The sequence below is a fragment of the Janthinobacterium pasteuri genome (assembly GCF_051380775.1).
Classification (GTDB): Bacteria; Pseudomonadota; Gammaproteobacteria; order Burkholderiales; family Burkholderiaceae_D; genus Janthinobacterium.
Map to the genome: position 1 here is coordinate 57672 of NZ_JBNYXS010000020.1, position 55832 is coordinate 113503.

55 protein-coding genes and 1 pseudogene (2 of these 56 cut by a window edge) are annotated in these 55832 nt (G+C 61.2%); 21 read left to right on the forward strand and 35 right to left on the reverse strand.

All coding sequences use genetic code 11. The features are described 5' to 3' along the window. Window positions 1–858 carry the 5' portion of a 16S rRNA (cytosine(967)-C(5))-methyltransferase RsmB gene (gene rsmB / locus ACQ4WN_RS19235; RefSeq protein ID WP_436552963.1) on the reverse strand. Its footprint begins 570 nt before the window's first position, so the window shows 858 of its 1428 coding nt (coding positions 1–858); its start codon is at window positions 856–858; the stop codon falls past the left edge of the window. Between the two features lie 376 nt (window positions 859–1234). Between rsmB and argS the strand changes: the two genes are divergently transcribed. From argS to ACQ4WN_RS19270, 7 genes are read left to right on the forward strand one after another with little or no spacing between them, the layout of a single operon-like run. After that, entirely contained in the window at window positions 1235–2944 is a 1710-nt protein-coding gene (gene argS, locus ACQ4WN_RS19240) for an arginine--tRNA ligase (RefSeq protein ID WP_436552964.1), read from the forward strand. Window positions 2945–2964: 20 nt separating this feature from the next. Further along, a complete protein-coding gene (locus tag ACQ4WN_RS19245; RefSeq protein ID WP_436552965.1) occupies window positions 2965–3687 on the forward strand; it encodes an SPOR domain-containing protein in 723 nt (240 codons plus the stop codon). A gap of 9 nt (window positions 3688–3696) precedes the next feature. Further along, window positions 3697–4368 carry a thiol:disulfide interchange protein DsbA/DsbL gene (locus tag ACQ4WN_RS19250; protein ID WP_436552966.1) on the forward strand — a complete coding sequence of 224 codons (672 nt, stop codon included), beginning with the start codon at window positions 3697–3699 and terminating at the stop codon, window positions 4366–4368. A gap of 37 nt (window positions 4369–4405) precedes the next feature. Beyond that, window positions 4406–5167, forward strand: a complete 762-nt coding sequence (locus ACQ4WN_RS19255) for an SDR family oxidoreductase (RefSeq protein WP_436552967.1) — start codon at window positions 4406–4408, stop codon at window positions 5165–5167. Between the two features lie 10 nt (window positions 5168–5177). After that, a complete protein-coding gene (locus ACQ4WN_RS19260) occupies window positions 5178–5975 on the forward strand; it encodes a biotin--[acetyl-CoA-carboxylase] ligase (RefSeq protein WP_436552968.1) in 798 nt (265 codons plus the stop codon). Window positions 5976–5979: 4 nt separating this feature from the next. Further along, window positions 5980–6738, forward strand: coding sequence for a type III pantothenate kinase (locus ACQ4WN_RS19265; RefSeq protein WP_436552969.1), 759 nt, complete (start codon window positions 5980–5982; stop codon window positions 6736–6738). After that, the gene (locus ACQ4WN_RS19270) at window positions 6732–7415 is read left to right on the forward strand and encodes an SPOR domain-containing protein (protein WP_436552970.1); all 684 of its coding nucleotides are present in this window, start codon (window positions 6732–6734) and stop codon (window positions 7413–7415) included. Before ACQ4WN_RS19265 ends, ACQ4WN_RS19270 begins: the two co-directional genes overlap by 7 nt. Window positions 7416–7565: 150 nt before the next feature. On the opposite strand, the gene ACQ4WN_RS19275 is transcribed toward ACQ4WN_RS19270, so the two are convergent. From ACQ4WN_RS19275 to ACQ4WN_RS19300, 6 genes are all read right to left on the reverse strand, one after another. Then, window positions 7566–8621, reverse strand: a complete 1056-nt coding sequence (locus ACQ4WN_RS19275) for a septal ring lytic transglycosylase RlpA family protein (protein ID WP_436552971.1) — start codon at window positions 8619–8621, stop codon at window positions 7566–7568. Further along, entirely contained in the window at window positions 8621–9736 is a 1116-nt protein-coding gene (rodA, locus tag ACQ4WN_RS19280) for a rod shape-determining protein RodA (protein WP_436552972.1), read from the reverse strand. Before rodA ends, ACQ4WN_RS19275 begins: the two co-directional genes overlap by 1 nt. Before the next feature lie 9 nt (window positions 9737–9745). Next, window positions 9746–11716 (reverse strand): penicillin-binding protein 2, encoded by a 1971-nt coding sequence (mrdA, locus tag ACQ4WN_RS19285; protein ID WP_436552973.1) that lies wholly within the window; start codon window positions 11714–11716, stop codon window positions 9746–9748. 12 nt (window positions 11717–11728) lie between these two features. Next, window positions 11729–12241, reverse strand: coding sequence for a rod shape-determining protein MreD (gene mreD, locus ACQ4WN_RS19290; RefSeq protein WP_436552974.1), 513 nt, complete (start codon window positions 12239–12241; stop codon window positions 11729–11731). Beyond that, entirely contained in the window at window positions 12238–13272 is a 1035-nt protein-coding gene (mreC, locus tag ACQ4WN_RS19295) for a rod shape-determining protein MreC (RefSeq protein WP_436552975.1), read from the reverse strand. Before mreC ends, mreD begins: the two co-directional genes overlap by 4 nt. A 109-nt stretch (window positions 13273–13381) precedes the next feature. After that, window positions 13382–14425: a rod shape-determining protein gene (locus ACQ4WN_RS19300; RefSeq protein ID WP_010393186.1), complete on the reverse strand. Its 1044-nt coding sequence runs from the start codon at window positions 14423–14425 to the stop codon at window positions 13382–13384. 351 nt (window positions 14426–14776) lie between these two features. Between ACQ4WN_RS19300 and gatC the strand changes: the two genes are divergently transcribed. From gatC to ACQ4WN_RS19320, 4 genes are all read left to right on the forward strand, one after another. Beyond that, window positions 14777–15079: an Asp-tRNA(Asn)/Glu-tRNA(Gln) amidotransferase subunit GatC gene (gene gatC / locus ACQ4WN_RS19305; protein ID WP_436552976.1), complete on the forward strand. Its 303-nt coding sequence runs from the start codon at window positions 14777–14779 to the stop codon at window positions 15077–15079. Window positions 15080–15130: 51 nt separating this feature from the next. Continuing rightward, window positions 15131–16615: an Asp-tRNA(Asn)/Glu-tRNA(Gln) amidotransferase subunit GatA gene (gatA, locus tag ACQ4WN_RS19310; RefSeq protein WP_436552977.1), complete on the forward strand. Its 1485-nt coding sequence runs from the start codon at window positions 15131–15133 to the stop codon at window positions 16613–16615. Window positions 16616–16659: 44 nt separating this feature from the next. Continuing rightward, on the forward strand, window positions 16660–18135 hold the full coding sequence (gene gatB / locus ACQ4WN_RS19315; RefSeq protein WP_436553012.1) for an Asp-tRNA(Asn)/Glu-tRNA(Gln) amidotransferase subunit GatB: 1476 nt from the start codon (window positions 16660–16662) through the stop codon (window positions 18133–18135). Between the two features lie 119 nt (window positions 18136–18254). Beyond that, window positions 18255–19292 (forward strand): oxidoreductase, encoded by a 1038-nt coding sequence (locus ACQ4WN_RS19320; RefSeq protein ID WP_436552978.1) that lies wholly within the window; start codon window positions 18255–18257, stop codon window positions 19290–19292. A gap of 21 nt (window positions 19293–19313) precedes the next feature. On the opposite strand, the gene ACQ4WN_RS19325 is transcribed toward ACQ4WN_RS19320, so the two are convergent. The 4 genes from ACQ4WN_RS19325 to ACQ4WN_RS19340 form a co-directional block, all read right to left on the reverse strand. Continuing rightward, entirely contained in the window at window positions 19314–19778 is a 465-nt protein-coding gene (locus tag ACQ4WN_RS19325; protein WP_436552979.1) for a carboxypeptidase regulatory-like domain-containing protein, read from the reverse strand. A gap of 65 nt (window positions 19779–19843) precedes the next feature. Beyond that, on the reverse strand, window positions 19844–20035 hold the full coding sequence (locus ACQ4WN_RS19330; protein WP_436552980.1) for a YqaE/Pmp3 family membrane protein: 192 nt from the start codon (window positions 20033–20035) through the stop codon (window positions 19844–19846). Between the two features lie 95 nt (window positions 20036–20130). After that, on the reverse strand, window positions 20131–21006 hold the full coding sequence (locus tag ACQ4WN_RS19335) for an alpha/beta fold hydrolase (RefSeq protein ID WP_436552981.1): 876 nt from the start codon (window positions 21004–21006) through the stop codon (window positions 20131–20133). A gap of 21 nt (window positions 21007–21027) precedes the next feature. Beyond that, window positions 21028–21921 carry a LysR family transcriptional regulator gene (locus tag ACQ4WN_RS19340; RefSeq protein WP_436552982.1) on the reverse strand — a complete coding sequence of 298 codons (894 nt, stop codon included), beginning with the start codon at window positions 21919–21921 and terminating at the stop codon, window positions 21028–21030. 125 nt (window positions 21922–22046) lie between these two features. On the opposite strand from ACQ4WN_RS19340, the gene ACQ4WN_RS19345 reads away from it, so the two are divergent. Together ACQ4WN_RS19345 and ACQ4WN_RS19350 are read left to right on the forward strand one after the other, a co-directional pair. Next, the gene (locus ACQ4WN_RS19345) at window positions 22047–22790 is read left to right on the forward strand and encodes a sulfite exporter TauE/SafE family protein (protein WP_436552983.1); all 744 of its coding nucleotides are present in this window, start codon (window positions 22047–22049) and stop codon (window positions 22788–22790) included. Beyond that, the gene (locus ACQ4WN_RS19350; protein WP_436552984.1) at window positions 22790–23032 is read left to right on the forward strand and encodes a GNAT family N-acetyltransferase; all 243 of its coding nucleotides are present in this window, start codon (window positions 22790–22792) and stop codon (window positions 23030–23032) included. Before ACQ4WN_RS19345 ends, ACQ4WN_RS19350 begins: the two co-directional genes overlap by 1 nt. On the opposite strand, the gene pyrE is transcribed toward ACQ4WN_RS19350, so the two are convergent. Continuing rightward, a complete protein-coding gene (gene pyrE, locus ACQ4WN_RS19355) occupies window positions 23029–23691 on the reverse strand; it encodes an orotate phosphoribosyltransferase (protein ID WP_010393161.1) in 663 nt (220 codons plus the stop codon). The genes ACQ4WN_RS19350 and pyrE overlap by 4 nt on opposite strands. Before the next feature lie 108 nt (window positions 23692–23799). Here pyrE and ACQ4WN_RS19360 point away from each other — a divergent pair, with 108 nt between their 5' ends. After that, complete coding sequence (locus ACQ4WN_RS19360) at window positions 23800–24576, forward strand: exodeoxyribonuclease III (RefSeq protein ID WP_436552985.1); 777 nt, start codon at window positions 23800–23802, stop codon at window positions 24574–24576. Between the two features lie 6 nt (window positions 24577–24582). Here the strand turns inward: ACQ4WN_RS19360 and ACQ4WN_RS19365 are convergent, their stop codons facing one another. The 13 genes from ACQ4WN_RS19365 to ACQ4WN_RS19425 all read right to left on the reverse strand — a co-directional run bounded on the left by ACQ4WN_RS19365 (window position 24583) and on the right by ACQ4WN_RS19425 (window position 37357). Continuing rightward, on the reverse strand, window positions 24583–25482 hold the full coding sequence (locus tag ACQ4WN_RS19365; RefSeq protein ID WP_436552986.1) for a pseudouridine synthase: 900 nt from the start codon (window positions 25480–25482) through the stop codon (window positions 24583–24585). A 1-nt stretch (window position 25483) separates the two neighbouring features. Continuing rightward, the gene (locus tag ACQ4WN_RS19370; protein ID WP_436552987.1) at window positions 25484–26386 is read right to left on the reverse strand and encodes a M48 family metallopeptidase; all 903 of its coding nucleotides are present in this window, start codon (window positions 26384–26386) and stop codon (window positions 25484–25486) included. Continuing rightward, complete coding sequence (locus ACQ4WN_RS19375; protein ID WP_436552988.1) at window positions 26367–27626, reverse strand: AmpG family muropeptide MFS transporter; 1260 nt, start codon at window positions 27624–27626, stop codon at window positions 26367–26369. Before ACQ4WN_RS19375 ends, ACQ4WN_RS19370 begins: the two co-directional genes overlap by 20 nt. Continuing rightward, on the reverse strand, window positions 27626–28237 hold the full coding sequence (metW, locus tag ACQ4WN_RS19380) for a methionine biosynthesis protein MetW (RefSeq protein ID WP_070222822.1): 612 nt from the start codon (window positions 28235–28237) through the stop codon (window positions 27626–27628). The genes ACQ4WN_RS19375 and metW overlap by 1 nt, the downstream gene beginning before the upstream one ends. Next, complete coding sequence (gene metX / locus ACQ4WN_RS19385) at window positions 28234–29433, reverse strand: homoserine O-succinyltransferase MetX (protein ID WP_436552989.1); 1200 nt, start codon at window positions 29431–29433, stop codon at window positions 28234–28236. Before metX ends, metW begins: the two co-directional genes overlap by 4 nt. A 134-nt stretch (window positions 29434–29567) precedes the next feature. Next, window positions 29568–31310 carry a phosphoenolpyruvate--protein phosphotransferase gene (ptsP, locus tag ACQ4WN_RS19390; protein WP_436552990.1) on the reverse strand — a complete coding sequence of 581 codons (1743 nt, stop codon included), beginning with the start codon at window positions 31308–31310 and terminating at the stop codon, window positions 29568–29570. Window positions 31311–31354: 44 nt separating this feature from the next. Further along, on the reverse strand, window positions 31355–31624 hold the full coding sequence (locus ACQ4WN_RS19395) for an HPr family phosphocarrier protein (RefSeq protein ID WP_099380004.1): 270 nt from the start codon (window positions 31622–31624) through the stop codon (window positions 31355–31357). A gap of 92 nt (window positions 31625–31716) precedes the next feature. Further along, complete coding sequence (locus tag ACQ4WN_RS19400) at window positions 31717–32121, reverse strand: PTS sugar transporter subunit IIA (protein WP_436520126.1); 405 nt, start codon at window positions 32119–32121, stop codon at window positions 31717–31719. Window positions 32122–32123: 2 nt separating this feature from the next. Beyond that, the gene (gshB, locus tag ACQ4WN_RS19405; RefSeq protein WP_436552991.1) at window positions 32124–33092 is read right to left on the reverse strand and encodes a glutathione synthase; all 969 of its coding nucleotides are present in this window, start codon (window positions 33090–33092) and stop codon (window positions 32124–32126) included. Window positions 33093–33189: 97 nt separating this feature from the next. Further along, window positions 33190–34488, reverse strand: a complete 1299-nt coding sequence (gene gshA, locus ACQ4WN_RS19410; RefSeq protein WP_436552992.1) for a glutamate--cysteine ligase — start codon at window positions 34486–34488, stop codon at window positions 33190–33192. Between the two features lie 204 nt (window positions 34489–34692). Then, on the reverse strand, window positions 34693–36228 hold the full coding sequence (locus tag ACQ4WN_RS19415) for an ammonium transporter (RefSeq protein WP_436552993.1): 1536 nt from the start codon (window positions 36226–36228) through the stop codon (window positions 34693–34695). An 11-nt stretch (window positions 36229–36239) separates the two neighbouring features. Further along, on the reverse strand, window positions 36240–36578 hold the full coding sequence (locus ACQ4WN_RS19420; protein WP_010393464.1) for a P-II family nitrogen regulator: 339 nt from the start codon (window positions 36576–36578) through the stop codon (window positions 36240–36242). An 11-nt stretch (window positions 36579–36589) separates the two neighbouring features. Continuing rightward, window positions 36590–37357 (reverse strand): TorF family putative porin, encoded by a 768-nt coding sequence (locus ACQ4WN_RS19425; RefSeq protein ID WP_436552994.1) that lies wholly within the window; start codon window positions 37355–37357, stop codon window positions 36590–36592. Window positions 37358–37626: 269 nt separating this feature from the next. Here ACQ4WN_RS19425 and ACQ4WN_RS19430 point away from each other — a divergent pair, with 269 nt between their 5' ends. From ACQ4WN_RS19430 to ACQ4WN_RS19455, 6 genes and pseudogenes are all read left to right on the forward strand, one after another. Continuing rightward, window positions 37627–37875: an accessory factor UbiK family protein gene (locus ACQ4WN_RS19430; protein WP_092716695.1), complete on the forward strand. Its 249-nt coding sequence runs from the start codon at window positions 37627–37629 to the stop codon at window positions 37873–37875. A gap of 111 nt (window positions 37876–37986) precedes the next feature. Beyond that, window positions 37987–38235, forward strand: a pseudogene (locus ACQ4WN_RS19435) (magnesium chelatase domain-containing protein); the annotation flags it as partial. A 146-nt stretch (window positions 38236–38381) separates the two neighbouring features. Then, window positions 38382–39719, forward strand: a complete 1338-nt coding sequence (locus tag ACQ4WN_RS19440) for a site-specific integrase (protein WP_436552995.1) — start codon at window positions 38382–38384, stop codon at window positions 39717–39719. Then, window positions 39716–41338 carry a hypothetical protein gene (locus ACQ4WN_RS19445; protein ID WP_436552996.1) on the forward strand — a complete coding sequence of 541 codons (1623 nt, stop codon included), beginning with the start codon at window positions 39716–39718 and terminating at the stop codon, window positions 41336–41338. The genes ACQ4WN_RS19440 and ACQ4WN_RS19445 overlap by 4 nt, the downstream gene beginning before the upstream one ends. Next, on the forward strand, window positions 41335–43806 hold the full coding sequence (locus ACQ4WN_RS19450) for a hypothetical protein (protein ID WP_436552997.1): 2472 nt from the start codon (window positions 41335–41337) through the stop codon (window positions 43804–43806). Before ACQ4WN_RS19445 ends, ACQ4WN_RS19450 begins: the two co-directional genes overlap by 4 nt. After that, window positions 43790–44326: a hypothetical protein gene (locus ACQ4WN_RS19455; RefSeq protein ID WP_436552998.1), complete on the forward strand. Its 537-nt coding sequence runs from the start codon at window positions 43790–43792 to the stop codon at window positions 44324–44326. The genes ACQ4WN_RS19450 and ACQ4WN_RS19455 overlap by 17 nt, the downstream gene beginning before the upstream one ends. Window positions 44327–45554: 1228 nt before the next feature. On the opposite strand, the gene ACQ4WN_RS19460 is transcribed toward ACQ4WN_RS19455, so the two are convergent. The 6 genes from ACQ4WN_RS19460 to ACQ4WN_RS19485 form a co-directional block, all read right to left on the reverse strand. Continuing rightward, a complete protein-coding gene (locus ACQ4WN_RS19460; protein ID WP_436552999.1) occupies window positions 45555–45956 on the reverse strand; it encodes a transposase in 402 nt (133 codons plus the stop codon). Between the two features lie 207 nt (window positions 45957–46163). Further along, window positions 46164–46640 (reverse strand): DUF4405 domain-containing protein, encoded by a 477-nt coding sequence (locus tag ACQ4WN_RS19465; RefSeq protein WP_436553000.1) that lies wholly within the window; start codon window positions 46638–46640, stop codon window positions 46164–46166. Window positions 46641–46643: 3 nt separating this feature from the next. Then, window positions 46644–47471: an FAD:protein FMN transferase gene (locus tag ACQ4WN_RS19470; protein WP_436553001.1), complete on the reverse strand. Its 828-nt coding sequence runs from the start codon at window positions 47469–47471 to the stop codon at window positions 46644–46646. Next, on the reverse strand, window positions 47468–48004 hold the full coding sequence (locus ACQ4WN_RS19475) for an FMN-binding protein (RefSeq protein ID WP_436553002.1): 537 nt from the start codon (window positions 48002–48004) through the stop codon (window positions 47468–47470). The genes ACQ4WN_RS19470 and ACQ4WN_RS19475 overlap by 4 nt, the downstream gene beginning before the upstream one ends. A gap of 9 nt (window positions 48005–48013) precedes the next feature. Then, window positions 48014–49324 carry a putative porin gene (locus tag ACQ4WN_RS19480; RefSeq protein ID WP_436553003.1) on the reverse strand — a complete coding sequence of 437 codons (1311 nt, stop codon included), beginning with the start codon at window positions 49322–49324 and terminating at the stop codon, window positions 48014–48016. Window positions 49325–49364: 40 nt separating this feature from the next. Continuing rightward, window positions 49365–50594, reverse strand: coding sequence for a cytochrome-c peroxidase (locus tag ACQ4WN_RS19485; protein WP_436553004.1), 1230 nt, complete (start codon window positions 50592–50594; stop codon window positions 49365–49367). A gap of 306 nt (window positions 50595–50900) precedes the next feature. Here ACQ4WN_RS19485 and ACQ4WN_RS19490 point away from each other — a divergent pair, with 306 nt between their 5' ends. Next, entirely contained in the window at window positions 50901–51248 is a 348-nt protein-coding gene (locus ACQ4WN_RS19490) for a transposase (protein WP_436553005.1), read from the forward strand. Here the strand turns inward: ACQ4WN_RS19490 and ACQ4WN_RS19495 are convergent. From ACQ4WN_RS19495 to ACQ4WN_RS19510, 4 genes are all read right to left on the reverse strand, one after another. Beyond that, complete coding sequence (locus tag ACQ4WN_RS19495) at window positions 51245–51811, reverse strand: recombinase family protein (RefSeq protein ID WP_436553006.1); 567 nt, start codon at window positions 51809–51811, stop codon at window positions 51245–51247. The two genes, ACQ4WN_RS19490 and ACQ4WN_RS19495, sit on opposite strands and share 4 nt — an antisense overlap. Window positions 51812–51955: 144 nt before the next feature. Next, window positions 51956–52390 (reverse strand): EamA family transporter, encoded by a 435-nt coding sequence (locus tag ACQ4WN_RS19500; RefSeq protein WP_436553007.1) that lies wholly within the window; start codon window positions 52388–52390, stop codon window positions 51956–51958. A gap of 111 nt (window positions 52391–52501) precedes the next feature. After that, a complete protein-coding gene (locus tag ACQ4WN_RS19505; protein ID WP_436553008.1) occupies window positions 52502–52837 on the reverse strand; it encodes a PepSY domain-containing protein in 336 nt (111 codons plus the stop codon). A 476-nt stretch (window positions 52838–53313) separates the two neighbouring features. Beyond that, window positions 53314–55832 carry the 3' portion of a PAS domain-containing protein gene (locus ACQ4WN_RS19510; RefSeq protein WP_436553009.1) on the reverse strand. It continues 1219 nt past the right edge of the window, so only the last 2519 of its 3738 coding nucleotides appear in the window; its start codon lies off the right edge, out of view; the stop codon is at window positions 53314–53316.

Consider the following 55832-nt stretch of genomic DNA (forward strand, 5'->3'; position numbering starts at 1 on the left):
TTGTGCGCCGGCATCCTGCACGGAGACGACGCCTTGCTCGAAGCCGGGAATCAGCGCCACGCCGATGGGCTTGTCCAGCCGCACGGCAAATGGTCCCACCTGGCGCGCGGCAATGCCCGCCTCTGCCAGCACGGCCAGATACGCCTCAACCGTGCTCTTGCGGCGATTCACGCGCAGGGTCAGTGGCGGCACGGCATTGCCGGCCGTCAGAATGGCTTGCCAGTCGCGCGGATAGGCCAGGCGCAGCGAATCGATCCACCACTGCGGATAATTCCATTGCGCCAAAGGTTGCTGCAGGGCCGCTTCCAGCAAGGACTTGCGCTCGCGCAAGAAACGGCGCAAAACGGCATTCACCATGCCCTTGGCATGCGCCAGGTCAGGATGCGAGGTGGCCACCGTGACAGCCTGGTCGACCACCGTGAATTCTTCGTACGGCTGCTCGCCCGGCTCGGCCGACATCAGGGACAACGCGCAGCACAGCAGGGCAGCGAGCATCGGCGGCTCGGGCGCCTTTGATGTCATCAGGCCAACCAGGGTTTCGCTGCGGCCCAGCTGACGCATGGTGCGGTAGGAAATATCCTGGATGGCGCCGCGCGCCTGCGGACTGGCGTTCGATTGCGCAAACACCTTGGCCAGCGCCTGCGGCAGGGCCGTGCCCGTGCGCACTTGCGCCACGGCATTGGCGGCACCCAGCAGGCAAAATGCCAGCGAGTCGGCGCGCAAATCGGGTTGGAAGCCTGGCTGCAAGACCTGTTTCAGGTCGGGATGGTAGCTGGGACGCAATTTCGGTGCGGCAGGGGCAGGAGCCTGGCCTGGCGCCGGCTTGGTTTTCAATTTCAGCGTGGGGCGCTTGTTCATAATTATCCGGTGTGGCTGCGCGCGGCTGGCGGCATGAAGGCAAATACGCGGCCGCGCGTCATCAATAAAGGGTCGATTGTAGCGTTTGTGGCGCCCTCTGGCCCAAGCGATTGCAGCGATATGGGCAATTTGCGGCAAAAAACTGCATATATACAAGCAGAATGCGCCATGCTGATGTTTTCATGCACCAACATTGGCATGTTGTCCTGATAATATCGTGAAATACGCCGGCACGGGGGCCTTGCCGGCAAGCGTATTGTTCCCGCCGGCAAACCAGTATAATTAACGCAGTCTGGGCGGCTTGGGTACTTGCCGTCCGTTTTGCTTTTTGATTCATTCTATTCATTCTTAACGCGGTTCCACCGCCATCCTGCTCATGCTCGCCCAACAGAAACAAGAAATCATCGCCCTGTTCCAGGCCGCCCTCGCTCCCGTCCTGGCCGGCACTTCGCTTGAGCCATCCGTGGTGCTCGAGCGACCACGCGATGCATCGCATGGCGACGTCGCCTGCAACATCGCCATGCAACTGGCCAAGCAGCTGAAACAGAATCCCCGCGAACTGGCGCAAACCATCGTCACGGCCGTGCTGGCCAACCCGGCTGGCCAGGGCTTGATCGAGGCAGTGGAAATCGCCGGTCCCGGCTTCATCAACGTGCGCGTCTCTGCCGCTGCCAAGCAGGCCGTGGTGAAGACCATCCTGTGTGAAGGCGACAGCTATGGCCGCAGCACGGCAGGTGCCGGCAAGCAAGTCATCCTGGAATTCGTCTCGGCCAACCCGACCGGCCCTCTGCACGTGGGCCACGGCCGCCAGGCAGCCCTGGGCGACGCCCTGTCGTCGCTGTTCGACGCGCAAGGCTACAAGGTCACGCGCGAGTTTTACTATAACGACGCGGGCGTGCAGATCCAGACGCTGGCCAATTCCGTTCAGGCGCGCGCGCGCGGCTTCGTGCCGGGCGACGCCGAATGGCCAGAGTCCGCCTACAACGGCGACTACATCGCCGATATCGCCAACGACTTCAAGGCCGGCAAGACCGTCTCGGCCAGCGATGGCCAGCCTGCCACGGCCAACGGCAACGTGGAAGACATCGATTCGATCCGCCCGTTCGCCGTCACCTACCTGCGCAACGAACAGGATATCGACTTGCAGGCGTTTGGCGTGAAGTTCGACAATTACTACCTCGAGTCCTCGCTGTACGCGGACGGCAAGGTCAATAGCGCGGTCGAAACCTTGATCAAGGCAGGCCACACCTATGAGCAGGATGGCGCGCTGTGGCTGCGCACCACCGACTTCAGCGACGACAAGGATCGCGTCATGCGCAAGACGGATGGCACCTACACGTATTTCGTGCCGGATGTGGCGTATCACTTGGTGAAATGGCAGCGCGGCTTCGTGCAAGCCATCAATATCCAGGGCAGCGACCACCACGGCACCATTGCGCGCGTGCGCGCCGGCCTGCAAGCCGTCGACATGGGCATCCCGCAAGGCTACCCTGACTACGTGCTGCACAAGATGGTCACCGTCATGAAGGACGGCGAAGAAGTGAAAATCTCGAAGCGCGCCGGCTCCTACGTGACCGTGCGCGACCTGATCGAATGGTCGGGCGGCGGTGACATCGCCAAGGGCCGCGACGCCGTGCGCTTCTTCCTGATCTCGCGCAAGGCCGACACGGAATTCGTCTTCGACGTCGACGTGGCGCTGAAAACCACCGATGAAAACCCGGTGTACTACGTGCAGTACGCGCATGCGCGCATCTGCCGCATCCTGGAAAACTGGGGTGGTGATGCAAGCACGGTCGCCGGCGTTGACCTGTCTCCCCTGACGGCGCCGACCGAAGCGACCCTGCTGGCAACCCTGGCCGCCTACCCGAAAATGCTGGCGCGCGCGCAAGCGGAGCTGGGGCCGCATCAAGTTGCCTTCTACCTGCGCGACCTGGCCGCCAATCTGCACAGCTTCTACTTCGCTGAAAAAGTGCTGGTCGAGGATGAAGCCATCAAGATGGCGCGCCTGGCTCTCGTCATCGCCGCGCGCCAGGTACTGCGCAACGGTCTGGCACTGATCGGCGTGTCCGCGCCAAACAAAATGTAATCGCGAAGGTCAAACCGTCAATGAGTCACGCTTCCCCCAACGCTTCCCGCCGCTCTTCGACCCGGCGCCAGCAAGGCAATACCCTGGTCGGCATCATCATCGGCCTGGTCATCGGCCTGGGCATCGCCGTGGTGGTCGCCCTGGTGATCACTAAGGGTGCCTCGCCCTTCACTGACAAGTCGGGCAAGGCCGGCAAATCGGCCGAACCGACGGCCGGCCAGATCGCCGACCCGAACAAGCCGATGTACGGCAACAAGGAAGCGGCCAAGGAAGCGGCGCGCGACTTCTCCAAGGAGCCACGCGAGATCGTCACGCCGACGCAGCCAGCTGCGCCGGCACCCGCGCCCAACACCGCACAGCAGCCGAAGGCACCGCCGCCGGATGCGCTGCAGGAATTGATCGGCACCCTGAAGGACAAGCCGGCGCCGAAAACGCCGGCGGCCGCGCCGGCAGCGCAAGCCAAGGCTGACGTGAAAGCCGATAGCAGGGCCGATGCAGCCAGCGAAAAATGGATTTACTATCTGCAGGCTGGCGCCTTCCATGACATGTCGGACGCCGAAAGCACGCGCGGCAAACTGGCGCTGCTGGGCTTCGAAGCGGCCATCAGCGACCGCAGCACCGATGCCGGCGTGCTGCACCGCGTGCGCATCGGACCGTTCAACCAGCTCGAAGCGATGAACCGCGCGCGCACCAAGCTGTCTGAAAATGGCATCGATGTCGCCGTCGTGCGCAACCAAAAATAAGGAACCAGCATGCGCTTTCTGAAGAAGATCCTGTTCGCCGCCGCCCTGTGCACTGCCGCCATGGGCGCGTCGGCCTCGCCGGCCGAGCCGAAGAACGGCGTCGAATACGAAACCCTGACCACGCCGCAGGCGACGGAATCGGGCAAGAAAATCGAAGTGACGGAATTCTTCGCCTATTACTGCCCGCATTGCAACGTACTCGAACCGCAACTGGCAGCCTGGGTCAAGAAGCAGGGCGACAATATCGTCTTCAAGCGCGTGCACGTGTCGCGCGATGACAGCGTCGCGCCGCAACAGCGTTTGTTCTTCACCCTGCAAGCGATGGGCCTGCTCGACAAGCTGCACACCAGCGTCTTCCAGGCCATGCACGTGGAGCGCAACCGCCTGGCTACCGACGATGCCGTATTCGACTTCGTCGCCAAGCAGGGCGTGGACCGCCAGAAATTCATCGACACCTACCGTTCGATGGGTATCTCGGCCCGCGTGCGCCGTGCGGACGCCATGATGCAAGGCTATAACGTGACGTTCTGGCCCATGATCGCCATCGATGGCCGCTACATCACGTCGCCTTCGCAGGCCGATCAGGGCAGCAAGTCGGCCAAGAACGAAGAGCAGCTGAACGCCCAGGCACTGACCGTGATGGACGTGCTGGTCGCGAAAGCCAAAGCGGAAAAGAAATAAACATGGCCACTTCCCTGGTGCGCCCGGGCATCGCCTGATGCACAGCGTTTTCATCACGGGCGCGTCGAGCGGACTGGGCGCCGCCCTGGCGCTGCAGTACGCTCGCCAGGGCGCCCAACTGGGCTTGCTGGCCCGCCGCGGCGACGCGCTGCAGCAACTGATCGCCTCCCTGCCCCACCCGGAACGCCACCGCGCCTACGCCGTCGATGTGTGCGACCACGCCGCCCTGAAAAACGCGGCAGATGACTTTATCGCCTGCGCCGGACGCATCGACGTCGTCATCGCCAGCGCCGGCGTGTCGTACGGCACCCTGACCGAACACGCGGAAGACCTGGACGCCTTTGCGCGCCTGATGGCCATCAATGTCACGGCCACCGTCGCCACCTTCGCGCCCTTCATCGCGGCCATGAAAACCCAGGGAAGCGGACGCCTGGTGGGTATCGGCAGCGTGGCCGGCATACGCGGCCTGCCCGGTGCCGAAGCCTACAGCGCCTCAAAGGCAGCCGTCATCAGCTACTGCGAATCGCTGCGCCTGGAACTCAGGCCGGCCGGCGTCAAGGTCGTCACCATCACGCCCGGCTACATCGACACGCCGATGACGCGCCACAATGCCTACCGCATGCCCTTCCTGATGCCGGCCGAAAAATTCGCCGTGCGCGCCGCGCGCGCCATCGCCGACGGTGACAGCTACCGCGTGATCCCGTGGCAGATGGGCGTCGTTGCCAAGCTGCTGCGCGCGCTGCCCAATGCCGTCTACGACATGGCCTTCGCCAACGCGCCGCACAAGGCGCGCAACTGAACTTACCACCATGACGAAGCACTCAGACCTGAACAGCGCGGCCATCGCCGCCCATTGCGCCACGGGCGCCGCCCACGTGGCCATCGAAGTGGTCGACGAAACGGGATCGACCAACGCCGACCTGCTGGCGCGCTGCGCCACACTGGCCGGCCCCACCCTGCGCATCGCCGGCCAGCAGACGGCCGGCCGCGGACGTGCCGGACGGCCCTGGGTGTCGCAGCCCGATGCCAGCCTGATGTTCTCGCTGGCCTGGCGCTTCAAGGGACCGCTGCATCAACTGGTCGGCCTGCCGCTGGCCGTCGGCGTGGCGCTGGCAGAAAGCATGACAGCGCTGGGCGTGCCGGTGCAATTAAAGTGGCCGAACGACATGCTCAAGGATGGCCATAAACTGGCCGGCATCCTCGTCGAGACGCAGCAGGCGCCCGAGGGCAACGGCGTGTGGGCCGTCATCGGCTGCGGCATCAATTTGTTGATGCCCGATGCGCTGGAGCGGCAGATCGGGCGCAGCGTCTCGGCCGTGCCCTGGCTGGCGCAGATGGAGCGCAATACGCTGGTGGCGACCCTGCTCAGCCGCCTGGCCGGCGTGCTGACCGAATTCGACGACACGGGCTTCGCGCCCTTTGCCGAACGCTGGAACGCGCTGCATGCGTGGCAGGGCCAGCACGTGAAAATCCTCGACGACGGCCAGTTGCTGCAGCAAGGCGTGGCGGCCGGCGTGGATCACCTGGGCCGCCTGCTGCTGCGCAGCGATGGCGTTCTGCAGGAAATCATGTCCGGCGACGTATCACTGCGTCTGACCGGGGAGTAAGCGCATGCTACTGCTGATCGACGCCGGCAATACGCGCATCAAATGGGCACTCGTGACGACCGAGAGTGCCGTCGGCGGCTGGCTGGCCAGCGGCGCCGTCATGCATGCGCAGATCGATACCCTGGCGGCGCAATGGGAGAAACTCGCCATCAGCGAAGCGCTGCTGTCGAACGTGGCAGGCAATGTCATCGGCATGCGCCTGCGCGCCATGCTGCCGGTAGCACCCTGTGACTTTGTCTCGCTGCCGCAGCTGGCCGGACTGACGAATAGCTACCGCGCGCCGTCGCAACTGGGCTGCGACCGTTTTGCCGCCGCCATCGGTGCGCGGGTGTTGGCGCCTGGCCAGGCGGTCATCGTCGCCAATTGCGGCACCGCCACCACTATCGACGCCATCACGGCCGATGGTGTTTTCCTCGGCGGGATGATCTTGCCGGGACTGGGACTGATGGCAAGCTCGCTGGCGCGCAACACGGCGCAGCTGCCGCAAATCGCCAGCGACGCCATGCTGCCGGCCGGTTTTGCCGACAACACCGACGACGCCATCCTCTCCGGCTGCCTGGCGGCCCAGGCGGGCGCCATCGAACGGGCCGTGCGCATGCACGGCGCCAGCGCCTGTTTATTGTCTGGCGGCGCCGCGCCGCGTATCGCACCGGCCCTGGCACTGGCGGTACCGCTGCAGCTGGTGGACAACGTCGTCATGATCGGCCTGCAGGCGGCCGCGCGCGCCGGCGCGGCAGGAACACAAGGAAACCGCATATGCTGAAATTTGTCTTCTGGCTGCTGGCCGGTGTCAACCTGCTGGTGCTGGCCATCGGCCAGGGCTATCTGGGCAGTTTTCGCAGCGAAACGCGCGAACCGGCGCGCCTGAAAAACCAGCTGCAGGCCGGCAAGCTCACCTTGCTGGCGCAGGAGCAGGCCACGGTACCCGCCGCGCCGCCGGCCACCGAGGCAGCTGCGGTGCCGACACCGCCGCTATCGTATGCCTGCACGGAGGTGGGCAATTTCCTGCTGGCCGACGGCCGCCGCTTCGAGGCACAAGTGGCAGCGCTGGACCTGGGCGACCGCCAGTCGCGCCGCAACGTGGCCGGCCAGGAGATTTCCAGCTATATGGTGTACATCCCGCCGCAGGGCAGCAAGGAAGGCGCCGACCGCAAGGCCGGTGAATTGAAGCAGTTGGGCGTGACGAATTACTTCATCATGAACGAAGGCAGCTCGCTGCGCTGGGGCATCTCCCTGGGTGTCTTCAAGTCGGAAACCAGCGCGCAAAGCCAGCTGGCATCGCTTAACAAACAGGGCGTGCACAGCGCCCGCGTCGCGCCGCGCTACAGCACCAGCAAGCAGATGGCCTACCAGTTCCGCGACCTCGACGCCGCCACGCGCGCGCGCCTCGAAAAGATCAAGGCGCAGTTCCCAGACCAGGAACTGCGCAGCTGCAAGTAAGCACCTGACCAAACCTACTGCGCGTCGCGCTTTGCGGCCGGCGATGCTCGCTGCCTCGGCGGCCCCGTGCCCAGCACAGCTGCGCTTCTTAGCCACAAATCGCTGCCGCTCGCTACGGTTTTATCAGGTGCTTTGCACCATCAGGCGCGCCTATCGCTGGATCACGATAGGCTTGATACCCGTCGATTCCGGTAAATTAGCCGCCGCGCGTGCTGCCTCGGCACGGCTGGAGAACGGTCCGCCATACAGGCGGAACAGGTTACCGGCCTGCACCACCCCAAGCGTCCCCAGGGCTGCCGCGTACGGCGCCAGGCGCGAACGCCCCGATTCCGCATTGTCGGCGCGCGAGTAGGCGCCCAGCTGCAAATAAAAGCCGCTGGCCAGCGTCGCCGGGGCAGGCATGGCCACCGTCGCATCGACGGGCAGCATCTGCGTCGACACTTCCGGCTGCACCACGGCGCCCGTTTCCACCGGCGTATCGATGGAGATGGCCACTACGGAAGGCACCGGCTTGGGCGCCGCTCTGGCCGCCAGGATGGCATCGATATCGGCCGGCAGCAACCGTTCGACAACCACCTGGTGGCTGCCCTTACCCAGGAATCCCAGTTTCAGCGCCGCCGTATAGGACACGTCGATCACGCGCGTGGCGTGGAACGGACCGCGGTCATTGATGCGCACGATCACCTGCTCGCCGCTGTCGATGCTCGTCACGCGCGCATACGACGGAATCGGCAAGGTCGGATGGGCCGCCGTCATCTTGTACATATCGTAGATTTCGCCCGACGAAGTGCGCTGGCCGTGGAATTTCTTGCCATACCAGGTGCCCGTGCCCTTCTGCTTGAATGGTTCGTTGTCGGTGATCGGCGTATACGTCTTGCCGAAGACGACATACGGGCGGTTCGAGCGCGTCGAATACGGCTCGTTGCGCACCTCCGCATCGGGCACGTCGCGCAGGTTGGCCGGCGGATTGTCGCCCGGACCGTCATCCTTGTAGTAGCCGCCGCGCCCGGAGCCGGCCGCCGGCAGCGCCGGCAAGGTTGGGTCCTGGCGCACGGGGGACTTGACCTTGCCGCCTGAAGGCAGCGGCACGTTGTTCGATGCGGGTTTGTGCGGCGTGGTGCCGCAGGCGGCCAGGGTCAGCAAGACCGCCAGCAATGTGGCAACATTCAGCCCGCGCATGGCGAAGGTGTCGACAGGCGCGCGCATCAGGTCTGCACCAGCTTGCGATGACGCTGGATGCTCATCAGGATACCGGTGGCCACGCCCAGGGTCAGCAGCGCGGTGCCGCCATAGCTGAGGAAAGGCAGGGGAACGCCGACCACCGGCACGATGCCGCTGACCATGCCCATGTTTACAAACGCATACGTAAAGAAAATCATTGTTATCGCTCCTGCCAGCAGGCGAGTGAAAAAACTGGGGGCGTTGGCGGCGATCATCATCCCCCGTCCCACCAGCAGCAAATACATCAGCATCAGCATCAGATTACCCACCAGGCCGAACTCCTCCGAATACACGGCGAAGATGAAGTCGGTCGTGCGCTCCGGGACGAATTCCAGGTGGGCCTGCGTGCCGTGCGTCCAGCCCTTGCCCGTCATGCCACCGGAGCCGATGGCGATGATGGACTGGATGATATGGAAGCCCTTGCCCAGTGGGTCCTTGGTCGGGTCAATCAGCATCATTACGCGGTCGCGCTGGTAATCATGCAGGTGCGACCAGGCGATCGGCAGGCAGGAAACAAAGGTGATCAGCAGGCCGGCCAGCACCTTCCACGACAGGCCGGCCAGGAAGATGACGGTAAAGCCGGCCGCCACCACCAGCAATGCAGTACCCAGGTCGGGCTGGCGCGCAATCAGGTAGACGGGCACCAGCAACAGCACGGCCGCCATCAGGAACGATTTCCAGCGCAGGGCGCCCGCATTATGCTGGAAGAACCAGGCAAGCATCAGTGGCGTGGCGATCTTCAGGAACTCGGAGGGCTGGATGTCGATCACGCCGATATGCAGCCAGCGCCGCGCGCCCAGCTTGATGGTGCCGAACAGCGCCACGGCCACCAGCAGTATCACCGATACCGTATACGCGGGCACGGCGATGCTCATCATCATCTGCGGCGTGATGTTGGCCGCCACCCACATGACGAAAAAGCACAGCAGGATGTTGCGCAGGTGGTCCTCGATCTTGCCGGGGATGCCGATGCTGGCCGAATACAGGGTCAGCAGGCTGGTGCTGAGCAGCATCAGGATGATGATTATCAGCGGCGGATCGAACACCGCCAGATAGGGTTTGGCGCGCCGCCACAGCGAGCGCCTCTCGTTAATGGGCATGTGCTTCCTTTATTGCCTGGCAGGCGGCGCCGGGGCGGCCTGCTCGTCAGTGATTTCTTCCAGCGTGCGCACTTCGTCGACATCTTCCTTGGGCACCTTGGTGGTGTCTTTTTCCTTGTCGCTCGGGCGCTTGCCCAGCAGGTAGTAGTCGAGCGCCTTGCGCGCGATCGGCGCAGCCACGCCGGCGCCGAAGCCCGCGTTTTCCACCACGATGGCAATCGCGATGCGCGGCTTGTCGGCCGGTGCAAAGGCCGTAAACAAGGCGTTGTCGCGCAGGCGTTCGGCCAGCAGTTTGGCATTGTACTTCTCGTTTTTCTTGATACCCACCACCTGCGCCGTCCCTGTCTTGCCGCCCACCGTGTACTGCACACCGGCAAAGATGCGCGCGGCCGTGCCGCCCTGCTCGCTGGTCACGCCTACCATGGCGCGCTTGATGGTGTCGATGTTTTCCTGCTTGAGCGCGATGCGGTAGCTTTCCTTCGGTACCGTCAAGGTGCGCGCGCGCGTGGCTGCGTCTTCGATGATCTTCACCAGATGCGGCTTCATCACCACGCCGTTATTGGCCAGGTTGGCTGTCGCGTGGGCGATCTGCAGCGGCGTGTAGGAATTATAGCCGGAGCCGTTACTCACCGAAATCGTATCGCCGCCCACCCATTTTTTCTGCTGCGGCGTCTTGAAGCGGTTGCGCTTCCATTCCGTCGACGGCAGCACGCCCGTCTTTTCATTATTCAGGTCGATGCCCGTCAGCTGGCCGAAACCGAACGGCTTCATGAAGTCGTGAATGGCATCGATGCCCATGTCGCGGCCCAGCTGATAGTAATAGGTATTGCACGAGACGACGATGGACTTGTGCATGTCCACCGTGCCATGGCCGCCCACCTTGTCGTCGCGGAAGGTGTGGCCGCCCAGGATGAAGAAACCGGGATCGGAGATCGACTGGCTCGGCGTGCGCTTGCCCAATTCGAGCGCGGCCAGCGCCATGAATGGCTTGAAGGTCGAGCCGGGCGCGTAGGTGCCGGACAGGGGACGGTTCACCATCGGCCGGTCCAGCGAGGTATTGAGTTCATTCCAGCTTTGCTGGTCGATGCCGTCGACGAACAGGTTGGGGTCGTAGCCAGGCTTGGAGACGTAGGCCAGGATATCGCCCGTGGCCGGGTCGATCGCCACGGCCGCGCCGCGCCATTCGCCAAACGCTTCCTCGACCACTTTTTGCAGTTCGATGTCGATCGACAGGATCAGGTTGTTGCCAGGCGTCGCTGCCGTGCGCGACAGGGTGCGCATGGCGCGCCCGCCGGCCGACACTTCCACTTCTTCGTAGCCGGTGGTGCCATGCAGCTGCTTTTCGTAGCTTTTTTCCAGGCCTTCCTTGCCGATATGGTCGGTGCCGTTGTAGTTGGCCGCGTCCTCGCCCTCTTCCAGTCCCTTGGCTTCATTGCGGTTGATGCGTCCGATGAAGCCCACCACGTGCGACGCCACCTCGCCCATCGGATACTGGCGGAACAATCGCGCCTGTACCTCCACGCCGGGGAAGCGGAAACGCTGCGCCGTGAAGCGCGCCACTTCCTCATCCGTCAGGCGCGTGCGCAGCGGCACGCTGACAAAATTCTTCGAGTCTTCCAGCAGCTTCTTGAAGCGGCGGCGGTCCTTGATGTCGATCTGCACCAGGGTCGACAGCTCGTCGATCACCGAATCAAGGCTGGCACTCAATTTCGATGGCGTGATTTCCAAAGTATAGGCCGAGTAATTGCGCGCCAATACCACGCCGTTACGATCGAGGATCAAGCCGCGCGTGGGCACGATGGGCACCACGGCGATGCGGTTGTCTTCGGCCTTGGTCGCGTAGTCCTCGTGCTTGATCACCTGCAGCCAGATGAAGCGCGCCAGCAGCAACGAAAAGCAGACGAAGACAAGCGCGCCCAGGATGGTCAGGCGCATGCGGAAAAAATGCAGTTCGCGCTCGGTATTCTTAAGTTCAGTCATGGCAGTCGCCCGTCAAATCGGCCGGTTATGGTCGCGGTCCACGGCGCGGCGCTGCGGTGCCAGCAAGACCCATGTGACAAGGGGCCAAAGGGAAACGGCGACGAAGCTCTCGATGAAATTGAGCCAGCCGGGGAAGCGCCCGGAGACGATCAGGCGCGTCAGCAATTGCAGCGCCTGCGTCATCAGCAGCAGCGGCAGCACATGCAGCGCCTGCGTCAGGATGGGGAACCACAGCACGCGGCGGTGCATCATGATGGCGAAGTAGGACAACAAGGTGTAGGCCAGCGCATTCTCGCCCAGCAGGGTCGAGTCGTGCACGTCCATCATCAAGCCCATGAAGAACGCCAAGCCGATGCCAACCTTGCGCGGCTGGTGGATACCCCAGAAAACCAGCACCAGGGCGACGAAATCAGGCACGCCGACGAACTGCCCCCATGGCAGCAGGTTCAGCAGAAAAGCGCACAGCAGGGAAAAACCGATGAACAGGGGGCTGACCGGCAGCAGGATGTAATGCGGGCGGTTCATCGTGTCGCCTCCTTCGGTGGCACGGCGGCAGGTACCACGGCCGGTTTCGGTACGGCGGCAGGCGTGGCTGGCGGTTGTGCCGCGGGGGTGGCGGCGGCGGGCGGGGGTGGCGCGGCGGCCGGGTCCTTGATGGGTGCCATCTTGCCGGCGATCTTGCGGCCCTTCTTGACGTCTTCGACTGGCGGACGCGGTGGGATCTCGGGCGACGTCATCAGGATGAGCAGTTGGGTGTTGCGTTCGATGCCGGCCAGCGGCTGGCACACGACGCGGCCAAAGGGACCGTGCGCATTGCGCTCGACCAGGGTCACGCGCGCCACGGCCAGGCCGGCCGGATACAGGCCATCGAGGCCCGAGGTAATCACGATGTCGCCGATCTGGATGTCGGCGGTGGGAGCCGTAAAGCGCAGCTCCATGGTGCCGGACTTGCCGCGGCCGATGGCCACGCTACGCACGCCATTGCGCAGCAGCTGCACGGGAATGGCCTGTTCTTCATCGGTCAGCAAGGTTACTTCCGAGGTGAACGGGAACACGCGCGTGACTTGTCCCACCACGCCCAGGTTGTCGATCACGGGACGGCCCAGTTCGACGCCATTCTGGATGCCCCGGTCCAGCACGATCTTGCGGGTGGCAGAATCGCGCGTGTCATACAGGACTTCAGCCATGAGGGTCTTGACGGGCACTCTTTCGCGCGCCTCCATCAATTTGCGCAAATGGTTGTTTTCAACGATATTGAGCTGCGCCTGCTGCATGATCTGCGCCGAGGCGATTTGCTCGTGCTTCAGGTCGCGCACCTGCTTTTCCAGAGAGGACAGCGAAGAAAAGTAGTTGCCGACGCCAATCGCCACGTCGCGCGGTACCAGGGCCACCATCTGCACCGGATACAGCACGGTGCCGACTGCCTGGCGCACGGCCGTCAAGGCGTGCATGCGCGAATCGACCAGCAACAGGGCGATAGAAATGCCGGCGAACACCATCATCTTGACGCGGGCGGAGGCGCCTTGTTTGAAAAGTGGCGGAGGACTGTATTCCATGACTTCCAATAATCAGGCCAGGCGCAGTGCGCCAACTTGCAGGCCCCGGTCAGACGCCGGCGCCAAAACCAAAAAAAGGCCGGAGTTGGTTTCCGGCCCTTCTGTCAGATTATTCGTAGGAGAAGATCGAGCCGAGCTTGTCCATACGCTCCAGAGCCATCCCGGAACCGCGCACCACACAGGTGAGCGGGTCCTCAGCCACCAGCACCGGCAGGCCGGTTTCCTCCATCAGCAGGCGATCCAGGTCGCGCAGCAGTGCGCCGCCGCCCGTCAGCATCATGCCTTTTTCGGCGATGTCGGCGCCCAGTTCCGGCGGTGTCTGTTCCAGCGCGTTCTTCACGGCCGAGACGATGTTGTTCAACGGATCGGTCAGCGCTTCGAGAATCTCGTTGCTGGAAATGGTGAACGAACGTGGGATGCCTTCGGACAGGTTGCGGCCCTTGACTTCCATTTCCTTCACTTCCGAACCCGGGAAAGCCGAACCGATGGCCTTCTTGATGGCTTCGGCCGTTTGTTCGCCGATCAGCATGCCGTAGTTGCGGCGGATGTAGTTAACGATAGCTTCATCGAACTTGTCGCCGCCCACGCGCACGGAACCCTTGTAGACCATGCCGCCCAGCGAGATGATGCCCACTTCCGTGGTGCCGCCGCCGATATCGACCACCATCGAGCCGGTCGCTTCCGACACGGGCAAGCCTGCGCCGATGGCCGCTGCCATCGGTTCTTCGATCAGGTATACCTGCGAAGCGCCGGCGCCCAGCGCCGATTCGCGGATCGCGCGGCGCTCGACCTGGGTCGAACCGCACGGCACGCAAATGATGATGCGCGGCGAAGGACGGAAGAATTTCGAGTCGTGCACCATGCGGATGAACTGCTTGAGCATCTGTTCGGTCACGGTGAAGTCGGCGATCACGCCATCTTTCATCGGACGGATCGCTTCGATATTGCCCGGCACCTTGCCCAGCATCTGCTTGGCTTCCTTGCCGACTGCCTGAATGGTCTTCTTGCCATTCGGACCGCCTTCCTGGCGGATGGCGACGACGGACGGTTCGTCCAGGACGATACCGAGGCCGCGCACATAAATAAGGGTGTTGGCCGTGCCCAAGTCAATGGCCAGATCGGTGGAGATATACCTGCGTAAAAAACCAAACATGAGTGTCCTGTAGCGCATCGAGCTGCGCAAAAGCTGTTTATGGGGAGTTTCAAAGCGGGCGCTTTCAGGCACCCTGAAAATCCATGAAGGCGATTTTTCCGGGTTTCGCTTGGCGCTTGCGCAATCTTTTCTATGCTGCGGCAGCAGTCCATCAGCGCCGACAACGCATTAGCCCGCCATTCTACCTTATAATTTGAATGCGATTTGCTCAAAAACCATGGAAAAGTGCGACTCTTGCGGCCGCGACTTACGCGGCATTCCTCGGCTTTTGTGAGCAAAAAAGCAGCAAATGCCCGCGTTTTATCAAAACGCCAACTTAATACTCATGCGCGTCACTCCGCGCCATTCGCCATGTCCCTGACACTATCCGACGTAAAACGCATCGCCCACCTGGCACAACTTGAAATGGCCGACGATCAGGCCGTCACGTCGTTGGCCCAATTGAACAAGATTTTTGCACTGGCGGAACAAATGCAAGCCGTCAATACCGATGGCGTGGCCCCCCTGAGCCACCCGCTGGCCGCCCACATGGACAATATCGCCCTGCGCCTGCGTGAAGACATCGCCACCGAAGCAAATCGCCGCGACGCCTACCAGGCCGTGGCACCGAAAGTACAGGATGGCCTGTACTTGGTCCCGAAAGTGATCGAGTAAAGCGCAGCTCCATGCTTTTGCCTTCCCGTCGAATATCAAAATAGAAACGCCATGCATACAAAATCCATCAAACAGCTGTCCACGCTTTTGCAGACCAAGGAAATTTCCGCCGTTGCACTGGCGACGCACTTCCTCGACCGCATCGCAGCGGACAACTCGAACGCCTTTTTGCACGTCGACCGTGCCCTGACCCTGGCGCAAGCTGCCGAAGCCGATGCACGCATCGCCGCCGGCACGGCCACGCCATTGACGGGCGTACCGATCGCGCACAAGGACCTGTTCGTCACTAAAGGCTGGCGCACCACGGCCGGCTCGAAAATGCTGGCCAACTACGCCAGCCCGTTTGACGCCACCGTGGTGGAAAAATTCCAGGCGGCCGGCATGGTCATTCTGGGCAAGGTCAATTGCGATGAATTCGCCATGGGTTCCGGCAACGAGAACTCGGCCTTCGGCGCCGTGAAGAATCCTTGGGATACAACAGCAGTGCCGGGCGGCTCGTCCGGCGGCTCGGCTGCCGCCGTCGCCGCCGGCCTGACGCCAGCGGCCACCGGCACCGACACGGGTGGCTCGATCCGTCAGCCGGCCGCCTTCTGCGGCATTACCGGCATCAAGCCAACCTATGGCCGCGTCTCGCGCTTCGGCATGATCGCCTTTGCCTCGTCGCTGGACCAGGGTGGCCCGATGGCCCGCTCGGCCGAAGACTGCGCCCTGCTGCTGACCGCCATGGCGGGTTTCGACGAACGCGACTCGACCAGCCTCGCCCCGGAACAGGGCGGCGTGGCGGAAGATTTTTCACGTGAACTGGGCCAGCCATTGACGGGCTTGCGCATCGGCGTGCCGCGCGAGTACTTCGGCGAGGGCTTGGCCAAGGACGTGGAAGCGGCAGTTCGCGGCGCGCTGGCGCAGTATGAAAAGCTGGGCGCCACGCTGGTCGATATCTCGCTGCCGAACACGGCCCTGTCAATTCCCGCCTACTACATGATCGCGCCGGCCGAAGCGTCGTCGAACCTGTCGCGCTACGACGGCGTGCGCTACGGTCACCGCGCCACCGAGTACAAGGACTTGCAGGACATGTACAAGAAGTCGCGCGCGCAGGGCTTCGGCCCGGAAGTACAGCGCCGCATCATGGTCGGCACCTATGTGCTGTGCCACGGCTACTACGACGCCTACTACCTGAAGGCGCAAAAAATCCGCCGCCTGATCGCGCAGGATTTCGACGCCGTCCTGAATGGCCCGAACGCCGTCTGCGACGTCATCATGGGCCCCGTCGCACCAACTGTCGCCTGGGACCTGGGCGACAAGACGGACGATCCGGTCGCAAACTACCTGGCCGACATCTACACCTTGTCGACCAGCCTGGCCGGCCTGCCCGGCATGTCGATTCCATGCGGCTTTGGCACTGGCGAGAAAAACGGCAAGCGCCCCGTTGGCCTGCAAATCATCGGCAACTATTTTGGCGAAGCCAGGCTGCTGAACGTGGCCCACCAGTTCCAGCAAGTGACGGACTGGCATACGCGCAGCCCTGCCGGTATTTAAGAACAGACCAAGAACAAGCGCGCCGCCCGGCGGCGCCACCAAAAATAAGCGAGAACACTATGCAATGGGAAGTCGTCATCGGTCTTGAGAACCACGTGCAGCTCACGACCGAATCCAAAATTTTCAGCGGTTCGCCGATCAAGTACGGCGCCGACGCCAACACGCAGGCCAGCCCCGTCGACCTGGCGCTACCAGGCGTGCTGCCCGTCATGAACAAGCAAGCCGTCGACCGCGCGATCCGCTTCGGCCTGGCCGTGGGCGCCACCGTCGCGCCGCACTCGGTCTTCGCGCGCAAGAACTATTTTTATCCGGACTCACCCAAGGGCTACCAGATCAGCCAGTTCGAAGACCCTGTCGTCATCGGCGGCGCGCTGACCTTCGGCTACGAAAAAGATGGCGAATTCGTCACCAAGACGGTCAACCTGACGCGCGCCCACCTGGAAGAAGACGCCGGTAAATCGCTGCACGAAGACTACGCAGGCATGAGCGGCATCGACTTGAACCGCGCCGGCACGCCGCTGCTGGAAATCGTCTCGGAACCGGAAATCCGCAGCGCCGCCGAAGCCGTGGCCTACGCCAAGGCCCTGCACTCGCTGGTCATGTGGCTGGGTGTTTGCGACGGCAACATGCAGGAAGGCTCGTTCCGCTGCGACGTCAACGTCTCCGTGCGCCCCGTGGGCCAGAAGGAATTCGGCACCCGCTGCGAAATCAAGAACCTGAACTCCTTCCGCTTCATCGAAGAAGCCGTGCACGTCGAAGTGCGCCGCCAGATCGAACTGATCGAAGACGGCGGCAAGGTGGTGCAGGCGACGCGTTTGTACGATCCGGACCGCAAGGAAACGCGCGAAATGCGCAGCAAGGAAGACGCGCAGGATTACCGCTACTTCCCGGATCCTGACTTGCCGCCGCTGGTCATCTCGCAAGCGTGGATCGATACCGTCAAGGCCTCGATGCCGGAACTGCCGGCCGCCATGCGCGCGCGCTTCATCAGCGAATACGCGCTGCCTGAATATGACGCGCTGGTGCTGACGCAATCGAAAGCCATGGCCACCTATTTCGTCGCCGTGGTCGACAAGGCCGGCAAGGAAAATGCCAAGGCCGCCGCCAACTGGCTGATGGGCGACGTAGCGTCGACCCTGAACCGCGAAGGCGTGGACCTGGACGAAGCACCCGTTTCCGCCGCGCAGCTGGCCGCCATGCTCAAGCGCATCGCCGACGGCACCATTTCGAACAAGGCGGCGAAAGAAGTTTTCGTCGGCATGTGGGAAGCGAAGTCCAGCGACGAGAACCTGGTCGACACCATCATCGATGCCAAGGATCTGCGACAAATCTCTGACGCTGGCGCTTTGGAAGCCATCGTCGACGCAGTGCTGGCGGCCAACGCCAAGTCGGTGGAGCAGTACCGCGCCGGCAAGGAAGCGGCCATCAACGCGCTGATAGGCCAGTCCATGAAAGCCTCCAAGGGCAAGGCTGACCCGGCCCAGCTGACGGAACTGCTGAAGGCCAAGCTGGCGGGATAAGCTCCCCGCTTGCCAGGAAGGGATGCTGCGGCATCCCTTTTTTTATGCGCCGCATTGGTGCTGGCGCCGCACGCTTGCAGGTATGATCATGGATTCTTCCACGCACCTGTGAACCCGCCATGAACAAGATCAAAACCGGCCTGGTCGGCTACGGCTTTGCCGGCTCCACCTTCCACGCTCCCGTGCTGTCCGCCATCGGGGCCCTGGAACTGACGGCCGTCGCCTCCAGCAAGCCGGACCTCGTGCACAAGGACTGGCCGAACGCCACCGTGTATGCGGAAGCGGCGCAACTGTTTGCCGATGCCGCGATCGAACTGGTCGTCATCGCCGCGCCCAATGAAGCGCATTTCAGCCTGGCGCAAGCGGCCCTGCAAGCGGGCAAGCACGTGGTGGTCGACAAGCCCTTTACCATTTCCAGCGCCGAGGCACAGTCCCTGATCGCCCTGGCGCAAGAGCGCAAGCTGGTGCTCAGCGTGTATCACAACCGGCGCTGGGATGGCGACTTCCTGACCCTGAAAGCGCTGCTGGCGCAGGGTACGCTGGGGCGCATCGCCAGCGTCGAATCGCATTTCGACCGTTTCCGCCCCGAGATCCGCCAGCGCTGGCGCGAGTCCGGCGCACCCGGTGGCGGCTTGCTGTACGACCTGGGCCCGCACATGCTGGACCAGGCCATGCAGCTGTTCGGCCAGCCGGAAAAACTGTACGCCGATATCGCCCTGCAGCGCGATGGCGCGCAAGCGGTCGACTATATGCACATCGTTTTGTACTACGACCACTTGCGCGTGGTGCTGCAAGCCGGCTGCCTGGTGAAGGCGCCGACGGCGCGCTTCGCCGTGCATGGCGACAAGGGGAGTTTCGTGAAGTTTGGCCTCGACCCGCAAGAAGATGCCCTGAAGGCGGGCGGCAGGCCGGGACAGACCGGCTGGGGCGTGGACCCCGTGCGCGGCGCGCTGCACCTGGGTACCCAGCCGGACGGACATTTTGAACACTTAGAAATGCAGGCGGGCCGCTACCAGGACTTTTACCAGGGCATGGCCGACGCCATCCGCCACGGCGCACCGGCGCCCGTGGCAGCCGAAGATGCGGCAGCGACGATACGCCTGATCGAACTGGCGCTGCAAAGCGCCGCCGAAGGGCGCGTGCTCGCGGTCAGTTGATCGGGCTGCAGTCGCCGGGCATCAAGGCCGGCCCTGGTTCGTTCCCGCAGGCCAGACCAGCTCCACGCGCGCGGACGATCCCGCCTTGACCTGCACCTTGCGATCCAGAGTCTTGCCGGCCAGGGTAGCGCGCAGGCTGTAGCTGCCCGGCGGCAGTTTCGCCAGCAGGAACGGTCCGCTGGCCGTCGTTTCCAGCACCTGCGCGCCCTTGGCGTCGCGTATCTCCAGCTTCACGTCGGAGGCAAATTCCGCCTTGCCCGCCGCCTGCACGGAAAACACGAGACTCAATGGCCATTGCCGGCTGGCGCTCTGGATGGCCGTCGATTCGTCGAGGCCGATGCCGCCGCTCAGGTATTCCACCGCCCGGCTCTTTTGCACGGGCGGCAGTGCGCTGTCAGTCCGCGCCTGCGCCGCACTTCCCAGCAACAGCCCGGCGGCCAGCATTGCCGCCGCCAGGCCCAGGGTACCGCGTCTGTCTGATGCCATCTCACTCTCCTCATATCGATTGAATCAAGTTAGGAGGCGCAGCTTAAACAGGGCTTAGCCCCACATCAGCGGCGGCGAATGGCCTCGGCGATCTTCTGGTCCGTCTTGTACTGGCTCAGCGCATACACGGCCCAGATCGTGGCTGGCAGCCAGCCGATCACGGTAATCTGCAGGATCAGGCAAATGATGCCGGCAATGGGGCGGCTGATCGTGAAAAAGGTCAGCCACGGGAGTAACAGGGCAATCAGCAAGCGCATCGTTCGTTCCTTGAGTATTCCCCTGTGCCGCGGGGACCGGGCCGGCATGTGCCAGCGGTAAAATCCATTTATCCGATTATAACGATACCTGCGCCTCACGCCGGCACGGCTGGGAGCAGCTTTTCCATCCAGGCCAGGATGGCGGCAAAGATCACGTCGCGGTTCACTTCATTGAAATTCTCGTGGTAATTGGCCGGATAGTAGTGATAGTCGAGCAAGCCCTCGGGCACGCTGCGCAGCATGCTTTCCGTGGCGCGGCTGTCGGCCAGCTTGTCGTCGCCCGCTACCACGGCGAACAGGGGGAAGCGCCATTCCGACAAGCCGCCCGCCAGTTCCTTTTGCGCCGACGTGAGCGCATGGGCGAAGCGCACCGACGCTGCACTGGCGCGGATGCCGTCACGCTCATCCTGGAAATGGCGCGCGGTGATAGCCTGGTCGTGCGTCAGCAACATGGTCAGGTTGCCCAGCGGCACCTTCATCGTGGGGAAGCGCTGCGCCAGCCAGCCGGACAACATCTGCAGCACCTTCGGCACGGGAATCGCATTCACGTAATACGGCGATGAAATAATAAATCCCTTGATGGCCGGGTCGTCCGCAAAACGCCGCAGCCCCAAATGCGTGGCGATCAAACCGCCCATGGAATGGCCCATGACGAAAATCGGCAAGCCCGGATACGCCTGCTTGACCCAGACGAGGAACCGTTCCTCGTCGTCGAGGAAGGCCTCGAATGAAGGAATATCGACCTTGCGCTTGCCATCGTGGCCCACCATGTCGAAGCTGACGGTAGCGAAACCGTGCTGGCGAAAGGTCAGCGCCGGCGTGACATAGTCACCCGCATGCGCCATGCCGCCGTGGATCGCCAGGATCACGGCGCGGGGGCGTTGGGGCTGTGGCGGCTGCCAGATGTGGATCGGGCGTTCGACCTGGTCGCTGCACAGCAGGCTGGCCATCTTGTCTTCTGAAAAACGCATCGCTGCTCCTGTCGTGCCCTGTCACGCTTTCAGATGATCGATCAACTGGCGCGCGTACAGGGGTAATTCACTGAACTGGCGTACGCAGATCGTCAGATTGCGTACCGACCAGGGATCGGATAATTCCAGGCAGCGCAGCGCCATCGTCTGCTGGCTGCGGCTGGCCGCCGCCAGCGGCACCACGCTGATGCCCACGCCGCTGGCGACCATGCGGCACACGGCATCGAAACTGCGCAGACGCACGCGCACCTTCAATGGACGACCCAGGCGCGCCGCGTGCATGCCCAGGTACTGCTGCATTGCGCTGTCATCGGCCAGGCCGATGAAATCGTGATCGAGGACGCTGGCAAAGTCAACGACGCCATCCTGGCCGAGCGCGCGGTGATGCATGCCGTCGGCTGCCGCGATGACGACTAAACGGTCGGGGCGGAACAAAAACGTCTGCAAGCCGCGCATGTCGACCGAGTCGGAGACGATGCCCATGTCGGCCAGCCCCTCCGACACGGCTTTGACGATATCGTAACTGAGGCGCTCTTCCAGGTCGATGGTCAGGTTCGGATGGCGGTCGAGAAAAGCACCAAGTGCCTCGGGCAAAAATTCGCTGAGCGCCGCCGTATTGCACAGCAGCCGCAACTGCCCTTTCAAGCCCCGTGCAAATTCACCTAACTCGCCGCGCATTTTCTCCATTTGCAGCAGCACCAGCCGCGCATGATGCAGCAAAGTCTGGCCCACGGGGGTCGGTTCCACGCCGCGCCGGCCGCGCAGCAGCAAGGGCATGCCCAGCATCTCTTCCATGCCCCGCACGCGCGCACTGCTGGACGCCAGCGCCAGGTGGCTGCGCGCGGCGCCCGCCGTCAGGCTGCCCGCTTCCACCACGTTGACAAACAGCTGCAAATCGACCAGATCAAAGCGCATGGCGGCTCTCCTTTTCGCCATCTTATCAGCCTTCGTATTTTACTAAGGCAGACTCAACATAATCCACCTTGGCGAAAGGCGCAGGCAAGCGCAGAATTCACGCAAAATCACTTTGGAATAAAAAGATGGAGACGTCATTTCTGCTGGCCGTGGGCGCCAGTTTTCTCGTCGCTGGCTTCGTCAAGGGCGTAGTCGGACTGGGATTGCCGACGGTGGCCATGGGCACGCTCAGTCTCCTGATGCCGCCCGTGCAGGCAGCAGCCCTGCTGATCGTGCCGTCGATGGTGACGAATGTCTGGCAGCTGGCGGCCGGCCCGGGCCTGCGCGCCCTGCTGCGCCGTTTGTGGCCCATGCTGGCCGCCGTCATCGCGGGCACCCTGGCGGGCGGCGCCCTGCTGCCACAGGACAGCGGTATTTGGGCTGTCGTCGCGCTGGGCGTGGCGCTGATGCTGTATGCGCTGGCGGGATTGTTCTCGCTGCAGCTGCGGGTGCCGGCGCGGCACGAAGCCTGGCTGGGACCCATGGCAGGCGCCATGACGGGATTGGTGACTGCCGCCACGGGCGTCTTCGTGATCCCAGCCGTGCCGTATCTGCAGGGACTGGGGCTGGCCCGCGATGCGCTGGTGCAGGCGCTGGGCCTGGCGTTCACGGCATCGACCGTGGCGCTGGCGGCCAGCCTGGCCCTGCACGGCGACTTCACCCTGGGCGCGGCGAGCGCTTCCGCGTATGCGCTGCTGCCAGCGCTGGTCGGCATGCTGGCCGGCCAATGGCTGCGTGGGCGCATCGCGCAGCCAGTGTTCAAGCGATGCTTTTTTGTCGGGCTGTTCGCCCTGGGCCTGCATGCGGCGGTCAAACCATGGCTGGCGTGATGCAGATAGACTGGCAAGGGGACAGCGCGCTGTGCGCGTGGGTCGATGGCCAGCAAGTGGCCATGCTCGATATCAGCAGGCACGCCGATGAAATCAAGGTGAACATGCTGTTCGTGAAACCGCCGTTCCGGCGGCGCGGCATCGGCGGCGCGCTGTTGCGGCGGCTGTTGCAATGCCACCCATCGGCCAGCGCTACCTGCAGCGACCCGCGGCTGCGGGCGCTGCTGGAGAGGACTCCTTAAATTCCATACCGATTACGGTACGCGGAAACAGCCTCTTTATATTTCAGCAGTTCCGGATCGGCGCCCGCGCCATTCAGGTAGCCGAACAAGTCGTCCAGGTTGCCGATCGAAATGACGGGAATGCCGTACTGTTTCGATACTTCCTGCACCGCAGAACTTGGCGACAGCTGGCCGTCCGGGCCCGAACGCTCCATGCGGTCCAGGGCGATCAGCACGGCGCATGGCTCGGCGCCGGCGGCACGGATCATGTCCACCGATTCGCGTACCGAGGTACCGGCCGAGATCACATCGTCAATGATGACAACCTTGCCATGCAGCTTGGCACCGACGATGGTGCCGCCTTCGCCATGGTCCTTGGCTTCCTTGCGGTTGAAGGCGAACGAAGTGTTGCGGCCCTTGCCGGCCAGCGCCACGGCGGTGGCCGATGCCAGAGTGATGCCCTTGTAGGCGGGGCCGAACAGCATGTCGAATTCCACGCCCGAGTCGAGCAGGGTCTGCGCGTAGAACTGCGCCAACTCGGCCAGGGTGGCGCCGTCATGGAACAGGCCCGCATTGAAGAAGTACGGCGACTGGCGTCCGGCCTTGGTGGTGAACTCGCCAAACCGCAAGACTCCCTTGGATACTGAAAACGCGATAAACTGCTGGCGTAAATTATTCACATTAGCCTCATTTTTTAAAAGTGCCTGTATTTTAATCCGCGCGCACCGGCGAGACAATCGCCATGCCGCGCCCGCCGGCCCCGTCCAGCGCCCTTTCACTCTCAACCTATGCCAAAAATTATCTCCGCCAACTTGAACGGCATCCGTTCCGCCGCCAAAAAAGGCTTTTTCAACTGGATGGGCACGCAGACGGCCGATTTCATCTGCGTGCAGGAATTGAAGGCGCAACTGCCCGACATGACGCCGGAATTCCTCAATCCCCACGGCTATCATGGACATTTCCACTATGCCGAGAAAAAGGGTTATTCGGGCACCGGCGTGTATAGCAAGGTCGAACCGGATGCCGTGCATATCGGCTTCGGCAGCCCGGAGTTCGACGCCGAAGGCCGCTACGTGCGCTGTGATTTTGGCAAGCTGTCCATCATTTCCGTGTACTGCCCTTCCGGCTCGTCCGGCCCTGAGCGCCAGGAAGCCAAGTTCCGCTTCATGGACGTGTTCCTGCCACACTTGCTGGAATTGAAAGCGCTGGGACGCGAAGTGGTCATCTGTGGCGACTGGAATATCGCCCACCATGAAATCGACCTGAAGAACTGGAAGGGCAACAAGAAGAACTCCGGCTTCCTGCCGGAAGAGCGCGCGTGGCTGACGCGCGTCTTCGATGAACTAGGCTACGTCGACGTTCACCGCGGCCTGGACCAGCGCGAAGACCAGTACACGTGGTGGAGCAACCGGGGCCAGGCCTATGCGAAGAACGTCGGCTGGCGCATCGACTACCACGTCGCCACGCCAGGCATCGCGGGCCAGGCGCACACGGTCAGCGTCTACAAGGACGAGCGTTTTTCCGACCACGCACCGTTGATTATCGATTACACCGTCAAGGCGTAAGCACCGCTACAGGCTGCGCCGGCTTTCGAAGTGGCGCGGCTCGCCCGTGAGCGGGTCCGTGAAGTCGATCGCGCGCGCCAGCAGCTGCAAAGGCTGCGACATGTCGTCTTCCTTGCACGGCTGGGCCAGCGGGTAAAACGCGTCGTTGACGATGGGGATGCCGAGTGCAGCCAGGTGCACGCGCAGCTGGTGCTTGCGGCCCGTGTGCGGCTGCAGGCGGTACAGGCACACGTCACCACGCCGCTCGATCACGTCGATGACGGTTTCCGAGTTCGGCTCGCCCGCTTCCTCGCGCATGAGGAAGAACTGCTCGCCCTCGACCATGCGGCTGCGATAGGTGAACGGAAAATCGCGGCCATCGAGGTGCGGCGCCAGCGCCTCATACGTCTTGCGCACTTCGCGGCGCTGGAACAGCGACTGGTAGGCGCCACGGCTGGCTATCTGGCGCGAAAAAATCACCACGCCGGCCGTCTCGCGGTCGAGGCGGTGAATGGGCGTCAGGTCGGTGCAGGCCAGGTTTTTCTTCAGGCGCGTCAGCAAGGTCTCCTGCACGAAGCGCCCGGCCGGCGTCATGGGCAGGAAATGCGGCTTGTCGACCACCACCAGGTGTTCGTCCTGGAACAGGATCTCTTCCTGGAACGGGATCGGCGTTTCGCGCTCCAGCTCGCGGTAGTAAAAAATGCGCATGCCGCGCCGGTATGCGCTGTCGGGCGCCAGCACGGCGCCGTCGCCATTGACCACGTCACCGCGCGCCATGCGGTCCTGCCATTGCGCGGCGCTGATCTGCGGATAGCGATCAAGCAGAAACGACAGCATGTCGGGCCATTGCCCTTCCGGCAGCCAGAGGTAGCTGGGCGCCACCCCGTCGCGCATGGGCAAGGGTGAGGCAGCGTGGCGGCTGGACATCCTAGCGTTGCGCGATAGCGTTACTGCGGTAGGGCGGCAAGGCATCGACACTAACGCCCTTGCTGCGCGCGTACAGGGGCAGTACTTGCGCCATATGGCTGTTCATCTGCGAGATGCGGTCCTTGCCCGACGGGTGGGTCGAGAGGAATTCGGGCGGCGCGCCCGCGCTTACGGCCGCCATCTTCTGCCATAGCACCACGCCGGCGCGCGGATCGAAACCTGCACGCGCGGCCAGGTCCATGCCGATCAGGTCCGCCTCGCGCTCATCGTCGCGCGAGAACTTCAGCATCACGCCCTTGGCCGCCATATTCGTGGCGGTGCTGGTCAGATTCGGGTCGACGCCGAGCCAGGCCGACAGGCCGGCGCCGGCCAGCTTGGCGCCGACGGCGGCCAGGTTGCCCTTGCCGGCCTGCGCCTGCGCGTGTTCGCGCAAGGCGTGCGAAATTTCATGTCCCATGACGACGGCCACTTCATCGTCGGTCAAATTCAGCTTTGTGATAATGCCGCTGTAAAAAGCGATCTGCCCGCCCGGCATGCAAAAGGCGTTGACCTCGTCCGAGTTGAGCAGGTTGACCTGCCAGTTCCAGTTGGCCGCCGCCTCGTTCCAGCGCGTGGCGAACGGGATGATGCGCTGGGCGATGGCGCGCAGACGTTTCACTTGCGGGTCGCTGTCGGGCACCAGCGCATTTTTTTCCTTCGCTTCGTTAACCAACTGCGCATATTGCTGCTTCGATTGTGCGTTGAAATCGGCGCCGCCGGCAAAGATGCGCGAGGTCGACAGAGGACGCACCTTGATGCCATCCTGTACCGTCGCCTGCTGGGCGAAAACGGACAGGGGCGCCAGCGCGGTGGCCGCGCACAGGCTGGCCAGGACGGTATAACGTTTAAGGGATATTGGTGCCATTGGCAGACCTCCATGGAGCAATTTTAGGCAACATCATCATGGCCGGAAAGGCCAGGAAGAAGCAAACGATGAAAAACGAGAACCAGCCCAGTTCGGCGACCAGAAAGCCCACCGAGGCATTGATCAGGGTGCGTGGCACGGCGCTCAAACTGGAAAACAGCGCATACTGCGTGGCCGTGTAGCGCGGATCCGTGGTGCGCGACAGGAACGCGACAAAGGCGGCCGCGCCCAGCCCCAGGCTGGCAAATGCTTCAAAACCGATCACGGCGCTGAGCAGCATGGTATTCGCGCCCACCTGCGCCAGCCAGGCAAAGCCCAGGATGGCAATGGCCTGCAGCGCGCCAAACACCCACAGCCCCCGGTTGATGCCCAGCTTGAGCATCCACACGCCGCCCACCACGCCACCGGCCAGGCTGGCCCAGAAACCCGTGGTGTTGGCGGCCAGGCCGATCTGCGTCATGCTGAAACCCAGGTCCAGATAGAACTTCGTCGCCAGCGCGGTGGCCATGCTGTCGCCGATTTTGTAGAGTAATACGAAGGCGAGGATCCACATTGCGTTACGCCAACCATCGCGCGCGATGAATTCCTGGAACGGCAAGATGATCGCTTCGCGCATGGTCTTCGGCGGCGAGCCGTAGACGGTGGGTTCCTTGATCAGCAAGGTACAGACGAGGCCTGGCAACATGAAAGCGGCCGTGATCCAGAAGACGGGCTGCCACGGCATGCGGTCGGCCAGGATCAGCGACAGCGCGCCCGGCACCATGCCAGCCACTTTATACGCGTTGACGATGACGGCGGCGCCCAGGCCCTGCTCGTTATCGGAAAGGATTTCGCGTCGGTAGGCGTCGATGACGATGTCCTGGCTGGCCGAGAGAAAGGCCACGCCGCCCGCAGCGGCGGCGATCAGGCCGACCTGCGTGAGCGGATCGAGCATGCCCATGCCGCCGATGGAAAAGAACAGCGCCACCTGCGTAAGTGCCATCCAGCCGCGCCGGCGACCCAGTCCCAGGATGCGGTAGCGGTCCATCAGGGGCGCCCACAGGAATTTCCAGATGTACGGGAACTGCACCAGGGCGAACAGCCCCAGCGCTTTTACGTTCAGGCCCGACTTGGCCAGCCATGCCTGCAGCAGGTACAGCAGGATGAACAGGGGCAGGCCGGAACTGAAGCCTAGCACCAGTACGGCCAGCATGCGGCCACTGACGTAGGAACGCCAGCCAGGCGCCGGGCTTTTGGTCATCAATGCACCGCTTTTTTGCGCAGACGGAAGACGGCCAGGTCGCCGCGCAGGTTCGGCAGCACGGAGACCATCTTGCCTTCGGCCAGGGCCACGCATTCGATCACTTCCAGGCCGCATTCTTCGGCCAGTTCACGGAAGTCATTGATGGTAGCGCAGCGTACGTTGGGCGTGTCATACCACTGGTAAGGCAGCGATTTCGACACGGGCATGCGCCCTTTCAGCAATGCCACGCGGTGCGGCCAGTAGGCGAAATTGGGAAACGAGACGATAGCCTCGGCGCCCACGCGCACGATGTCGCGCAGCAGCGGCTCGACCTGCTTCATCATCTGCAGCGACGACAGGCACAGCACCGTGTCGAAGCTGTTGTCGCCAAAAATGGCCAGGCCTTTTTCCATGTCCTGCTGGATCACATTGACGCCGCGCAGGGTGCTGGCCAGCACCTTGTCGTCGGCGATCTCGATGCCATAGCCGCTGCACTCCTTGTCGCTTTGCAGATACTGCAGCATCACGCCTTCGCCGCAGCCCACGTCCAGCACATGCGCGTTGTTCGGCACCCAGTGGGCGATGAAGGCCAGGTCAGGGCGCAACGCGCTCAATTCGTCAAAAGTCATGCTGTCTCCTTGGCGCCCTGGCGGACGGCGGTGTTCTTGGTTGCTGCGGGCGCGCCTACGTTGATGTCATTCCATACCTGGCCATAATAGGCCCGCACCATATTCATGTAGCGCGGGTCTTCCAGCAAAAAGGCGTCGTGGCCGTGCGGCGCGTCGATTTCCGCATAGGTCACCTGGCGGCGGTTGCACACCAGCGCCTCGACGATTTCGCGGCTGCGTTCGGGCGAGAAGCGCCAGTCGGTGGAAAACGAGGCGAGGAAAAACTTGGCCTTGGTACCCGACAGGGCCGTGGCCAGGTCGCCGCCATGCGCGCGCGCCGGATCGAAATAATCGAGCGCCTTGGTAATCAGCAGATAGGTGTTGGCGTCGAAGTATTCTGAGAACTTGTCGCCCTGGTAGCGCAAATACGATTCGATCTCGAAATCGATGCCGAAGCCGAATTTGTAATCGCCCGTCTGCGCCGCATCGCGCAGCTTGCGGCCGAATTTTTCGGCCATGTCGTCATTTGACAGATACGTGATGTGGCCGACCATGCGCGCCACGCGCAAGCCGTTCTTCGGCACCACGCCGTGCGCATAAAAGTCGCCGCCATGGTAATCGGGGTCGGACAGGATGGCCTGGCGCGCCACGTCATTGAAGGCGATATTTTGCGCCGACAGCTTGGCCGTCGAGGCGATCACCACACAGTGGCGCAGCCGCTCGGGGAACATGATGCTCCACGCCAGCGCCTGCATGCCGCCCAAAGATCCCCCCATCACGGCGGCGAACTGGCTGATGCCCAGCTCATCGGCCAGGCGAGCCTGCGCGCTGACCCAGTCTTCCACCGTCACGACGGGGAAAGAGGCGCCATACGGCTTGCCGGTGGCGGGATTGGTGTGCATGGGGCCCGTCGAACCGAAGCAGGAACCCAGGTTGTTGACGCCGATGACAAAGAATTTGTTCGTATCGAGCGGCTTGCCCGGCCCCACCATATTGTCCCACCAGCCCGTGCTCTTCGGCTCGTCGGCATACACGCCGGCCACGTGGTGCGAGGCATTCAGGGCGTGGCAAACCAGCACCGCGTTCGATTTGTCGGCGTTCAGGGTGCCGTAGGTTTCATACATCAACATATAGTCCCGCAGCGATGCTCCGCTTTGCAGCTGCAGGGGTTGCGCAAAATACATGGTTTGCGGCGAAACGATTCCAATGGATGACATGTGTGTCGGTTTATAAAAGGGGGTGGCCCCACGGGCCATGGTCGATGCAGCACCGCGATGATAGGTGCTGCAACTTTAACACCAGGAAACATCTTGCCGCGCGCGATGTCTCCTGGTGCTGATATAGCGACAGTTTACATGAGCTGCAACTGTTGTACGGCTTCCGCGATCACATTTGGTTCCATCGAACGCATAATTTTGCGCATTTGTGGTGCGATCAGGCCCAGATCGCTGTTGAGGATCTCTTGCTTGACCGCCAACAGCTGGGCCGGATGCATGGAAAACTCGCGCAGCCCCATACCCAGCAGCAAGCGCGTGAGCTTCACGTCGCCCGCCATCTCGCCGCAGACGGCCACGTCGATGCCCGCCTTGTGGCCGGCGGCAATCGTCATGGAGATCAACTGCAGTACGGCCGGGTGCAGCGGATTGTACAAATGCGCCACTTCGTAATCGACGCGGTCGATGGCCAGGGTGTACTGGATCAAATCATTCGTGCCGATCGACAGGAAATCCATGCGCTTGACGAACATGGGCAGGGCCAGCGCGGCGGCCGGTATCTCGATCATGGCGCCCACTTCGACGGCGTCGTCGAACTTGACGCCCTCATCGCGCAGGCTGGCCTTCGCCTGGGCGATCATGGCCAGCGACTGGTCGATCTCGAAGGCATGCGCCAACATGGGGATCAGGATGCGCACCTTGCCGAAGGCCGAGGCGCGCAGAATCGCCCGCAGCTGCGTCAGGAACAGCTGTGGCTCGGCCAGGCAGTAACGGATGGCGCGCAGGCCCAGGGCAGGATTCAAGGCCGTATGGTCGGACTGGTCAAGCGGCTTGTCGGCGCCGATGTCGAGCGTGCGGATGGTCACCACGCGCCCTTTCATCGACTGCACCGTATTGCGGTAAGCCTCGAACTGTTCGTCTTCGGTAGGAATCTTGTGGGCGCGGCCCATGAACAAAAATTCGGAGCGGAACAGGCCCACGCCGCTTGCGCCCGATTCCAGCGCAAACGCGCAATCTTCGGGCAGTTCGATATTCGCCAGCAGGGTAACGGGCGTGCCGCATTTGGTGACGGCCGGCGTCTTTTTCAGCTTGCCCAGCTTCTTGCGTGCGCGCTGCATGGCCACCTGGCGCTCGCGGTACTGCTCCAGCACCAGCGCGCTGGGGTTGGCGATGACCACGCCGGCGTCGCCGTCGATGATCAGCCAGTCGTCCTGCTCGATCAGCATCGACGCCTGCGACATGCCAACGGCGGCCGGGATATCCAGGCTACGCGCGACGATGGCCGTGTGCGAGTTCTGTCCGCCCACGTCGGTAATGAAGCCGATGAAGGAGCGGTCGCGGAACTGCAGCATGTCGGCCGGCGAAATATCGTGGGCGACAACGATCATCTGCGCCAGCAATTCATCTTCGGCGGCCGCCTTGGGCAGCAGCTGTTCGGTGCCCAGCAAGACCTTCAGCACGCGTTCGGCCACTTGCTGGATATCGGCCTTGCGCTCGCGCAAATACGGGTCTTCGATTTCGTCGAACTGCGCCGACAATTCATCGATTTGCGTCAGCAGCGCCCATTCGGCGTTGTAATGGCGCGAACGGATGATGTCGAGTGGCGCTTCGGCGATCAGCGGGTCCGACAGGATCAGCGCATGCACGTCGATGAACGCACCCAGCTCGGTGGGCGCATCTTTCGGCAGCTCGTTCCACAGGGTTTGCAGCTCCTTGTGGACGGCAGCGATGGCGTTTTGCAAACGCTGGACTTCGGCTTCGATCTGTTCCTGGGCGACCAGGTAATGTTTGACGTCAAGGGCGGCCGGCGCCAGCAGATGCGCGCGGCCAATGGCGATGCCGCGGGAGACCGGGATGCCGTGGAGCGTGAAAGATGCCATGGGGTGACCTGTCGGAATGCGGCTGCGGCTGCGTTCGGCGGGCATTACTCGCCTTCGCCAAACCTGTCATTAATCAGGGCGGTGAGCGCATCGACACATGCCAGCTCATCATCGCCCTCAGCTTCCAGGGTCACTTTCGCGCCCTTGCCGGCGGCCAGCATCATGACGCCCATGATGGACTTGGCGTTAATGCGGCGCGCGTTGCGGGTCAGCCAGACGTCGCTCTTGAACTTGGCGGCGAGCTGGGTAAATTTGGCGGAGGCGCGTGCGTGCAGTCCCAGCTTGTTGATGATTTCGAGTTCTCTTTGAATCATTTTTGTATGGTCTCTATCCCTGAATGCACTACGCTGATGACAATCTTGGCCTATAAAACCCGCCGCCTTCAGGGCGGCGGCCATGCACTTCCTTATTCGCCCACACGGATGCGGTTATCGACGCGCACGGCGCCGCTTTGCGCACCGGCCAGCGCCATCTCCACCACCACGTCGAGCGTGTCGCGGCGATACGTGATGGCGCGCAGCAGCATCGGCAGGCTGATGCCGGCGATGACTTCCACCCGGCCCGCATCGGCCAGCTTGTTGCAGCAGTTCGACGGCGTGCCGCCCTTCACATCGGTAATCACCAGCACGCCGGAACCGTCGTCGAGGCGGCAGATGGCGTCCGACGCCAGCTTTTGCACTTCCGCCAGGTCCTGGTCGGCGACGACGTCGATGGCTTCAAAACGTTCCGTTGGCCCGCGAAACACATGCGTGCAGGCGGCGATGAAGGCCTGTCCCAGCGGTGCGTGTGTCATGAGCAAAATCCCTACCATGTTCATTTCACCTTCTGGCGCTGCTGCGCTTGTGCAACGCCATGTTCGACGGCGTCGACAAACATGGCCGCCACGTCAAACCCCGTCTGCTGCATGATTTCCTGGAAGCAGGTCGGGCTGGTGACATTGACTTCCGTCAGATAGTCGCCGATCACATCCAATCCTACCAGCATCAGGCCACGCGCGGCCAGGATGGGGCCCAGTTTTTCAGCGATTTCCAGGTCGCGCGCCGTCAATGGCTGCGCCACGCCCGTGCCGCCAGCGGCCAGGTTGCCGCGTACTTCGCCCGCCTGCGGGATGCGCGCCAGCGAAAACGGCACCGGCTTGCCGCCGATGACGAGGATGCGCTTGTCGCCCTTGACGATGTCGGCAATGAAGCGCTGCGCCATGATGGTTTGCGCGCCGTTCTCGCTCAAGGTCTCGATGATGGCGCCCAGGTTCAGGCCATCGGCCTTGACGCGGAAGATGCCCGTGCCACCCATGCCGTCGAGCGGCTTGAAGATGACATCCTGGTGCTTGGCATGGAAGGCGCGCAGGCGCGCTTCATTCGACGTCACCAGGGTTGGCGAGGTGAATTCGGAAAACTGGGCGATAGCCAGCTTTTCATTGTTGTCGCGGATGGCGGACGGTTTGTTGAAGACGTGCGCGCCCTGCTTTTCCGCCAGCTCCAGCAAATACGTGCCGTACACGTATTCCATGTCGAACGGCGGGTCCTTGCGCTCGATGATGGCGTCCAGAGCCGACAGGCGCACTTCCTCGCGCGAGACAACCTTGTACCAGTCGTGCTCGTCGCCCGTCAGCTCGATATGCTGTACCAGTGCCGTGACGATGCCCTCTTCCAGCGCCATGTCCTTCTGTTCGAAGGCGTACACGGCATGGCCGCGTTTGGCCGCCTCGCGCATCATGGCGAAAGTGGAATCTTTGTAAGTCTTGAAGCCTGCCAGCGGGTCGGCAAGGAATGCAATTTTCATGGTGCGTCCAATCGGGGAGCCTGGATAAGGAATGCTTGATTCTAGCCGAGATCGCCAGGCGCGGTAGTCACCGCGCCCGGCAAGCTGCATGGATGGATCAATACACCTCGGGATTCGGGTCCGTGCGCTCCATTTCCAGCGATGCAGCCAGCAAGGCCAGGCGCGCCACCACGCCATACACATAGAAGCGGTTCGGCGCGGCCGTGCCCGGCTTGGCCTTCAAGTCCGGCACGGCATGCTGCTGGGCAAACGCCAGCGGCACGTACTGCGAGCCGGGCGCGTTCAGGTTCTGATCCACGCCACGCTCAGCGTGCACGCGATAGAAGCCGCCCACCACATAGCGGTCGATCATGTAGACGACAGGTTCAGCCACGGCATCCTTGATGCTTTCAAAGGTCGGCACGCCTTCCTGGATGATGACGTCGGTGACGACCTTGCCATCCTTGACGATGGACATTTTGTCGCGCTGCTTGCGCGACAAGTCGCGCACTTCGCTGGCGTCGCGCACCGTCATGATGCCCGTGCCATACGTGCCCGCATCGGGCTTGACGATGACGAAGGGCTTTTCCTTGATGCCGTATTCCTTGTATTTCTTGCGGATCTTGGCCAGCAGCACGTCGATGCTGGCGGCCAGCGCATCTTCGCCCTCGCCTTCCTGGAAGTTCACGTCGCTGCACTTGGCGTGGAACGGATTGAGCATCCACGGATCGACATCGATCATCTTGCCGAATTTTTTCACCACTTCATCGTAAGCCGTGTAGTGGTTACTCTTTCGGCGCAGGGCCCAGCCCGCGTGCAAAGGCGGCAGCAGGCTTTGCTCGTGAATGTTTTGCAAGATATCGGGGATGCCATCCGACAAGTCGTTGTTCAGCAAGATCGTGCACGGATCGAAATCCTTCAAGCCCAGGCGGCGGCCGTTATTCAAGCGCACGAGCGGCTCGATGACGAGCATGTTGCCATCTGGCAACGCCAGCGGTGTCGGCTGGGTGATCTCGGGCGACCATGAGCCCAGGCGCACATGCAGCCCCGTCTGGCGGAAGATCTGCATCAGGCGCGCCACGTTTTGCAAGTATTGCGGCGTGGTGTTGTGCAATTCCGGCACCATCAGCAGGTTGCGGGCGTCCGGGCAATACTTGTCGATGGCAGCCATGGCCGCCTGCACGGACAAGGGCAGCATTTCCGTGGCCAGGTTATGAAAACCGCCAGGGAACAGATTGGTATCGACGGGCGCCAGCTTGTAGCCCGCATTGCGCAAATCTACCGAGCAATAGAAGGGCGGCGTGTGCTCTTGCCACTCCATGCGAAACCAGCGCTCAATGGCCGGCGTCGCGGCCAGAATCTTTTTTTCGAGGTCGAGCAGCGGTCCGGTCAGGGCCGTGACGAGATGGGGAACCATAGTTACATCCTTAAATTATGTGCAGTATTCAAAAAAGCACACAGAACTGCCGACTATATTACCGTGTAAGTAGCCCAAATCGGGGCAAAAGCCTTGTTTTAAAGACCTTTTCCATTCCCACAACGAAAAAAAGGCACCTCAAAGAGGCGCCTTTGCAAGCCTGGCATGCCGCGCCGGGGCGCTGACATGCCAGATCATGATCATTTAGCCATGATATGCCTGCTCGCCATGGCTGGTGATATCGAGGCCTTCGCGCTCTTCTTCTTCCGGTACGCGCAGGCCAATGACGATGTCGACCAGCTTATAGGCGATGACGGAGACCACGGCCGACCAGATGATGGTGGTGCCGACCGCTTGCGCCTGCACCCACACCTGGTGTCCGATCGAATACGGGTCAGCCGACATCTTGTTGGTGACATAGTCGAAGATGCCTTGACCGCCCAGTTGTGGTGCAGCAAACACACCGGTCAGCAAGGCACCCAGGATGCCGCCCACGCCATGCACGCCGAACACGTCGAGCGAATCGTCGGCGCCGATCAGGCGTTTCAGGCCATTCACGCCCCACAGGCAGATGACACCGGCCAGCAAGCCGATGACCAGGCCCCCCATCGGGCCGACAAAACCGGCCGCCGGGGTGATCGCCACCAGGCCGGCAACGGCGCCCGATGCGCCACCGAGCATGGATGGTTTGCCTTTGCTGATCCACTCGCCAAACACCCACGACAGGGTGGCGGCGGCAGTTGCCAGCAGCGTGTTGACAAAGGCCAGGGCCGCCACGTCACCCGCTTCCAGCGAGGAGCCGGCATTGAAACCGAACCAGCCCACCCACAACAGGGACGCGCCGATCATGGTCATCGTCAGCGAGTGCGGCGCCATCGATTCACGGCCGTAGCCGACGCGCTTGCCGATCATGATCGCGCCCACCAGGCCGGCGACTGCGGCATTGATGTGCACCACGGTGCCGCCGGCGAAGTCCAGCGCGCCTTTTTGCCAGATCCAGCCAGCCTTCAGGGCTTCGCTGGCCGAGGTAGCGGCATTCGTGATCAGGTCAGGACCGGTCCAGAACCACACCATGTGGGCGGCCGGCAAGTAGGCAAACGTGAACCACAGCACGACGAAGGCAAGCACGGCGGCAAACTTCGCGCGCTCGGCAAAGGCACCGACGATCAGTGCGCACGTGATGGCGGCAAACGTGCCCTGGAAAGCCACGAAAACGAACTCGGGAATGACGACGCCCTTGCTGAAGGTGGCGGCGGCGGCAAACGTCCCCTTGGCCGGATCCCAGATGCCGTTCAGGAACAGGCGGTCGAAGCCACCGAAGAAGGCGGTTTTTTCCGTGAAGGCGATCGAGTAGCCATAAATACACCACAGCACGATCACCAGCGCGAACACCATGAACACTTGCATCAGCACCGACAGCATGTTCTTCGAGCGCACCAGACCGCCGTAGAACAAGGCCAGGCCCGGGATGGTCATCAAAATTACCAGCAAGGTGCTGATCATCATGAAGCTGGTATCACCCTTGTTGGCGACGGGTGCGGCGGCTGGCGCGGCAGCTGCCGGTGCCGGAGCGGCAGCCGCGGGTGCTGCGTCAGGAACCGGCGTCACGGCGGGGGCGGCGACGGCAGTAGTCGCGACCGCTTCCGCCTTGGCGGGGGCATCGGCAAAGCTCGGCGTGGCGACGCCAAACGCACACAGACAGGCTATCCCAGCGAGCAATTTTGTTATATTTTTACGCATCAATATTCCCCTTAGAGCGCTTCGTTGCCGGTTTCACCGGTACGGATGCGGATGACTTGTTCCAGGTTGTAGACGAAGATCTTGCCATCGCCGATTTTACCGGTACGCGCTGCACCTTCGATCGCTTCGATGGCCTGGTCGACAATGGCGTCATCGACGGCCGCTTCAATCTTGGTTTTTGGCAAGAAATCGACGACATACTCAGCGCCACGATAGAGTTCCGTGTGACCTTTCTGGCGACCGAACCCTTTGACTTCGGTGACGGTAATGCCTTGCACATTGATAGCCGACAAGGCTTCGCGCACTTCGTCCAGTTTGAACGGTTTAATGATTGCTGTAATCATTTTCATGGCAGTCTCGCTTAAAAGGTTTTGGACACGGTCAGCACGAGACCAGATTTCGCCAGGTTCTTGCCGTTCGGTGCCAGCGACGTGATATTCGCCTTGACGTAGGCCAGTGCGACTGTTGCCACGCCGAAATCCTTGGTGACACCCAGCTTGTAATCGGTGTAGCTGAGGGCATCGTTGTGCTCGACCTTCTGACGTCCCACATGCAGGTTCAGCAGATAGCCTTCGTATACATCGATATTCGCGCCCACATCGAGGTAGCCGCTGTTCTTGCTGTCAGGCACGCCGAACAGATTGGTCGTCGAGTGCGAGTACTTGATGTAGGCCGGACCATAGCCGAGCTGGCCATATAGCTCGAAGGTGTTGGCATTGGTGCTCAGCCCATTCGAGGGATAGAAGTAGTACAGGCCGCCCACATCGTAGGTGAAATCCTTGCTGATCTCGCCACGCTTGCCGCCGTAGATATCCCATTCCAGATTGGTATCGCCGCCGCCATCCTTGATCCATTTGATGCTCGACAGCCAGGTCCCCACGTACAGACCCGTCGGATTGTGGGTATAGTCGGCACCGCCGCTGATGGCAGGATCGAGACGGCTTTGGGACACGCCGCGGTAACGGTAGTCGCTGGTCAGCGCCACGTTGTAGCTCACCACGTTATCAGGTACGGCTTCGGCAGCAGCAGGCGCTGCCACTGCATCCTGGGCCATGGCGCTACCGCACACAGCGGTCATGGCCAGCGTCAACGCTGCTACTAAAGTCAGGTTCTTGGACAGATTCTTCATGGCGATTTCCTTTTATTGAACTTTTAAAGCGGTTGAGGTTTAAAATCTTGGCTGGAGATCACAAAGCGTTCATAGCTTCTTTAGCAGAATACGTGCCAGCTCTCTTGCCACCTTGACAGGTGCATTTCCGTCCACACATACCCTGTAAGCCGCCAGGGCTGCGCTAATGGACTGCTGAAGCACAATGAGCCGCCCAGTTTCGCACCAGATTAACGCCGCTGTGCACCGCAATGGTGCGATGCACAGGCCGCACCATATAAGGACTGACCATGGACATGAATACCTTCTTTAACGACTTGCAAGGCAAGATCCATCAAGCCATCGAAAACTCGCCTGCCAAGGATATCGAGAAAAACGTGAAATCGATGATGACCCAGGGCTTCGCCCGCCTCGATCTCGTCACACGCGAGGAATTCGATATCCAGGCGCAAGTGCTGGCCAAGACCCGCGCCAAGCTGGACGCACTGGAATTGCGCCTGATCGAACTGGAAACGCGCCTGAACGAACCAAAGGCATAAAGTACCGCCGGCAAGGTCGCGTTATAGACGGCCTAGCTGGCATACCTCAAGCCTGACAGCGTTACAAGCGCTAGACTGATCCTGACCGCGCTCGCGCCACAGGGGAGTCTGATGAGTCTGGCCGTCCTGAAAAGCCGCGCCCTGGCCGGCATGGAGGCACCCGAGGTAAGTGTCGAAGTCCACCTTGCCAATGGCTTGCCCGCCTTTACCATTGTCGGCTTGCCGGACACGGAAGTGAAGGAATCGCGCGACCGCGTCCGCGCCGCGCTGCAAAATTGCGGCTTTGACATGCCGGCGCGGCGCATTACGGCCAATCTGGCGCCGGCGGACCTGCCCAAGGAATCGGGGCGCTTCGACTTGTATGGTGAGTGTCCTCCCCAATTTGACTTCTTATTTAGTCAGCTCCTTTAAGCTATCAATGAAACTTGGAGCAAGATGCAATTCTAAGTTGTATTCTTTTTATTTGCTGATAGGATGTTGTAGAAAATCCTAACTTATGTCATTTAATGAGACTTGAAACGCACGGATCAAAAGTCTATCTCACGAGCGATTCCGGAATCCTCCATGTACCGGGCACGCTATATCTGAACGAATCCTACGCAAACCCTCACACAAAACACGTCGTTGCCAGGGCATTGCGGGTCTGGGTACGCTTGGCCGATGCATTTAGCATTGACCTTGCAGCCCGTGCTCTTGCGGGACGCTGGCTAACCGAGGCCGAAAAGAAGGCACTGCGTTATTTGGTCTTCCGGCCAATTGAACAGATTGAGTCGATGTCCGACCGTGCGGTGACGACCATCGCATCGGCGACCAAGGACAAAGAACCGAACGAGCGGGCGGGCGCGGTTGAGCCCAATACAGCACTCAAGCAACTCGTAGGAATCGCGGACTTCCTGCTGTGGTTTCATACGAAGATCTTGGAACCACGCATGCCTATCGGATCTGCAGTGAGCGAAACCCTACAGCGACGAGTCGAGATATGTGCCACGGAGCTCAAGGAAGGCGTGCGCGGCACAAAGGCACTCCATCCCCACCGTATCCGTTCAATGCCGACCGAGCGATTCATGCTAATCTATTCTTCAGTGTTCCTGCGATCTGCAGACCTTTTAAGAACGCAGAGTGGAAAGATTGGCTGCAACCACTTGCGCGATCGGGCAATAATCTTATTAGCGGCTGAGGGCATGCGGCCAGGCGCCATCGGAAACGTCGCACTGGCGGACTTTAAGTGGACAGGTAAGAAGGAGCGTGGATATGTCACCATCAAAGATAACACCGCGAGACGTACCAAAAAGGTCAGCACAAGCACGCCCGTGCAGAAAGGTGCGGCTAGCAACCAAAACTACAACTCAGAAATTACCATAGCGATCTGGGCCACAACGGCCCAGGCCATACAGGACTACATCAAGAGCGAGCGAGTGGCTGTCATAACTCGCACCCTGCGCAACCGCTCAGAAGGATTCTTGTTCTTAGCTGAGCATGGCGGTCCGATTGGTGATCGTGGCACTATCGCTCATGTGTTCCGGCGGATGGGCAAAGGCTTGACCGAAATCGGATTGTTGTCAAAAGATCCGGCCGACCCCTATCTTCACGGCGAAGTGTACGACTTCGACGCTTACCTGCTACGGCACTCGTCTGTTTCGCTGTTCTATGCAACGAAGATCCAGACGAAGAGTGTAGACGTTGTGATGGATTTGATGAAGATGCGCTTCGGATGGTCCAAAGAAAGCGATATGCCAGCTCTCTATGCGCAACGGGCAATGAGCGATGCAGCTAGTCTAACGGTCGATGACTATATGGAGTCACTTTTAGCCGAGGCCAACGTCTCCAAAAATGCTGAAAAATGAACACTGTTAAAAAGATTGTTGGGCGTGCAATCGCAGAGTGGCAAGAAAATGTTCCGCTGCGCTGGACGATGTCCGAAACGCTCGGCAAAGGCAAGCGCGCCGAACTAAAGCAATCCTCGTTCGACCTTACCCCCCTGCTTGAATGCTACGACCGCGATTTCCTTCTCGCGCTCAAGGAGTGTTGGATCGACAGGGTTTTACAGGTAAGACCTACAACAATCTGGAATGATGCGTACCGAGTCCAGTCGGTTCTTCAAGCCTGCCAAAGTCAATTTATACAGATCTGCAATGAGCGTGCCGTAACGCCGCCTGTGTTTGAAAGAATTGACTCAGACCTTCTTATGGGTCTTTGGGCGGTGCAGGACCGCGTGCCGCAAACCTATCTGGCCACGTTCAAGACTTTTTACAACAGGCAACTCCACAACCCAACTCTCTTTCAGGCCGGCCTTCATTCGAGTGACTTTCCTAAAGGCAAGCGGAGTACTGACGATTCACAGGAGCTTGGAGCTGTAGGGCAACTTCGGAAACGCGTCCTGGCCAGCGCTTTGAGCCGGGCCACACTTGTACACATCCTCAATATCACAGAGGCAGCTTACGAGACAGGTGAGTTGAGTCTGGGCGTCTTTGCTTTTAGCCGTTTGCTGCTAAGCCGGGCGGCACGGCCGGAGTCATTCCGAGTACTTCGATTGAAGGATCTTCAGATCGACGTGATAGACGGCAAAAAGATCTACTTCCTCACGATCACGATCCCTAAGGCAAGAACTAGCGAAAGACCTTTAGCACATATTCGTCTACATCAAGAAGTAGGAATGATCCTTGACCGACAACGGGATGCGGTGGCCAAGCGACTAGGTGGATTGATTCAGGAAAAAAATGCGGCGCTCAGTGAAAGCATGCGGGCATCATCGCCTTACACAATTGGTGATCTACCGCTATTCCCTGGCGTAGGGACTAGCAACCGAATGTTTAAGGCGTCCAAAGAAAGGTTGGGGCTGATAGGAAACGCGAGCTATCTTGCCGGGTTCTACATGGCGCCTCTGAAGAAGCTGACCGGACTCAAGATGAATCACGTAATACTCAGGCACACCCTTGGCACGCAATTAGCAATCGCCGGGTGCTCAACTTCAACGATCGCTGCCGTGTTGCTCCATGCTACTCATCGAGCAGCCAACGTTTATGTCGACTTAATCTTTTCAGGCGCTATCGATGAACTCAGCGACTCCCTGGAGCCGGCATTCTTGGAGCATTTCCCCGTGATCAAGCATGTTGTATCAAGCAAAGATGTGATCTCGCCGGCCAAACGGATCGTGTCGCCCTCCGTGGATCGTACGCGTCGCGAAATAACTGGAGAATGCGGTCGACATCAAATATGTCAGTACGCCCCAATCGCTTGTTATGAGTGCCCCCGCTTCAAACCCTGCTACGACGTCGACCACACAATCAATCTGGAGCGAGTCAATGAGGAAGTCGAGTCTGCACGCGGCGGTGGCCTGCCGCGTCAAGCCGACATAAAGCGGTACATGCATATTGCAAACCGAATCCGAATCGTCATCAACATTTGCGAGGTCAAGCGGCAAGCAATTGAGGCTGAGCGTGCAAAAGTAGAGATGGCTCGATGAACCAGATAATCGGTCTCGATCTGGCTCGGAGCAACGAGGTGCTACAGACGTTGGCCCAGCAGTGCCGAGAAAACATGAGGCAGCATTGGCCGCAGGTCAATTTCGATGGGGACTCGTGGCCAATCTACACCTTGTATGACACCAAAATGCTTGATGTGGGGTTCGGTGCAGCGATCATCGACTTCGCAGGTACAGATGCGAGCTATCTTTTAGCCTTTCGCTGCCTTATGGCCCGTGCGGCGCTCGAAGGCAAGGCCAAAAGTCCGCGACTAGCTCTCCTGGCCTGGAGGTTACTCCATCGTCAAACCGTTCCTCTTGGGGCATTGCATCGCCATCACATCTGTGATCTCGAAGAGGATGAAGTAAAGAAAACCAATCCGGCGGCGGCTCATCCGGTTTTAAGCTCATTAAAACTACTTGGAGGGATGCTTGACGACCTCGCGCGTCTAGGAGTGATCAGCTATTTAGGATGGGGTCCTAGCGCGGTTGCCAAGGAGACGCTACGAAACATGAGTATAGCGTGGCGAAAGCAACGCCGGGGTAACAAGGACATTGAAGTCTTGGATCGGCAGATCGAGGGCCTCTCAGATGCAACACAAGCAATGCTTTTATGCGATGAACGCTTGTCCGCACCTGACCGATCAGCTATAGCGGTAGCCAACATACTAATGTGCGCCCCATCCCGAATTAATGAGCCGCTATGCATGCGGGTCAGCGACCGCTATAAAATTGAAGATTACGCCAAGCGTCCGAACGGGGATGAAGTAGGCCCGCTTTTTCAAGCACACCAATTACTGCTGATGAAGGGCTCAAAAGGGGCAGATTGGTCAGGAAAACCAATTCTCAACTTCATGATTGGTCTGAGCGAGATCTGCTGGAACACCATCCTCCAACTTGGGCAGCGGTCTAGGACTCTTCTGGAACACTACGAGCAAGATCCCAATCGCCTATATCTGCTACCGGAACTTGAATATCTCCGGGGCACTCTAATATCAAAAAATTCTTTGTGGAAAATTACAAACCTGACCAATCGAGAACCGAGCCGTACTGAAATTTCGGGGACAGGTTCAGGCGTTTGGGCGACATTTACGAATCTGCACAAGGGCGACGTTACTGCGGTCGTATTAATTGAAAACCCGCGTAGTCACCGATCTGATGGCGAAAAAAACCGCAACGTTAAAATTCAAGTACTAAAGTGGCAAGCGATAGAACTCTATTTACTCGAGAGAGTGCGCGAGCGCATGGAGGCTATGCGTCGAGTGACTAGGCAAAATCGATACTATGGTGTGCTAAGCGAAATGCTCATGCTCGTGGACACTAACCGCACTCCTTACCTGCCGCAGGCGTGGGATGCCGATGCTATACGCGCTCGGTTGAAAACTGCACCCTGGAGGCAAAAAAAGGGCTGTGAAGTAAGCGTTTTCATTAAGCTCGACCTTCAGATGACTAAAGATGGCGAGTTGGTGGACTGTCAAATTGAGCCGCATGACACGCGGCGATGGCTAACTACAAAGGCTCTGGATGCTCAGGAGAGACTGAGTGACGTGCTTATCAACAAGTGGGCCAACCGGATCAACGTTACCCAGTTGGCGGCCTACGACTTACGAACTGCCGAACAGAAAGCGAACCAAGCTGCGCTGCCAGTTCCCAAAGAATTGCAATCCATCACCGCGGGTCTTCAGGCATTGGAGGGAATCGAAAACGAATATGGCCTGCACACTGAGATTGTAGTTGCCCATGGAGATGGGCTTGCGGTCACGAGCGTAGATGCGGTCACGCAAGCCACCGAGAACCGCCCTGTAGCACGTAGTGGCAACCAGATCATCATTCTCTATCCTAACCGTTTCGGCATATGCCTTCATCAGCATCACGAGACACCTTGCCGGGCATATGCCGGGTGCTCTGAAGGATGTAACGAACAGTTAACGGTTAAAGGACATCTACCGACCAACGAAGAGTGGCGCAGGCAGGAGGTACTGAACAACCGCAGCATAGTCAACCAGTTGCAGGCCTTGATCACCGCTCGCCAGCGGGGCCTAGCCGACGACCCAGCGACGCTCGATGCCCACCTACTGACGCTGATTAAAGGAGTTAACATGCGAACTATGGCCGATGAGCTCATTGAACGCTTTCATGAAATCAAAGTGCAGATCCATGATCTGCACTTCAGGAACGAACTTGAGGCGGCATTCGTTTCCCATGGTGTCGTCACTCGCCTCGATGACCCAGCTGTTCCAAATGGTGCCCTAATTAAGTACCACAACCCTTCCAAACATGCTGCACCCGGTCACGAGCGCGCGCTAGAAGCACAGTGCGGTGGTCGCAAGGAGATGCAACGGCAAGACACTCTCTTCTATCAGGAACATCCTGAATTGGCTCCTCGAACTTTGGGGCTAAATGATGAGCGCCATCTGCTTGAAGTTGATGATGATAATGATGAAGAGGGGAAAGATGAACAAGCGGCCTGATAAGATTCTTAAGGGTGATTCCAGCGTTATTTCTAAGGGGCAGGCCGGTGCGAAAGTGGTATTGACTGAATCCCTTGCCCGTAAGATTGTTCGCATGATCGAGCAGTTTCCCGACGCGAGCGTTGCAGTTACTTGGAACAACGTGATACTGCAGACGAAGTTACGCTTCGGCCACCATTTCCGCCGTAACGTGTTATCCCAGAAGACTTGGAACGGACGTAAGCTTATTGCAGAGGCGTTCCAGGATGCCCAAGAGATACAGCGTCGTCAAGCCCGTGACACTGCCCCGAAATATGCTAACGAGCCTCGAGCACGATTGCGCCTTATCGTATCCAAGCTGCAGTCCGAAATTCTTGCCTTGCGTGAGCAATTGGACCGCGTACGTGCCATGCAATACGACGAAGTTCACTCGCTTCTAGATACACGAACACCTCTCAACAGGCTGGTGGGATTGAGATCGGAGCTTAGCTCAACGGTCCCTAATGGTTTCGAACTAAAACCAATAGTGAACCCGAAATAACGTTAGGCGTCCTCCCAGTCACGTCTATATGATCTGATCCGATGTCCGCATGTTTGAATAGGGTGCGAGATAAATTATGCCGACAAATTCAATTATGGACACAAAAATTCAGGCGGTCATTTCGTTGCCGAAGCGCGTCCCCTATCGCCGGCATAGCTACAGCACCGACTTTACCCGCGAATGACGCGGCAGCGAAGGCAACGCCCCGTGTTGCACACTGCGTAACGTTTGCTGATCTTTGTCGAAGTCCCCGTGTGTGGCCGACGAGGTGTACAGGCCTTCAGTACCGATAGCAACTGACCATAGCTGCCGAGTTTACACAGCATGAGGCAACCCTTCCAGCCGACTGACAGTAGGGCCAGTTGATCCTAATACATGGACGTCTCGCTTTCGGCAACGTGATCATTGATTTGTGAAATTGAAGATGCATTTCAGCATGTCGGGCGGCTTCCTCCCGAGGCTGTGAAAAAACGCGATCGTAGATCGCCGAACTATATCAAGATACCGCGTGTGGTTGAACAGAGTGTATTTTTGCGAGTAGCTCGACAGCTAATTCGATGGATATCCCGCGCTCCGCCAGAAAGGCAGCTGCGAAAAATACTCCATGTGATCGCGCCAGTTCAATCGCAGCGCCACAAATTCGCCAAGTTATGAGGTCCATGCCTTGACCATAGTCTACTGCGTCAACGGCGTTTTGATGTTAATCAAACAGCGACGAGAAAACCGATACATCAGGTGACCGGATCGACGCTTCACCTCTACAACTAGCTGTATGCCGCAATATTTCACCTGAAAATATTGAACTACATCGAGCGACTGCTAGTTGTAGAGACCTGCATTTGAAACGGGCTCGACCAGCATTCCAGTCGATTCTCGGCCAGGAATAACTGCAACTGACGGTTCCGCAAACCAGCATTAGCTGCAAATGAACCTGCACTTACCAGCGCATCCTTACGGTCTGGCGCGACACCCAGCCAGCGGCGAGCGTCAAGCGCGTAATCGGCCACTGGCTGGATGTGCTGGCCGAAATCGAGGCCGATAGCAAGGCGGTGTTGAACATCCTGGGCAGTTGCAGATAATGCTGGTTCGCGACGATGAAATGCAGGTCGGCGCGGATAAATGCAGGTTCATTTGCAGCTAATGCTGGTTTGAGGGGGGCGTGAGTCGCAGTTATTCCTGGCCGAAAATCAGCTGGAATGCTGGTCGGGCACGTTTCAAATGCAGGTCACTACACATAGCTGCGGAAATTGTAGCAGCTTATCCGCTGCCAGGTGGCGCGCCATTTCTGAGCGATGGTTTCAATATGCTGGTCCCGCCAAGTCGTGCCGGTGTCGGAACGTACAGCGCTCTTGTGCGGTGGAATGATCACTTGCGCATCGGGCTGCTGCAACGCCAGATGAAAAACTTGGCGTATGAACAGCGCGGTCTCGATTGCCACATTGGAATACTTTGTTGGCCGGCCGCGCGCCCCGGTCTTCGCTGGACACCACTCGGCAATCGCCTCTTCGGTAAACCACATCGTAAAGTCACCGCGCCGCTTGAGCGCGGCGTTGTACGCAGGCCAGTTCGTCACCTTGTAGTGCGGCTTCTCGAATTTGTGGCGACGCTCTTCGCTGTGTTTGTACGGCACGGGCCTACCTGGAAAGAAATGATGCCAGATTGTACACTTCTGTGGCGATCGGTCGAATTATTCAACAACGCCCCACAGCGCGGAATCGCGTCCCGACGCCGTGACGCTGTTTTACTCGACCGCCGACAATCAGGTCGGCCGCATCCGCCTGTCGGCGCGCAAGAAGATGTCGCTGTGGCGCTGGCTGATGCCGTATTGAGCTGCGCCTCAGGGACGGCGCCGCCCCAGCATGACGTGCAGCACGCTCAGGCCACCCAGCCCCAGGCCGACGATCCAGTGCAGCGCCGACCAGACGGGCCGGTCGCTTTCGCCGGCGATGTAGTAGAGGCCGAAGCCGCTCAGTATCAGCGCCGCCAGGGTCAGCATCATGCTCCAGCCCGACGCGAGGTTGCGCCCGGCCTTCAGGGCGCGGCGGATGTGGCCGTTCATCAGGCTGCCGAGGAAGAACAGCGCCGCCATGGTGGCCGCGCCATGTACTTTCATGGCCCACGGCTCCAGCGGGTGGATGGTTTCGCCGAACTGGCCGGGCGCGCGCAGGTAGTAGCGCGCCAGCAGCCAGGCCACGCCGCTGAGCAGCAGCGCGGCGCCGCTGGCGTAGACGCAGCGGCGGTGCCAGCGTTCCAGGCGCAGGTTGATGTGGTGGCGCGGGTGCGCGTGCGGGGTGGCGGGTTTGTGGGAGTGCATCGTTCAGATTATAAGCGCTGCGGCGCCGAAGACGGCCAGCGCCGGGTGGCGTGCGTCGCCGCTGGCCAGGACGATTTTGGTCAGCGCGTCGGCCACGGCGCAGGTGGGCGCTTGCACCGTGGCGCTGGCCGGGCCCGTCATGGGCCGGCCGTCGCGCCCGTCGACGAGGGCGCTGACGGCGGCGCCGTCCTTGTCCCGGGCGGAAAAATAGCTGGCCGAGGTGGCCAGCGCGGCGTCGCTGAGTTGCAGTTGCGCGGCGCCGGCGGTGGGCTCGCCCGGCGCGCGCAGCGTCACCGGGAAGGCGGCGGTGCCGAGCACGCGCAAGTCGCCGCCGGCGTTGACGCAGGCGCTGCGCACGCCGGCGCGCGCCAGCGCGGCCACGGCCAGGTCGACCGCGTAGCCCTTGGCGATGCCGCCCAGGTCGATCCAGCCCTCGGCCAGCTTGCGCACCGCGCCACTATCGGCGCAGCGCAGCACCTCCACGTGCGGCGCGTAGCGGGGCGCCGCGCCGGCGGGCGCCGGCAGACAGTCCCAAGCCACCAGTTGCGCCGCGCAAGCGATGTTGAAGATGCCCCGCGAGGCCGCCGCCACCTCCTGCGCCAGTGCCAGCACGGCCCAGGTGTGGGCGTGCACGGCGAGCAGGGCGCCGGGCGGCGCGCGGTTCAGGCGCGCGACGTCGCTGGAGGAGGCCTGGAAACTCATCAGGGTATGCACCAGCGCAACCTCGGCGAAGGCCAGCGCGGCCGCCGCGTGGGCGTCCCGCTCGGGCAGGGGATCGTTGATGCAGATTTCGACCAGGGTGCCCAGCAAGGGCTGGGCGCGGCGGATCATTTTTTCAGCACCACCTGGGCGATGGCGGCGATGCGCCGCACGCCGTCGGTGACGTGGGTGGCCGAGAGGGTGGCGCCGCTGATGTTGGCGATGCCCTCGCCGACGCTGAGGCCGGCCGGCGCGCTCTTGCCGACGAACTGGCGGCGCCAGGCCGGGTTGCGGATTTCGCCGCCGTGGCTTTCGCGGTAGGTGAGGATCTCCACCTGGCGCACGCTGGCGTCGGGGTTGACGCCGACGGCGTAGGAGATCAGTTCGAACTTGCCGACGACGTCGTCGAGGATCAGGTAGCCGATCGTCGCCTCGGCCTTGTAGGCGGCGAAGACGCGCCAGTTGACCGAGCGCGCCGGCAGGGCGCAGAGTTTTTCCACCTGCTGCATCTGCGCGCCGTTCAGCGCCAGGTTCTGTTCGCGGAAGCCGCTGGCCTCCGGGAACATCAGGCGCTGGGCCTGCTCCAGGTTCAGATACTGGGTGGCGAAGGCGGGCGCGCTGGCCGCGCCGGCCGCCAGAGCGGCCAGGTGCAGGGTTTTCATCATGCGCGAATTTTAATACGAAAAGCCCACGCCCAGGTTCAGGCGGTCGCGCGTGTTGTCTTCGCGGAACTTCTGGTAATCGGCCTTGAGCACCACGCCCTCGCCCAATTTCAGGTTAGCGCCGATGGTGGTGACTTTTTCGTCCGCACCGGCGGCGATGCCCAAGCCCTGCGGTACGGCAGCGTAGCTCTTCGCCGTGTTGTACTGCTCATAGCGCAGGAAGGGGCTGAGGGTGTAGTCGCCCGCCTTCAGCAATTGGTAGGCTGCTTGCAGATACCAGCCGGCGAAGACGCTCGGTAGCGGGTTCGGCGCGCCGACGTTGGTTTCGTTGATGGCGTCGGTGTGGCTGATCTGGCCGCGCGCGTACAGCGCCGACAAGTCCCAGTGGCCCGGCGTGTAGCGGCCGTGCAGATCGAACAGGGTGATGCGCGCGTCGTTGGCGGCGAAGCCCTCGGTCTTGTGGCCGGCCTTACCGGTGAAGACGGAGCCGCCCAGCAGCAGGCCGGGTACGCCGCGCCAGTTCAGGGCACCGTGCATGCTCAGGTCGCGCGACTTGGCCAATTGGCCTTCCTGGTGGATGCTGCCCAGCGGCGATTCGCGCCCTTCGCCGTCGGCGCCGGATTGCCATTTGCTCAGGTCGAAACCGGTGGTGACGCCGGCGTCCCAGCTCAGGCCGTTGGCGAATTCGCCCGACAGGCCCAGGCCCACTTCGCGCCAGGTCGAGGGGATGATGGCCGTCTCGACGAAGTTGCGCTCGACGCCGTAGTAGGCGGTCGGCTCGTGGTTGGTGTTGAGCAGGCCGACCGGCATCAGGAACAGGCCGGCCTTGCCGCGCAAGCCGTTGCCGAATTCGCGCTCGACGTACAACTGCTCGACTTCGCTCTCGCCCTTGTCGTCGGCCGAGACGACCGCGTGTTCCCACTCGAACTCGGCAACCACCTTGGTCTTCTCGTCGAAGCGGTGCTGGATGCCGATGACGGCGCGCCGCACGTCGCTCTGGGCGGCGCTGGCGTCCTTGCTCGGACGGTTGTAGTTGATCTCGCCGTAGCCGGTGAAGACGGTGGCCGGGCCGGCGGCGGAGACCACGGGCGCGGCGGCCTGCGGCGCTGGAGCGGCCGCCACCTGTGCCGTCAACGCCTGCTGGCGCTGCTCGACGATGTCGGTTTTCTTGACGCTGGCCTTCAATTCGCTCTTCAGTTGTTCCAGTTCGGCGGCCATTTTTTCGATGCGTTGCAGCAGTTCGGGTTCGCCGGCCAGGGCCGGCAGCGGTACGGCCAGGAATGCGGCGGCGAGGGCGGCGGCGATCAGGTTTTTGCTCATCATGATGTGTTCTCTTAAATGAATTTTGAAATGAATAGAGGGATTAGTTTGCTTTGTAGCCGTCCGTCAGCGTGCCGAGGAAGGTCACGACATCGGCGATTTCGCTTTCCGACAGCGCCGGCGCCATGCCGGGTTTGCGGTTGTAGGGCACCTCGACGATGTTGACGTTGCCGCGGTACTGGGCCGGTAGGTCGTTGAATTTGTCGACGCTGCCGTCGGCGGCCAGCGGATACCATTCCTCCGGATTGGTGTCGCGGCGCACGTAGAAGGCCGTCACTTTGCTCAGGTCGGTGAAAGCGCCGTTGTGGAAGAACACCTTGCGCGTGGCGACGTTGCGCAGGGTCGGCACCTTGAAGGCGCCGCACAGCTCGGCGCGGCCGGCCAGGTCGGTGCGGTCCGGGCCGCACAGGCCCAGGTCGAAGTAGGCCGGGTCCCGCGTGGCGGCGATGGCCGGATTGCGCGGCACGCCCAGGTTGTCGAAGCTGAAGTCGGTGAACAGCGGCGGTTTGCCGTCGGCGCCCACGCTGCTGGTGTGGCAGGCGGCGCAATTGCCCTTGTTCGGATTGTTGAACAGGGCCAGACCGCGCAGTTCGGCCTCGTCCAGCTTGACCTTGCCGGCCAGGAAGGCGTCGAACTTGGAGTCGTAAGGATGGAAGGCCGGATCCTCCAACTGATACTGCTGCAGGGCGAAGGTGAGGCGGGCGAAGGCTTGCTCGGGATTGTCGAAGATGGCGCCGCCGAAGACCTGGCGGAACTGTTCCGCGTAACCGGTCTTTTTCAGGCGGGCGACGACTTCCTCCTTGCTGGCGTTGGCCATTTCATGCGGCGCCAGGAAGGGCCGCTGGGCCTGTTCGGCGAGCGACTGGGCGCGCCCGTCGCGGTTGATGCCGCCGGTCGGCGTGCCGTCCTTGGCGAAGAAGAAGGCCGGCGTCAGGTTCAGGTAGCGCAGCGAGGGCGAGGCGCGGGAGCCCTGCGCGTCGCCGTTCGGGCCGCCCATCTGCACGGCCAGATGGTCGCTTTGTGCGTGGGCGTTGGCGGCGTTGTGGCAACTGGCGCAGGATTGCTTGCCGGACACCGAGAGCGACTGGTCGCTGAAGATTTTTTCGCCCAGCGTGGCGGCCGCGGTCAGCGCGGCGCCGCTCACCGACGACGACGCGGTGGCCGGCGCATTGCCGCCGCCACCGCCGCAGGCGGCCAGAGCGAGGGCGAGCGCCAGGACGGCGCAGCGGGACAAGGTGCGCGAAGACACGAAAAGACGGGTTCTATTGTTCATTGCTCGGATAGTCAGGGGACGGAAGGGAGCGCCGTAGCGCGAATGAGAATGATTATAATTTTCGATTGCCGTTGTTGCAATTCGGCAGCACGGACCAGGCCGATCGGCGCGTCCGGCGGGCGCGCAAGTGTTGTTTCTTAGCACAGAGCGGGCTGGCGGGCGCCGCCCGGCGCTTGCGTGCGTCTGCGCACGCAAGCGCGGCGCCGGAGGGCGAATACTGGCCTGCATCTCTTAGGCGTTGTTGAATAATTCGACCGATCGCCACAGAAGTGTACAATCTGGCATCATTTCTTTCCAAGTAGGCCCGTGCCGTACAAACACAGCGAAGAGCGTCGCCACAAATTCGAGAAGCCGCACTACAAGGTGACGAACTGGCCTGCGTACAACGCCGCGCTCAAGCGGCGCGGTGACTTTACGATGTGGTTTACCGAAGAGGCGATTGCCGAGTGGTGTCCAGCGAAGACCGGGGCGCGCGGCCGGCCAACAAAGTATTCCAATGTGGCAATCGAGACCGCGCTGTTCATACGCCAAGTTTTTCATCTGGCGTTGCGGCAGCCCGAAGGCTTCATGAACTCGCTTGCCCGTGACCTGAAGGTCGAGATCAGCATCCCGGATTTGGGGTTTGAGGTGCAGTGGAACGGAAAATCGGGTTAAGGAGTTGGCGCCACCTTCAAGTATTGATACACGGTCTCCCGACTGATGCCGAACTCACGCGCAAGCGTTGATTTCTGCTCGCCGGCACCAGCGCGGCGGCACAGCTCGACAACCTGGTTGTCCACCAGCGCTTTCTTGCGACCTCGGTAGGCGCCGCGCTGCTTGGCCAATGCGATCCCTTCGCGCTGCCGCTCGCCGATCAAGGCCCGCTCGAACTCCGCGAACGCGCCCATGACCGACAGCAGCAGGTTGGCCATTGGCGAGTCTTCGCCGGTGAAGCTCAGGCACTCTTTGACAAATTCGACTCGTATCCCGCGCTTGGTCAACGTCTGTACCAGCCGGCGCAGATCGTCCAAGTTGCGGGCTAGACGGTCCATGCTGTGCACGACTACTGTGTCGCCTTCGCGGGCGAATGACAGCAACGCGTCGAGCTGTGGCCGCTGCGTGTCTTTGCCGGATGCCTTGTCGGTGAACAGCTTGTCCACCTGGACCTGATCGAGCTGACGCTCTGGATTCTGGTCGAAGCTGCTGACCCGGACATAACCTATGCGCTGACCTCGCAAAACGTGCCTCCTTAACAAGATGTGTCAGGAAAGACTCTATGACCGTTCAAGGCATATGTCAAGTAACTACGATACCGACCCTATTCTGACGTATTGCGCTCGGGTCTTCTGACATCAGGTTAGGGTGTAGCTCAATCTGACGCATCAACGCTTGAAGGCCAACAAGAGAACGCCACCAGCGACCATCGCAATGCCCGACCACTCGCGAAGTGATGGCCGTTCGCCCAGAAATGCGAACGCGAACACAGCCACCAGAACGAGGCTAAGCTTGTCCACCGGCGCGACCTTGGATGCGTCTCCTATCTTGAGTGCCCGGAAATAACATACCCAAGACGCACCAGTGGCTAGGCCGGACAACCCAAGGAACAACCAGGTCTTCGACGAAAGCTCGAAGGGGTTGGACCACTTGCCCGTGTAAGCCACGAACACTGACAGTACGACAATGATGATTGCCGTGCGGATCAAGGTGGCCAGATCGGAATCGACGCCCTGAATACCAATTTTGGCAAAAATGGCTGTCAGTGCCGCAAAAACGGCGGACAGAATTGCCCAATAGAACCAGCCGTTTGGTGTCGCCATATATTTCCTTAAAGTGGTTTAAGCCAGAGAAATAGTGCGTGATTGAGGTCTTCCATGTGGTCTCCGGGGCCGAATCACCCAACTGGGGCGACCCGGCCTTGTGGCGTGTAGTTAGTCTTGCTTGTCGTGGTCGTCATCGCGATCAGCTTTGTCTTCGGCGGACGAAATGACCGTGCCTTTGTCGGCATCGACCCTCACATCAAAGACTTTGGCCCCACTGACGACCTCCACGTCGTAGACCCAGCCCTGTTTCGAGTTCTCGTACTCGGCGCGTGAAGCCTTGCCGTTGGCGTGTTGCTCGGCAGTGGTGACAGCCTGAGCCATCGGGATTTTGGCCTTGGCGATGGCTAGGGCATCGTTTTCCATGCCGCCTTGGGCGGCATAGGCAACGGTGCCCGCAGCGGCAATGGCTGCGGCCAGGAGAGAAAGTTTGCTGTAGCGATTCATGGTTTTTCTCCAAAAAGAACGCAGGTATTTGCGCAATGGAGAGATTACGGAAGCTGACTTAGCTGGCACTGAGCCGCTCAAAAATAGCTTAACGTGCTTTATTTTCCGTTTTCTGCGATGCCCCCCCCAACAGGCTAGTCTCGACACTTAATCACGGGTCTCGGGGCGAAGCCCTGATTCGACTGCGACGGGCGCAAAGCGACCTAGCGGGTGAAACACTGGATGAATTGAGCGCAGCGATATACATCTGGCATCCTGTCCTTTACTGTTAGGGCGTGGGTGTTGTGACTTTGCACTGACTTTGCATCAAAGTTGCACCGCAATGGCGCCATTTCGGTTGTGAGTTTGTTGGCAGATTTACAGGATTCTGATTTGTAGCTGGCGAGGATTAGTCTTGAGTTGGGCGCGTGTCTGGATCCTGTGCGAGGTACCGTGGTTGTGTTCGGGATACCGTGGCGATGAGCCGCTACGTTGATTCAGAACCGCGCGAGTCGCGCAGCAGCGCCGAACAGGTTCTCGATCGGTTCGGGTCTGTGCAGCAAGAACCCTTGCGCGTAGTCGATGCCGATCTCACGCACGCGCGCCAGCACTTCAGTCCGGTCCACGAACTCGGCGACCGTTTTGACCCCCACCACCCGGGCCACGTCGACGAAACAGCGCACGGCGGCGGCGTCCAGCGGGTCATCGATCATGTCGCGGATGAAACTGCCGTCGATCTTCAGTAGATCGACCTTGAGGGTCTTCAGGTAGCCGAACGACGAAGCCCCGACCCCGAAGTCGTCGAGCGCCACCCTGGCCCCGAGAGCGCGGACCTGTTCGATGAAGATCGCGGCATCCGCCATATTGGTGACGGCGGCGGTCTCCGTGATCTCCAGACAGATGCGCCGGCAGACCGCGCTGCCGGCTTTGGTCAACGCGTCGATGGCATGTAGGTGAAACGCCCGGTCACCCACTGACTGTCCTGATAGGTTGATGCACAGAGTGTCGATAGCATTCACATCTGGCATAGCCTGGATCTGCTGCAACGCGCGCTTGAGTACCCAGCGGTCGATTCGCGTGGCCATGTGGAAGCGCTCTGCAGCCGGCAGGAAGGCCCCCGGCTGGATCAGGCTGCCATCACTGTCCAGCAAGCGGATCAGCACTTCCGCGTGCAGCCCCGTTGAGCCCTCGCAAAGTGCTTCGATGCGCTGCGCATAGAGCACGAACCGGTCTTCATCCAGCGCCTGCTCCAGGCGCGTGGCCCACTGCATTTCGCCATGACGTGCACGCATGGCTTGGTCGGTGTCGAACCAGGCATGCACGCGGTTGCGGCCCGCCTCCTTGGCGGCGTAGCATGAGGTGTCTGCGGCCTGCATGGCGGCGGCCGTGTTGGCCCAGCGGTGGTCCACCGGCACCAGGCCGATGCTGGTGCCGATGCGGAAGCGGCGCTCGTCGTGCAGGAACCTGAACTCATCCATACGGTCGCAGATCTGCTGTGCTACGCGCTGGGCCTGGTCGGACGGGCAATGCTCCAGGATGACCGCAAATTCGTCCCCCCCCAGGCGTGCCAACGTGTCGCGCGCGCGCACGGCTTCGCGCAGCAGCTTGGCGACCTGCTGCAGGAGCTGGTCCCCCACCGAATGTCCGCAGGCGTCGTTCACGAGCTTGAACTGGTCGAGGTCGATGTACAGCAGGGCATGCTCGCTGCGTTCCTCATGGGCCTTGTCCAGCGTTCGGCGCAACCGAGTCTCGAACTCGGCCCGGTTGACCAAGCCTGTGAGCGCGTCGTGCGTGGCGCGGTAGCTCATCTCGCCTGACAGGCGCCGCTGTTCGGTCACGTCGTGAAAGACCAGCACGACCCCGAGCACGTCGCCGTTCGGATTGCGGATCGGCGCAGCGGAATCCTCGATGCCGAACTCGTCGCCATTGCGCGAGATGAGCACCGTGTGGTTAGCCAAGCCCACGATCTTGCCCTGTGCCAGGCAGGTGGCCACAGGATTCTCGGTGTGATGCCGGGTCTCTTCGTTGACGATGTGAAAGACCTGGGTCATTGGTCGCCCGAGTGCTTCACTGGACAGCCAGCCGGTCATGCGCTCGGCTGCCGGGTTCAACCAGGTCACCTGGCTTTGCGCGTCGGTGGTGATCACGGCGTCTCCGATCGACTGCAGAGTCACGCGCAAGAGCTCATGCTGTTCGGCCAGTTGGTTGGAGAGCTCGCGCAGTGGCGTCACATCCCAATTCACGCCCACGATGTGCAGAGCCTGGCCCACGGCGTCACGCGTCACACTGCCAGCGGCACGAAGAAAGTGCACGGAGCCGTCGCTCCAAATCACACGAAACTCGGAGCGAAAATCGGCACCGTTTTCCAAGGACGACTTGAACTCTAGCTCAGCGCGGCTTCGATCGGCGGGGTGAAGGTGGCGAGCCCAGAGCTCGTAGCCGTCCGTACCCGTTCCCTCAGGCAGACCGTACAGCGCGTACATCAGGGCATCCCAAGTGAGTACGCCGGTTTTCACGTTCAGCTCCCACACCCCGATGCCACCGGCTTCGGTCGCCAGCGTGACGCGCTGTTGAGCGGCCTCTAGAGCCAAGCGACCTTGCACGCGCAGGGTGATGTCCTGGAAGGCGCCGTACAGCCGCACCGGCTTTCCGTCCACAAACTCCGCGTGGCCCGCCGCACGTACCCAGATCCTGTGACCGCCCTTCTGGATGAACGGCAGTTCCAGGTCCCAGTCCGTGCCGTCGGCCATGGCCTGCGCCACGGCCGCCTCGACGATGGGGCGCGCTTCCGGCGCATAGAAGTCGATTGCCTCGGCCAGCTGGGGCTGGTAGCCAGGCTCCACACCGTGGATGCGACAGGTCTGCTCGGACCAGTGGATGCTGCCGCTGGCGATGTCCACCTCCCAGCCCCCGACCCGTGCTAGGGCACCCGTTCGGTTGAGTAATTCCTCGCTCTTGCGCAACCGATCTTCCTGCGCCTTGCGTGCCGTGATGTCCAGGTGGGTGCCGAACATCC

Excerpts from the sequence above, each read along its gene's own strand:
- ACQ4WN_RS19500 (WP_436553007.1), bottom strand. The coding sequence starts at position 52,390 with ATGGCGACACCAAACGGCTGGTTCTATTGGGCAATTCTGTCCGCCGTT.
- ACQ4WN_RS19335 (WP_436552981.1), bottom strand. The coding sequence starts at position 21,006 with ATGCGTTTTTCAGAAGACAAGATGGCCAGCCTGCTGTGCAGCGACCAG.
- gshB (WP_436552991.1), bottom strand. The coding sequence starts at position 33,092 with ATGAAAATTGCATTCCTTGCCGACCCGCTGGCAGGCTTCAAGACTTAC.
- ACQ4WN_RS19455 (WP_436552998.1), top strand. The coding sequence starts at position 43,790 with ATGAACAAGCGGCCTGATAAGATTCTTAAGGGTGATTCCAGCGTTATT.
- ACQ4WN_RS19425 (WP_436552994.1), bottom strand. The coding sequence starts at position 37,357 with ATGAAGAATCTGTCCAAGAACCTGACTTTAGTAGCAGCGTTGACGCTG.
- ACQ4WN_RS19250 (WP_436552966.1), top strand. The coding sequence starts at position 3,697 with ATGCGCTTTCTGAAGAAGATCCTGTTCGCCGCCGCCCTGTGCACTGCC.
- metX (WP_436552989.1), bottom strand. The coding sequence starts at position 29,433 with ATGTCATCCATTGGAATCGTTTCGCCGCAAACCATGTATTTTGCGCAA.
- gatC (WP_436552976.1), top strand. The coding sequence starts at position 14,777 with ATGTCCCTGACACTATCCGACGTAAAACGCATCGCCCACCTGGCACAA.
- metW (WP_070222822.1), bottom strand. The coding sequence starts at position 28,237 with ATGACTTTTGACGAATTGAGCGCGTTGCGCCCTGACCTGGCCTTCATC.
- ACQ4WN_RS19420 (WP_010393464.1), bottom strand. The coding sequence starts at position 36,578 with ATGAAAATGATTACAGCAATCATTAAACCGTTCAAACTGGACGAAGTG.
- ACQ4WN_RS19275 (WP_436552971.1), bottom strand. The coding sequence starts at position 8,621 with ATGCGCGCGCCTGTCGACACCTTCGCCATGCGCGGGCTGAATGTTGCC.
- ACQ4WN_RS19415 (WP_436552993.1), bottom strand. The coding sequence starts at position 36,228 with ATGCGTAAAAATATAACAAAATTGCTCGCTGGGATAGCCTGTCTGTGT.
- ACQ4WN_RS19450 (WP_436552997.1), top strand. The coding sequence starts at position 41,335 with ATGAACCAGATAATCGGTCTCGATCTGGCTCGGAGCAACGAGGTGCTA.
- rodA (WP_436552972.1), bottom strand. The coding sequence starts at position 9,736 with ATGCCCATTAACGAGAGGCGCTCGCTGTGGCGGCGCGCCAAACCCTAT.
- ACQ4WN_RS19325 (WP_436552979.1), bottom strand. The coding sequence starts at position 19,778 with ATGGCATCAGACAGACGCGGTACCCTGGGCCTGGCGGCGGCAATGCTG.
- ACQ4WN_RS19365 (WP_436552986.1), bottom strand. The coding sequence starts at position 25,482 with ATGTCCAGCCGCCACGCTGCCTCACCCTTGCCCATGCGCGACGGGGTG.
- ACQ4WN_RS19245 (WP_436552965.1), top strand. The coding sequence starts at position 2,965 with ATGAGTCACGCTTCCCCCAACGCTTCCCGCCGCTCTTCGACCCGGCGC.
- ACQ4WN_RS19400 (WP_436520126.1), bottom strand. The coding sequence starts at position 32,121 with ATGGTAGGGATTTTGCTCATGACACACGCACCGCTGGGACAGGCCTTC.
- ACQ4WN_RS19470 (WP_436553001.1), bottom strand. The coding sequence starts at position 47,471 with ATGATCCGCCGCGCCCAGCCCTTGCTGGGCACCCTGGTCGAAATCTGC.
- ACQ4WN_RS19475 (WP_436553002.1), bottom strand. The coding sequence starts at position 48,004 with ATGATGAAAACCCTGCACCTGGCCGCTCTGGCGGCCGGCGCGGCCAGC.
- ACQ4WN_RS19375 (WP_436552988.1), bottom strand. The coding sequence starts at position 27,626 with ATGACCAAAAGCCCGGCGCCTGGCTGGCGTTCCTACGTCAGTGGCCGC.
- ACQ4WN_RS19370 (WP_436552987.1), bottom strand. The coding sequence starts at position 26,386 with ATGGCACCAATATCCCTTAAACGTTATACCGTCCTGGCCAGCCTGTGC.
- ACQ4WN_RS19340 (WP_436552982.1), bottom strand. The coding sequence starts at position 21,921 with ATGCGCTTTGATCTGGTCGATTTGCAGCTGTTTGTCAACGTGGTGGAA.
- ACQ4WN_RS19445 (WP_436552996.1), top strand. The coding sequence starts at position 39,716 with ATGAACACTGTTAAAAAGATTGTTGGGCGTGCAATCGCAGAGTGGCAA.
- ACQ4WN_RS19270 (WP_436552970.1), top strand. The coding sequence starts at position 6,732 with ATGCTGAAATTTGTCTTCTGGCTGCTGGCCGGTGTCAACCTGCTGGTG.
- ACQ4WN_RS19505 (WP_436553008.1), bottom strand. The coding sequence starts at position 52,837 with ATGAATCGCTACAGCAAACTTTCTCTCCTGGCCGCAGCCATTGCCGCT.
- ACQ4WN_RS19265 (WP_436552969.1), top strand. The coding sequence starts at position 5,980 with ATGCTACTGCTGATCGACGCCGGCAATACGCGCATCAAATGGGCACTC.
- ACQ4WN_RS19360 (WP_436552985.1), top strand. The coding sequence starts at position 23,800 with ATGCCAAAAATTATCTCCGCCAACTTGAACGGCATCCGTTCCGCCGCC.
- gshA (WP_436552992.1), bottom strand. The coding sequence starts at position 34,488 with ATGGTTCCCCATCTCGTCACGGCCCTGACCGGACCGCTGCTCGACCTC.
- ACQ4WN_RS19320 (WP_436552978.1), top strand. The coding sequence starts at position 18,255 with ATGAACAAGATCAAAACCGGCCTGGTCGGCTACGGCTTTGCCGGCTCC.
- ACQ4WN_RS19260 (WP_436552968.1), top strand. The coding sequence starts at position 5,178 with ATGACGAAGCACTCAGACCTGAACAGCGCGGCCATCGCCGCCCATTGC.
- ACQ4WN_RS19430 (WP_092716695.1), top strand. The coding sequence starts at position 37,627 with ATGGACATGAATACCTTCTTTAACGACTTGCAAGGCAAGATCCATCAA.
- ACQ4WN_RS19440 (WP_436552995.1), top strand. The coding sequence starts at position 38,382 with ATGAGACTTGAAACGCACGGATCAAAAGTCTATCTCACGAGCGATTCC.
- ACQ4WN_RS19300 (WP_010393186.1), bottom strand. The coding sequence starts at position 14,425 with ATGTTTGGTTTTTTACGCAGGTATATCTCCACCGATCTGGCCATTGAC.
- ptsP (WP_436552990.1), bottom strand. The coding sequence starts at position 31,310 with ATGGCATCTTTCACGCTCCACGGCATCCCGGTCTCCCGCGGCATCGCC.
- gatA (WP_436552977.1), top strand. The coding sequence starts at position 15,131 with ATGCATACAAAATCCATCAAACAGCTGTCCACGCTTTTGCAGACCAAG.
- ACQ4WN_RS19485 (WP_436553004.1), bottom strand. The coding sequence starts at position 50,594 with ATGAACAATAGAACCCGTCTTTTCGTGTCTTCGCGCACCTTGTCCCGC.
- ACQ4WN_RS19345 (WP_436552983.1), top strand. The coding sequence starts at position 22,047 with ATGGAGACGTCATTTCTGCTGGCCGTGGGCGCCAGTTTTCTCGTCGCT.
- mreC (WP_436552975.1), bottom strand. The coding sequence starts at position 13,272 with ATGGAATACAGTCCTCCGCCACTTTTCAAACAAGGCGCCTCCGCCCGC.
- ACQ4WN_RS19465 (WP_436553000.1), bottom strand. The coding sequence starts at position 46,640 with ATGCACTCCCACAAACCCGCCACCCCGCACGCGCACCCGCGCCACCAC.
- ACQ4WN_RS19480 (WP_436553003.1), bottom strand. The coding sequence starts at position 49,324 with ATGATGAGCAAAAACCTGATCGCCGCCGCCCTCGCCGCCGCATTCCTG.
- mreD (WP_436552974.1), bottom strand. The coding sequence starts at position 12,241 with ATGAACCGCCCGCATTACATCCTGCTGCCGGTCAGCCCCCTGTTCATC.
- ACQ4WN_RS19330 (WP_436552980.1), bottom strand. The coding sequence starts at position 20,035 with ATGCGCTTGCTGATTGCCCTGTTACTCCCGTGGCTGACCTTTTTCACG.
- argS (WP_436552964.1), top strand. The coding sequence starts at position 1,235 with ATGCTCGCCCAACAGAAACAAGAAATCATCGCCCTGTTCCAGGCCGCC.
- mrdA (WP_436552973.1), bottom strand. The coding sequence starts at position 11,716 with ATGACTGAACTTAAGAATACCGAGCGCGAACTGCATTTTTTCCGCATG.
- ACQ4WN_RS19255 (WP_436552967.1), top strand. The coding sequence starts at position 4,406 with ATGCACAGCGTTTTCATCACGGGCGCGTCGAGCGGACTGGGCGCCGCC.
- ACQ4WN_RS19395 (WP_099380004.1), bottom strand. The coding sequence starts at position 31,624 with ATGATTCAAAGAGAACTCGAAATCATCAACAAGCTGGGACTGCACGCA.
- ACQ4WN_RS19350 (WP_436552984.1), top strand. The coding sequence starts at position 22,790 with ATGCAGATAGACTGGCAAGGGGACAGCGCGCTGTGCGCGTGGGTCGAT.